The sequence below is a fragment of the Synechococcus sp. L2F genome, from assembly GCF_024345695.1.
Lineage (GTDB): Bacteria > Cyanobacteriota > Cyanobacteriia > PCC-6307 > Cyanobiaceae > MW101C3.
The window spans coordinates 52,532-108,837 of sequence record NZ_JAGQBP010000002.1 but is presented as its reverse complement, the minus strand read 5'-3'; the positions used below and the strand labels follow the sequence as shown (position 1 = coordinate 108,837).

Genomic DNA, 56,306 nt, shown 5'->3' with positions numbered 1-56,306 from the left:
ATGGGGCCAACGTGCGGGATTGGCTGTATGTGGAGGATCACGTGGATGCGCTCCTGCTAGCGGCAAATCTGGGGGAGTTGGGCGGCAGCTACTGCGTGGGCGGCCACGGAGAGCGCACCAACAAGCAGGTGGTGGAGGCGATCTGCAGCCTGTTGGATGAGCTGAAACCAACAGGAGCTCCCCACAGCCGCCTGATTACGCCGGTTGCGGATCGGCCTGGACATGACCGGCGCTATGCGATCGATCCGGCGCGGATCAGCGACGAACTGGGCTGGCAGCCGCGCTACGGTTTTGAAGAGGGGCTGGCGGCCACGGTGTGTTGGTATCTCGACAACCTTGCCTGGTGCAATGCTGTGCGGGAGCAGGGCGGCTACGGCGGAGGCAGACTGGGGTTAGCAAAGCCAAACCGTCGTCTCGTCAGCCATGCAAAATCAATTTGAGAGTCACCCACAATTTAAGCGGCAGCCTCTTTCCTGCCTATGCTAGACCAGAATACAATTCAGTTAGGCAACCATCACAGCCCATGGTTCTTTCCAAGGAACCTCCGCGAAGCTGCAGCCGTTCAGAAACAGCTCTCCAACACGCACTACTTTTCGCATTGATTTTTCAATGGGGTCATCCACTGCTTCTGAAAAGACGGAAGGCTCAAAAGGTCGCGAGAAGGGTAATGAGATTATCCTTCTTGATTGCACCTTGCGCGATGGCGGCTACTACAATGCATGGGACTTTTCGCCCGCACTAATCCAGGACTACCTCCTTGCCATGAAGGCCGCCCAGGTCGATGTGGTCGAGTTGGGCTTCCGCTTCCTTAAGAACCAAGGTTTCAAGGGTCCCTGTGCCTTCACCACTGACGACTTCCTGGATAGTCTCTCGATCCCGCAAGGGCTGACGGTTGCGGTGATGCTGAACGGTGCGGACCTCTGCACAGACATCGGCTGCTTTGGCGCACTCGACCGGCTGTTTCCTCGTCCTGCTGGAGAGACGCCCGTTGAGCTGGTCCGCTTCGCCTGCCACTTCCGCGAACTGCCCGAGGCTCTTCCGGCTGCGGGATGGCTAGCCGAGCGCGGCTATCGAGTCGGTTTCAACGTCATGCAGATCGCCGACCGTAGCCACGCGGAGGTGCGCGATATCACTCGCATGGTTTGCGACTGGCCGGTCGAAGCTCTCTACTTCGCCGATTCGATGGGCTCGATGACACCCCAAGATGCCGCAGAAATGGTCGGCTTGCTCCGCGAAGGCTGGGAGGGGCCTCTCGGCATCCACACCCACGACAATATGGGACTGGCACTTGCAAACACCCTGCGTGCCGCGTCTGAGGGTGTGAGCTGGCTCGATTCAACTGTTACCGGCATGGGACGAGGCCCCGGCAACGCCCGAACTGAAGAACTCGTCATCGAGGTGGAAGCCCTGCGAGGGCGACGCGCCAACCTCGTGCCGCTGATGGCGCTGATTCGGCGCCACTTCGGGCCAATGAAAGCTCACTACGGCTGGGGCACTAATGCGTATTACTATCTTGCCGGAAAATATGGCATCCATCCTACCTATATCCAGGAGGTGCTGGGTGATGCTCGTTATGACGATGAAGACATCATCGCCGTGATCGATTTTCTTCGCGCTGAAGGAGGTAAGAAGTTCAGCTTTGATGCGCTTGATGGAGCGCGGAAATTCTATGCCGGCCCACCACGAGGCAACTGGAAACCCGCTTACGTCATGGCAGGCCGGGAGGTGTTGGTCCTCGGGGCTGGTCCTGGCGTGGCCGCACATCGCCCAGCTCTTGAGGCTTACATCTGCCGTGCTAGGCCGCTGGTCATCGCGCTCAACACGCAGTCGGCGATCGGCTCAGCCTTGATTGACCTGCGCATCGCTTGCCATCCAGTACGGCTACTGGCCGATGCCGAGGCTCACACTGAGCTGCCACAACCGCTGATCACTCCGGCCTCAATGCTGCCCGAGGGGTTGCGCGCCGAGCTTGGTGAGAAAAAGCTACTCGACTTCGGCCTCGGCATCGAAGCGGGCCGCTTCGAGTTCCACGACACCCACGCAATCGCGCCGTCCTCACTGGTGTTGGCCTATGCGCTGGCGGCCGCCACCAGTGGCCAGGCCTCACATATCCTGATGGCCGGCTTCGACGGCTACCCCCCTGGCGATCCGCGCAACGACGAAGTCGAGGCGATGCTGGCGGCCTTCGCTTCCAGCGGGTCCACCGAACAGCTCACCTCTATCACACCCACCAGCTACAAGGGCCTGCCCGCCCGAAGTCTCTACGGCCTGTGAATCCCTTACGGTGCAACCATGCGCGCCTGCGTGATCATTCCTGCCCGCTTCGCCTCAACCCGCTTTCCCGGCAAGCCACTGATTCCACTTCTTGGAAAGCCGATGGTCCTTTGGGTGGCTGAACTATCTGCACTGGCCGTTGGAAAGGATCACGTCTATATCGCTACTGAGAATGAGCAGATTGCAAAGGTTGTTCGAAGTGCAGGATTCAATTCCTTGATGACCAACCCGAGTGCGCTAACTGGAACCGACCGGCTTGCCGAGGCATCACAGATGATCGAGTATGACATCTACGTAAATGTACAGGGTGACGAGCCCCTTGTAGAGCCGACCGACATCAGGCGCTGCATTGCATTGAAGACAAGCCATCCAGAACTGATCATCAATGGATTCTGTTGGATAGGGGAAGATGAAGAACCTGCAAGTATCAACATTCCAAAAGTGATAACAACAGAGAGCGAGAAGCTGGTTTACATGTCACGCAGCCCACTGCCTGGATACAAAGATCAACGCAATGCCCCTGAACGCTATAAAAAACAAGTCTGCATCTATGGATTTACAAGGGAAGAGCTGGCAGCCTATGCCGGCTTCGGGCGAAAAAGTTCATTGGAAGCCTGCGAGGACATTGAAATCTTGCGCTTTCTTGATATCAATCGCGAGGTCTTGATGTACGAGTGCAGCCCAGGCAGCCTCGCCGTGGACGTCGTGGATGACGTTGCAAAGGTAGAGAAAGCGCTCAGTGAGAGGGTGGCAGCATGAACCTACTCCAGTACTCCTCAATCATCTTTGACTGTGATGGGGTGGTGCTTGATTCCAATCGGATCAAGACAGAGGCTTTCCGCATTGCTGCACAGCCGTATGGGTCAGCGGCGGCTGATGCATTAGTGGCTCACCATGTCGCCAATGGCGGAGTTTCTCGGTATAAGAAGTTTGCTACTTTCCTTGAATTAATACTTCCCGAACATGCACCCAATGCCGTGGCTGGCCAAGATGGCCCCGATGTTGAACAGCTGTTGATGACCTATGCGAAAGCAGTCCGAACAGGTCTCATGACCTGTGCCGTGGCCGACGGCCTAGAGGCCTTACGGGCTTCTACACCACATGCACGCTGGCTGATCGTTTCGGGTGGGGATCAGAAAGAACTTCGTCAGATCTTTGCCGAACGGGGCATTGCGCAACTGTTTGATGGAGGCATCTTTGGAAGCCCTGACACCAAGGATCAAATCCTCGCTCGTGAAATCGAAAGCGACACTATCACAAAACCGGCCCTATTTCTTGGCGATAGCCGATACGACTATACAGCTGCAACAGCCGCAGGCCTAGATTTTGCCTTTGTCCACGGATGGACTGAATTACCGGAATGGAATACCTTCGTTACGGATGAGAGTATTCCTTCAGTCGCGGCACTTCTAGATCTGCTAACATGATTACCGCGACATAGATTAGACCATTCTCTCTAAGGGTTTGGTCACGAAATCAGGCCATCTCACCGTCAACTGGCCATCTGCTCAGACTTTGATGAGAATTCATGAGGCGTACATCGGCCGTTGTTCCCATCAGTCTCTATCCAGAAGCGGATTCCTCAAAGTCATCCGCTGCTTCGAGCCAGGAAGCCGCAGTTCAGGCCCTTGATCTGAGGAGGCTTCCGCATTCTTTCATCTCGATACAGTAGAGGGGAGGCCATAAGTGAAGCACAACAGATGGTGCTGGTGAAACTGCGTGCTTTCTAGGAGACCTGTTCGGAACGATTGCTACTGAAACACATAACTGCAAGCTGATGCACGATATTAGTCGTGCCCACAATCTTCAGCTATTGAGGCGGTACTATCTCATATTTTGCTTGAGCACAATTGTGATGACATTCCTGCCCGCTAATGCCACCATCAAGGATGACAATGAACTATGGGCGAATAATTCAAGGGATCAATTGCTTCAATCCTCCTCGCCACAGTGGATTCGCTCAAGATATGCTGATCATCTGAGAGTTGTAATGCGGCAAGGATGCCTTGGGTGCCAATCAGATTGCCTGGGTTGTCATGTACGTATAGTAACATTTTCAAAGATTGCTTCCATAGCTGATCTGCCTAGAAGCCTTTCGAAGTGAATCTCATGAAGAATTGATGGCTCCAGGGTCATTGTACTGTGAAAATACGGCCTAGAAAAGTCTTCATAAAAATCAAATCCATACAGACTAGTATTTATCCGAAGCAAGCAGGCAACGTACAGAATAGATGCAAGCCCTGTTGTAGAAAACTTGTAGCCTATCTCGGCGAGGATCGCCCGAATCGGGGCAGGCATTGAAATTAGGCTGTTTTCGATTGATATACTTGGCGGCATAGGTTCTAAGGTTACATGGGAGCAATCCAATAGCATGCAAGGAGACTGAGTGAAACTGCTGAGATCAGATCCACTTCTTAATACATTGGATTGGCCCGTAAAATGCTGATTACTTGAGATTACCAAGTCAGTCCTTTCGCCTATATCTTTTACAAGGCTTTTGTCATATGCAAAGTTAATGCGGATTACACGATCATGCGAATCAATCTCCTCGCCCTTCTCGCGGCCAATAATCTTTGGGCCACTCCCAACGATGGCCACAGATTTTGCAGATTGAAGCCAGGTATTAATGTCTAAAAACATCTTAAGGTTATCCTGCCTTAAGGCCGCTTCATCGCTTTTGCTCGTTTGCGCCTGCAGAAAGTCAATAACTGATAAGTGTCTATCATTGAAAGCTTGGACGTCATTCTTCAATATTTTACTTGTATAAAGCGATGCAAAAATGGCTGAAGAATGATTTGATTGAGTCATGCTCTCCAGGAGCATGTGTGATCGCGTCCTTCTGTTCACAGCCTCTTCGACATATTCTCCGATGTCGCATAAAAAGTCGCACGCCTTGATGGATAGTTCATATCTTCTTGATCGGCTAAATAGGAGGCTGAGAAATCTCAGGTAGTCGGCATTGCCAGAAAAAGAAGGCGAAAACAATTCATCACCTGCAGAATAGAATAGTTCTCTATGATTGACAAAGATCGAAAAAAACTCCCATAGCGGCTGTTCTAATGAGTCTGCACGGGAGAACGCATCACTGACACAGTCTAATGCAGAAGAATACTGTTCAGGCATGTTGGCTAACAGGTGATGGCTTTTTGTAGCCCAAAACAACTTCGCACAATGATCCTATAATGCCCATTGATTGATCTGTTCTTTTGCTAATGGAAGAAAGTAAGAATGTGTGATCTGCAATAAAACTGCAAATGTCGTACCCCCAGTCTACAGTAACTAGCGATCCTGAAGAGTCTATTGGGTTTCCATGAAATTCTGGCTCTAGGTGGTGTATTAGATTCCCAGATGCATCAAGACTGGATCTACACCGTGTAGTAGAATACCCCATGACAAGAGGAACTGTCATAATTAGAAACCCTGCTGGCTTTAATGTTCTTTCAATTTCGCGAATTGCTTTAATGGGATCAAAAATGTGTTCGAAGACATCTTGCATAATAACTGCGTCGAATGAGCAATCTTGAAATGTTTGTTGCTCTATGTCTTCGCATTGATAGATCTTACAAGGCATAGAGGTCTCAACTCGACTTCCAGGTTTCTGATTCTTGTCATAATGGGATGCAACATAACTACTGCACTCGCTGGCAAGTCTCTTCGAGACAATGTCCCATCCCGGTGAGCACTCATGAATTGATTTGTTTTGCCAGTCGGGCAAAGCTGTGGTTATCTCAAGAAACAGCGCACGATGCCTTGGCGATGAACCACAGGATATGCATTTGGTTGTATTCCTATAGTAAGACTCTGTAATTATAAAGCCAGAGCTATCTCCGCAGATTGGACAAGAACCCCTAAGCTGGTAGGGGTAATCCGCCTCAAGGGGGATGCTATCAAAGGCCTGGATTTGAGTTGAATGCTGAGTCATCTTAATCACCTAATCCTGGTTTGTGATGGAGAAATAACAACTTTAGCTAGATTGAGGAAACATGCGTAAGCGCCATGCTTTGTTTCTTTCGGCTACGGAGCCCGATCTAGGGTCTTCTGAGATCATCGAGTATATCTCTTGATGAATGCGAATAGCCTCTTCTGCAAGTTCAATAGGACGGCTAAGATTGTGATTGACAACACTTGATGGATGCCGTCTGTGATAGTTTAAAGCTTTAGGAGAGAATGCAACTGATCCTTGAATTGCGAGGTTTGCATAGATCCACCAGTCCCCAGACAGCCGAAATGTTAGTGCATTATGCCATGATACTGCCTGGAGGGCCTGCAGTTTTAATATGCATGCGCTGGCATTGGGAATGACGTTGGTTATGCCGAGGCCATTAACAATAAAGTCAAGGCCCCCAAGTAAAAGATCGTTTCTAAATATAGACCCACAGATTTCTTCTGTTTGCAAGTGATATTCAAGATAAGTTCCACCGGGGACGCCTTCTGAGTCGGTCATCCAGCTCTCGCAATAGCAAATTGATGGAGAGAACTCATTGTATTTTGCTGCAATGCTGATCAACTCTTCAATCATCGTTGGCTCAGCATAGTCATCGGCTTCTGCAATCCATGCATAATCAGAACGAGCTAAGTCAATACCCATTTTCCACTGGGCCGAGACATTGCCCGAGTTTTCCTTGTTAGCAATGATTCGAAATGGAATCGGACATTCTCGTGCAAAATTGGTGGCATAGTCAAGACTTCCATCGCTAGAGCAATCGTCAAGAAAGATGATCTCCTTTACCGGATAGGTCTGCCTGGCGATCGATTTAAGCCTGCCTCCTAGATAGCGCTTGTAATTATAGTTCGGCACAATCGCTGTAACGGAAAGGGGCTCGTTGACTTCTGATATCACTGATGTAGAAGAGCTTTGAACTTCGCCCCGCAGAAGGTTGTTGAGGTACCGCACATAATCGAACTCTTGGCGCGCATAGGCATGATTCGCCTCAAAATTAATCCCGCTGCTCAGTTGATCCTTCAGCTCAAGCACCACTGAGAGCATTGCCTGCTCATCAAGATAAGGTACTAGCCTTCCCTTCCGCTCATCATCAAACAATTCGCAGAAGCCGCCCGCCCCTTTAAAGCCCACCACCGGGAGGCCTGCATCAAAGGCCTCCATCACCACGCTGGGCAAAGGGTCCTCGCGGCTGGTGAGCAGAAAGATGTCCGAGGCCAAGTAATACTCAAATGGCTGTTTGATCTCACCCGTGAGGATTATGTTCTTGCTCAGCCCCAGATTCTCGATATCGCCGCGCACATAGCTCTCAATCCCAGGATCAATCCGGCCTGCCCAGATCAGATGGGTGGTTGGATCACGCTCCACCAGCTGCATCGCCAGGCGCACAAAGATATCGATGCCCTTGCGGAAATCACCATGCCCGCATCCCATAAGCACCAGACCCTGCTCCGGGATGCTCAGCTCGGCCCGCAGCTTTTCGCGCACCTGCTGCTTCTTTCCATACTCGGGGTTGAAATTGATGCCCTGGGGTAGTACCCGGCTGTTGTTGAGTGCCAAAGAAAACTCGCTCTTTACTTTCTTGCGTACATACTCGGTGGAGAAAACCACATCATCGGATTTATCTGCCAGCTCATAGAGCGCCTCTTCCAGCTGATACGACTGGATCAGGCTTGGTAGCTCATGAATCAAGTTCGTCACCCGAACACCCTGAGCTTTGAGAAAGCCCGTGTAGCGGCCACATACCGTGGTGTTGAGGATGGCCCGGTCATAGCCGCGGGCTTTGAGGCCCGCAATCAGCTGCTCTAGTTGCTGATGACTGCCCTGAAGGTCTTCGCTGAGGATGGTGGTGGTGGCCACACGACGGTAGCTATCGGCCAAGGGGCCGCCTTCCAGAAGCACCACGTGCACCTTGCTCTTCATCTTCTTGGTGAGGTTCCTCACCATGCTCAGCAGGTTGATCTGCGCACCAAACGGATGGGCATCATGACCAAACACGATCAGGTTGTAATGATCGCTTTCAACCGTTACGCCCACCGGTAAGCCATTTTTGTAGCTGGTGTAGGGCTCCATCCACTCCGCTTGCACAGTTGCTCTTTGTGTGGCGCGCAGCAGTGCATGGCCGAAGTGCTGATCAGGCTCCAACGTGCAGCCTTCCGCCCACTCGTTCCAGGCGTTGATGAACACCAGGCTTTCGCTGTTCGAATCCTTTGGGTCTCGATAGGCTTTATCAATGATGGTGGCCAGCCATTCGGTATAGAGATCTGTCGTAAAGTTTACATACACGTGCCCGTTCTCCATGCGCCGGGCAGTGTTGTCCCAAGCCAGCATGCAACTGCGATACAGTAGATAGGGCTCCTGCGGGCGTTTCATGGCGCATTCGGCAAAGAATCGGTAATCGCGCAGTACTCCCTTGAAATCGGGATCAGCCCCTAAAGCCTCTTTCTCCTCGTCGGTGTGATCACGGCAATAAGTGAGGCCTTCATGCTTGTTCCACACGCAATGCGGAGGGAACTCCACGGCTGCATCAAAGCCCAGGGGGAATGGGTCATCAAAGGCAAAGCTCTGCACCGCACACAGGTGCAGTTCGCCGATGCCACTGGCGCGTGCAAACTCCCGCCAGTCCTGTACGGTCGCAAGCGGATCTTCCAGTTTCTGAGGGCAATACACCAGCACCACGGGCTTGCCATCCACCCGGATGTACTGGTTGTGTTTGAGGATCGGCTCGATGTCACGGATGAAGGCCTTAGTGCCCTGAAGGCTCTGATTGGCCTCGATCAGCACCTCGCCCGACATCCCATCCCAGCTGCGGGTCCAGGTTTCGTTCACCCAGCAGATGCAAAAGGGGAACTGATCAGTCTCCCCGGCCATGAGCATTTCCAGGGGCTTCTCCAGCAGCTTCCTACCGTTGAACCAGTAGTAGTAGAAGCAGAAGCCATCGAGGCCATAGCGCCGCGCCAGCTCAAACTGCTTGTTCATCGTGGCCGGTACCCGCAGGTCGTAGAAGCCCATCGGTCCGGGCCGCCTCGGTTGCCAGTGCCCAGGGAAGAAGGGCTTGGCGCGCGAAACGTTGTTCCACTCGGTGAAGCCCTCCCCCCACCACTCGTCGTTCTCCGGGATCGGATGGAACTGGGGTAGGTAGAATGCCAGCTTCTTCACCGAGATCGGCTTTCGAGCCAGGATCTCCACCGTTGATTCGTTTGCCGTTACCTCCGGCTGTGCGGCTGATTCCGCTGGATGGCTCGGCTCCTCCCTCGGGGGGGCCTCCTGAGTGCGCAGGGCCGTTTCGCTCCGGCTTCGCAACGCCTGGATGAACTCCTTCTCGCCTTCACTGAGCCTTGGAAAGAGGGGCGACTCAACCACCAGATCACATTCCGCCATGGCGGTGCGTGGTGCTTGGCTTTCCACGGCCAACCAGGCTTTGAGGATGTGCGGCCACACTTCCGTCGGATGGCAGATCCGAAAGGCATCCACGATTCGCTGCGCTCTGGCCAGCTCGGTCTGCTCAATCAGCTGTTTCACCTCCCCCACCCAGAGGCTCAGGTCACTGGGTTGATCGAGAAGCTTGGCGCTGGCAGCAGTCATGAGAGGGAGCTCTTGTGGAGCATGAATGAACGAACCGTGGCTGTTGGCTGAGTGGGGCCTCAGCGGTTGGACTTACTCACCCAGTACCCCTGGTCAATCGGATCTCGGCAAAGTTCTCCTCCTGAGGCTAATTACCACAGCCCAGCTGCAAATGAGGTCCATCCGCGAGGCATTCCTGGGCTGAATCGGGAAGCCGTGCAGACCTGCGGCTCTCTCCCACCCTCGCGGGCAATCAGGACCGGGTGTGGCGGGGCCTGCATTAAGGCGAAGGCACTAGGGGTTTAGCCTAGGTGGGCTTGGCTGGCTGGGCACAGCGGCACCACTGACAGATCATTCAGCACCGCCAGCAGCCGGCGCTGATCGTGGGGGTTGCTGGCCCGCACCTGGGGCTCTCCGTGAATGGTGAGCACCAGCCAGGGCGTTGTTTTTGGTTCAGAACGTACATCCACCACAGTCAGGCCGGGCTGGAGCCTCACTTGCCTGGGCTCATCCCAACCTTCCAGATGGAACAGCACGGCAGGCTCGGCTTCCATGACCCCCTCCTCCGGCAGATACAGCTGCAGCCTCACGCCTTCCGTCTTGTGCCCATCCCCCACTAGCTGAATCACCAGCCGGCATGGTGTCTCCAGCCAACCATCGGCATGCAGCCCGCTGGAGCTGGCCAGCACCCGCAAATCTGATCGTTCCCAGCCCGGTAGGGCCGGCATGGTGGGCTCTAGGGGCTGCAGTGGCAGCGCAGCTGCACTGGCCACTGCCTGCCATTCGGGGCGGGCGCGTTGCCACCGTTCCACCAGCTCTGCGGCTGCGCCTTCGGCCTGGCCCACCAGCACCACCTGCGGCCCACCGGCCTCAGGTAGCTGCTCCAGCACCCAGCGCTCAAGATCCCTCCACCCCAGCGGCAGGCCCAGCACATCCGCCTGGGGGCTTTCCCCCAGGGCCAACGGGCTGTAGCCCAGCCGTCGGCACTCCGCGCTTGCCTCACGGCTGGGCTGCAGTAAGACCGCCAGTGGCCGGCCCAGCAGTGCCCGATCCGCCGCAAGCAGCCAAGGGTGTCCTGCAGGCGGCTGTTGCGTGTCGAGCAGGTGCTGCCAGCGTTCGCGCAGCTGCTCCAGGTTGCGCCGCTGGTGTGCTTTCAGACCTTGGGCCATATCCCGCGAGTGACTCAGACCCTCCAAATGCAGGATCCGAGCCTGTGGCTGCACCCATACCGATTGCCCCGCCTGTCGTGCCCGCAGGCACAGGTCGCTGTCTTCCGCGTAGGCAGGGCAGTAGCGCCGATCAAAGCCAGCCAGCTCCTGCCAGAGCTGGCGTCGAATGGCGAGGGCGCAGCCGCTCACATAGTCACAGCTGCGCGCATAGGCCAGAGCAAAGCAGTGCTCAAGGGGAAAACCTCGGCCGTGGTTCCATACCTGCCCATCAGCCCACACGATGCCACCTACCTCCTGAGGTAGCCCATCGGCGCCCCAGGCGGCAGCCCCCACCACTCCCGCCTCGGAATGGCACGCAAACGTGTCCCACAGACGATCCAGGCAGTGATCGCCCACCAGCACATCGTTGTTGAGCAGCAGCAAAACCTCTCCTCGCGCCAGCGCGGCCGCGCCGTTGCACGTGTCTAGGAAGCCCTGGTTGTGCTCGCTGCGCCAGATCCGCAGCCACGGCAGCTGCCGGCCCAGCTGGGTGGTGGCATCACTGGAGGCATCATCGGCAACAATCACTTCAAAACTGGTGCCATTGGCCATGGCCACCAGGCTGCGCAGCGCGTTCAGGGTGATTGGCCAGTGGTTGTGCACGGGGATCAGCACCGTGACCTGTGGCACCGCGCTGCTCTCGGGGGCCACCAGCAGCGCCGGCGCCGGCAGCGCCTCCAGCCCCCGTAGCGCCAGCCCGTAATAGAGCAGGCGAAAGGCACCCTCCGGGTCGTGCCGCAGGCAACGCTGCACATCCGCCCAGCCCGGCCCGCCCGGCAGCAGCGCCGCCATGTCGAGATCCGCAAGGGCGGCCAGATCACCCATGCCGGCGATCGCCTCAGAGCCTTCCCCCAGGCAGTGGGTCCAGTGGCGCAACAGTGGCAGCCAGGCCAGCGGGTCGCGGGGCATGGGCGGCGCCTCAGCGCTCGGCTTCGATCACCAGCACTCCGGGCAGATCGGAACCCAGCACGCCATGCTTCCAGCTGGTGATGTGGTGCATGCGCGCTTCGGAGAAGCCCGCTTCCTGCAGTTGATCCAGCACGTCCCAGGCGGGGATGCGATACACCAGCGAGCCCGTGTGCGGCCGCACCGGATCACCATGAAACTCCTGCTCCGTGAGGTGTTCCGGCTCTCCGGTGCTCGGGTTGTGCCGCGCCTTCACGATCGCCTCCCGCTGTCCGAACGCCAGCGGGCAGGTGGCCACCAGCCGCCCCCCCGGTCGCAGCACTCGGGCGATCTCGCGATAGGCCGACTCCAGATCCGCCACATGCTCAAACAACTCGTTGCACAGCACCAGATCGAAGCTGGCATCCGCGAAGGTGAGCGCACACAGGTCCTGATGGGGAATGTCAGTGAAGGCCTGCTCCGAATGCTCGAGATACTCGCTGCAGACCAGCCGCCCTTCTCCCAGATGGCGCCGCAGCCACAACGCAAAGCCCGAGAGCGCTTCCGCCAGGTACACGTCTTGCTGGGCCAGGCTGCCCAGTGTTCCGTAGGCCTGCTCCAGCAGCCGCAGCACGGCCCGATTCCGGCTCAGCAGCCCATTGGCGATCAGTGACTCGCGATAGTTGCTGCCCTGGATCTGGATCGCCTCCGGTGGGATGTGCTCGCCCGTGAGCGGCTCCAAGAGGCCAAGAGCCTGCGTGACCGCGATGCAATCCTTCAGCAGGCTTCCCTGTTGCAGCAGGGCCGGCAGCTCTGGCCGGAAGTCGTCGAAGCTGCTGTAGCTGCGGAGCACATCGTGCAACGCCAGAACCCCCTCACTGGGCATGAGCTGCGGGCGGGTTTCGGCTTGCACCAAGGCGTCTCCCCATTGTTCGGGTCAGCCTAGGCAGGTGCCTCCATCCCCGCCAGCCTGGCTGCTGGCCCCTAGGGTTTTCAGCATGCTTGAGCTCGAGCACTTGCTCCACCGCCTCGACCAGGCGGTTGCCGCCGCCCAGGCTGGCCAGGGCAACGCACAGCCAAGCGATCTGCCAGCTGATCAGCCCCCCGATCCGCTCAGTGAGGTCTGTGAACAGTTGGCGGATGTTCTGCTTGGGCAGGGCCTCACCGCCGCCGCCGCCCGCTGGCGCACCTGGGCCCTGCTGCCACCGCCTGCACCCCAGCTTGCTGCGGCCATCGCTGAGGTCCGCCAGGAGCTGTTGCGCTCTGCGCCTGAAACGGATGGGCAGCTGCCGGTCGATCCCGTGGCGGCGGCCCGCCAGGCGCTGGCGCTGCAGCTTGATTTACCCGCGGCCGCCCAGGTGGCGGCCTGGGCTCGTGCACTGCTGGCGGCGGGCGATGGTGCCGCCGCCGTGGAGTTGTTGCAGCGGCAGGCCGTGGCCAGCGGCCTCAACCCGGATCACTGCAACGCCATGGCCTCCGCCTTGCTGCAGTTGGAGCAGTGGTGGGAAGCCGAGCGCTGGCTCTGCACCAGCCTCAGCAAGCAGCGCAACCAGCCGCGGCCCTGGTTCCTGCTGGCCCGTCTGTTGCTGCAGCAAGGCGTGCTCGATGAGGCCTTTGAGGCCGTGCAGCAGGGCCTTGCCCGTGATCCCACCAGCGATTGGGGCCGTAACCTGCGCGCCCGCATCCTGCTGGCCGGAGGCAGCTGGCGCAGCTACGACCTGCTCACAGCCGACCCCCAGGGGCTGCCGAGCGATCCAGCGCTTCGGCAGGATCTGCAAGACAACGCCCAGCGCCACCGCTTGAGCCACCGCACGGCGGCGGACGCACCGACGACTGACCTGCCCCTGGGTGAGCGGCTGCGGTTGCGGCACCTGTTCTCGCGCGATGGCTTGGTGGTGGTGTTGCACGGCCATCCCACCGGCGCCCTGCACTGGTGCCTGGCCCAGGAACTGCTGCCCGAGGGCCTTGAGGTGCAGCCGGTGGCAAGCCGTGAACCCTTGCTGATGGCGGAGTCACTGGCAACGGCGGGGCTGCGTTGCCGCAGCGAACAATCCTCCCCCCTGCTGCGCCAGCTGGCTGCCGACGCAAACCAAGCCGTGGCGCTGCTGGTGATCCAGCGGCCCAGCGGCAGCAGGTTCCCCACAGCTCTCGGCCTCCTGTGGCCCAAAGTGGCCCATCTGCTTGCGCCCGTGGGGTTGGTGGAGCCGCCGGGCTTCAGCGCTGTGGCCTCCCTGGGCGGCTGGCAGCTGCTCGCTTCAAGCCAGTTATGACTGAATCTATACGAGCGTGAAGCCTGCCCAGCACATGCTTTTGATTCTCAAGTGCAATCCTTAATACCATTTCCGGATCAAGAAAGTTGTAAGCGATACAGCTATCGGCATGGGCGCATGGCGTAAGGTGTACCATCGAGTTGGTCCGTTACTAGCCATGTCCTTCATTGCGCCCCCTGCCTCAGATATCTTTGGCACAAGGCCAGTTGATGAGGAAGATGGGGCACCACTCCCTCTGGAACCAGTGGATCCAGGCACGATTGATGATTTTGTCGGGGAGCGCACCCAGGTTGATGGAACCAGCGGTCCTGTCGAAGTTGGTGGTGTAGGCGCCTTTTGGGCAACCACGCCGGCTCCCGCCGGTGAAACGAACGAAATTCTTCTGACGGGCGCGAGCAATACCCTCATCCTGGGTGCTGGCTCCACCAATGTTCAGGTTCTTGGCAGCGGCAACATTGTTGAAGCTCGGCAGGAAGTTGGTGTGATTGACAGCCCCAAGGTGATCAGCCTTGGTGATTTTGGTGGCGGCAACGACTCCAACGATCCCAGTGTCACGGTCGACCTGACCAGCACCACTGCCGGCAACGAAATCGGTTCGACAACCTCCGTCCTTGACGCGGCTGGTGGTGGCCAGCTGGGAACCGACTTCCAGAACTACGCCCACGGCGGCACCGGCAACGACACCATCTACGGCGGCAGCGGCTCCGACTTCATCCGCGGCGGCTCCGGTGATGACCAGCTCTACGGCTTCGGCGGCAACGATCTCATCCGCGGTGGTTCCGGGTCTGACTTCGTCAGCTTTGGTGTCGATGGCAACGACACCCTCTACTACACCTCCGATCAGCTCGGCGGCGGTGACGTCGACACCATCAGCGACTTTACCTTTAGCGACGACAGGCTGGCCTTCGACGCCGCTGCTGTTGGTGGCCCCAACAACTTCAGCGCCTTCTCTGGCTTCGGCACCTCCACCCTTGCGGTCAGCGTCGACGGCAACACCACTCAGGTGGTGGCTGCCAACGGCTATGAATGGGCTCAAGACGACATTCTCTTCGTGGTTTGATAGCCGAATCAGCCGGTTTGCGGCCCTTTGGTTAGCCCTCCCTCAGCCCGCTGGTTTTCGCTTGAGATCCGCGCAGCTGCACCCACGTTTGGTTTGCCGCTGCAGCTCAGCTTCAACCTGAACGACGGCAGCAAGGCGCAGCATCACGTGCGTCTTGCTGAGTCTTCTTGTTCGGGGATGGTGGTGCTTCCGTTGGCGGATCAGCCGCTCGCGGTTCAGGCCGTCTTGCCGGATCGGCCCGGCTCACCGCTTCAGGTGTCCTGGCGCCCCATCACTCCGCGGCTGGCGGGCCTCGCCATGGCCCGCCAGCTCTGTGCCGAGGATCCGGCCACCCTCTTTCACGACGGCCTCGAACTCCATCGCCAGCTGGAGCCCCTGCCTCCCAGCCAGGCGCTCACCCGCCTCTGGCAGCGCTACGCCTGCTGGCTCGCCGAGCGGCCCCGTCCCTTGCTGGCGCCGCATCCCCTGGAAGGCCGGCCCTTCGCCGATGGTCGCTTCCAGCCGCCTGCCGCTGAAGCCACCGTGGCCCGCCTTCGCACCCTCTGGCCGCTGCTGTTGCAACGGCTCAAGCCCGCTCCCACCGTGAGTGTGGTGCTGCCGCTCTTCGGCCAGGAGGCCGTCACCCTGCGCTGTCTCGAAAGCCTGGTGCAGGAGCAGCTGCGCCGGCCCGATCCACCGGCCAACCTCGAGATCCTCCTCCTCGACGACGCCTCCCCCGCCGGCTCCATCGATCAGCTGGTCGCCCTGGTGGCCGAACTCGACAGCAAGCACCTGCGCCTGCTGCGCCAGCCCGACAACCTCGGCTATCTGCGCACCTGCAACAGCGGCGCCGCCAACGCCACCGGCGAACTGCTCTGCTTTCTCAACAACGACACCGTTGTGACCACCGACTGGCTCACCGAACTGATCGGCAGCCTGGAGGGATTTCCCGATGCTGGCCTGGTGGGCCCCATGCTGCTCTACCCCGATGGCCGCCTGCAGGAAGCCGGTGGCATCGTCTGGCGCGATGGCAGCGCCTGGAACTACGGCCGCGATGGCGATCCCACCGACCCCTCCTATGGCTTCTGCCGCGACGTCGACTACGTGTCCGGTGCCTGCCTGCTGATGCGCACCGAGCTGTTTCGCCGCATCGGCGGCTTCGACAGCCGCTATGCCCCCGCCTACTACGAGGACACCGACCTGGCCATGGCGGTGCGGGATCTCGGCTACCGCGTGCTCATGCAGCCCCTTGCCCGCGTGATCCACTACGAAGGCCTTTCCAGCGGCCGCGACCACGACAGTGGCCCCAAGCGCTTTCAGGAACGCAACGCCCGCCTGTTCCGCAGCAAGTGGGAGCGGCGCCTGCAGAGCCATGCCGAAAACGGCACGGCCGTCTGGCACGAACGCAACCGCGGCCGTGTGGGCCGCATCCTGGTGATGGAGGCCAGCCTGCCCACGCCCGACCGCGACGCCGGCTCCCTCTACATCCTTCACCTGGTCACCGATCTGCTCGCCCTCGGCTGGGATGTGAGCTTTCTCCCCACCGACAACCTGCTCTGGCAGCCCGACTACGGCACCCCACTCCAGCGGCTTGGTGTGGAAGTGCTGGTGCACCCCTGGGTGCCCTCCGTGAATCAGCTGCTCGAAGAGCGCGGCGATCACTATGAGGCGATCTTGATCGCCCGGCCCGAAGTGGCCGACCGCTGGCTCGAAGCCATCAAGACCCACGCCCCGCTCGCGCGCCTCCTCTACTACACCCACGATCTGCACCACCTGCGCATGGAGCGGCAGCTCGCCGTTCAGCCCGAGGCGATCAGTCGCGAGGCGATCGAGCGCATGCGCGCCTGCGAGAAGCGCATCCTCGACATCGTCGATGCCGTGCTCTACCTCAGCGAAGAGGAGCGCCGTCAGGCCGTGGAGCGGCTCAGCCCCCGTGCCGCCGGTTTCGTGCTGCCGCCCCGCGTGCGTCGTGAAGCCCTGCCCAGTTCCTTTCATGAGCGGCAGGGGGTGCTGTTTCTCGGTGGCTTTGGCCACCCCCCCAACGCCGATGCCGTGCTCTGGTACGTGCAGGAGGTGCTGCCCGCGTTGCGTCACCTGGCTGGTGATGCCGCCGTGCCCCATTTCCATGTGGTGGGTGCCAATCCCCCCGCCGCCATTCAGGCCCTCGCCGGTGAGGGTGTCACGGTGCATGGCTATGTGGCCGATCTGGGGCCCCTGCTCAGCCGCCTGAGGGTGTGCGTGGCGCCCCTGCGTTTTGGTGCCGGCGTGAAGGGCAAGATGCTCACCGCCATGGCGGCCGGCTTGCCGCTGGTGGCCACTGGCGTGGCGGCCGAGGGGCTGGGGTTGCGCCATGGCCTCACGGCCCTGCTGGCCGAGGATGCCGAAGCCTTCGCGCGTGATGTGCTGGCTCTGCATTCCTCCGCCGAGCTGTGGGAGCGCCAGGTGGAGGCAGCCACCGCCCACCTCGAAGCCGGCTGGGGCGCCGACGTGGTGCGCGAACACCTGGCGGACGCCTTGCGCGCTTTGGGCCTGCCTGTGGCTCCGGTGCCCAGGCCCCTGCCGGAGCAACACTGGCCGCTCCCCCTGGGCGCCGGTCCTGAAGGCCTGCTCAGCTTCTACAACCTCCGATGAACCCTGGCGCACAGGCGGGCGTATGGATCCCGCTCGATCAATTGCTCGCGCTGCCACTGCTGGCCGAGCCCCTCGCCTGCCTCTGGCGCGAGCTGCTGCGTGCCCTGCCCCCCGCTGCTGTTCGCGAACGCCAGGCCCTCGAGCAGGCCCTGCAGGCCCATGAGCTGCGCCGTGTGGAAGCTCTGTGCGAGGCCGGGGAGATCGATACGGGGCTCAGCCGGCTCGAAGCCCTCGCCGCTGGTCTCGATCCCACCGCCCTGGCGGCCCTGCTCCATCGCCTGATGCCCGGCCTGCATCGCCGGCTGGTGGAGCAGGCCGGGCCCTCCCCTGCCCCGGAGCTGGTGGCTGACCCACTGCGCGCCGAGCAGCTCTGGCAGGCCGACCGCTGGATGCGCCGCCTGGAAGCCCTGCCCTGCGAAAAGGTCCATCGACAGGAGGTGATGGCCGAGCAGATCTGCCGCTATGCGGCACTCGCCTGGATGGTCCAGCCAGGTGCTGTTGCCAGCGCCCGGGCGATCACCCTGCTTCAGCGTCTGCTGCAGCTTTTGCCCCAGGCGCGTCAGTGGGTGGTGCCGGCCATCCGCGAGCGTTTGCTTCAGGGCGTGCAGGCGCTGAACCATCCAGAGTCGCTCGCCGATCCGCAGCATCTCGGTGTGTTGCTGGAAGCCTGCGCGGCCATGGGAGCCGATCCAGAGCTGCCGGAGCCATCCAGGCAGGCCTTGGAGCTGGCCGTGTTCCGGGGCCGTGCCGCCCTCGATGTGTGGCAGAACCTGGAACGCCTCAGCGCCCCAGTGCCTTGACGGCCTGCTGCAGCTGCAGCAGCACACACCCCTGCAGCACGATCTCCAGCTGCTCGCTCGCTGCACCATCGCGCTCCGCCTGCATCAGCGCCAGCGCCGCCTGCTGGCGCAGCACCTGGCCCTGAAGGTCGGGGGTGAGGCTGCCCAGGTGCTCACGGGCCTGCTCGATCCATTGCTCTGCCGGCATCAGCTCCCCTCGCGGATCGTCCCCAGCATGCCCTCAGCTCCGAGGATGGTCCACTGGTCGCCGGGCTTGAGCTCCACCGCTGGTTGGTTCTCACGCAGGGCGGCGCAGCGCTCCGCAAAGGCCGCCAAACGGCCGGTGAGATCCGGGATAACCGCCAGCCGGGCATCCAGCCGGGCAGTGGCTCTGCGGTAGAGGTTCGCGTCCAGTTCCGTGATCTCCAGCAGCCGCTCCGCAGGCGCTGAGGTGGTGGGATCGACGTCGACGTCGATGCCATCGGTGGTGTTCATCCGCTGCGGATAGGCCAGATCCAGTGGGCAGCCGAGCCGCTCCAGCGCGTGCTCCAGCGCCACGATGGATTCGTCGTAGCGCTCCACCAGCCCCACGAACAGATCCTGCCGCTCCAGATCGATCAGCTCCGGCCGTGCCGCCCAGCCCTGCTGCAGCCGCCAGTTGTCTGGGTCTTGCGGGGAGAGATGGCGCGTCTGGAAGTTGGCCAGCAGCCCACGGCAGTAGTGCTCGATGTACTGCCGGAAGGACATGGCGGCGATGGTGCCCTGCAGATGAAGCTCAAAGCGGTAGGCCGAGGCGAGCCGGGCCAGTGGATCCCGCAGAAAGGCCACCTTGAGGCGCGCCAATGCTCCTGGCGGCGGCAGCGTGATCAGGTGGGAGGTGATCAGCTGGGGGTGCGCAGGGGCCGTGGCGAAGTGATCGCGCACCCGTTCCCAGGCCAGCCGCTGGTTCGAAGCCTCCGATTCCACATAGGCCACGCTGCCCCGGCTGGCATGCTCCAGCGACCAGATGAAGGTGGACCCGGCACACTTGAAGCCGTGCAGGTGAAGCACATCGGCCAGTGATCCGCTGGCTGTTCGATCAACGTGCTCGCCGATGCGGATCAGATCGGCACGCATCGCCGCCAACCAGGCAATCGGCTCAAGATGGAGTTCCTCCAGCCGGGCCAACAGCTTCAGCCCATCACGGGCCATCGCGGTGGCCTGTGGATCGCCCAGCGCCAGGCGGTGGATCCAGATGGCGCCACTGCGACAGCACTGCTCCTCATGAACAGAAACCCAATCAGGCTGCACGGGGTTCTGTTGCCTCAGCGCCTGGAAGATTCGCGCCCCCTCCAGCGCATGGGTGATGGCGGCGGCGCTATCGCTTTCACCGATCTCCAGCATGCGACTGTGCGCGGCCAGCCCCAACTCCAGGGACACATCGGCTGCTGGGGGTGATGGCATGGGAACTGGGTGACCCGCCTCAGATTCAGGCTGGCCTCTCAGCAAGGAACGACACCAGATCGAGAGGCTTCAAGCGCTTCCCAAATCACAATGATCGAATCAAGGGTTTGGAGATGTCGTTGAGAGGATGGGCATGTGAAAACCTCCACCTTGAAGCATGCGAACTCGCGTAGCCTAATCTAGGGAAGGCAAACTTGATTGCACTCGAGTGGCGCAGATCGATGTGCTGATGGTGGCGGATGGCGAGCGGCTCTCGCTCGGCTGCATGGTCGCCGCGATTATCGCCAGGAAATCCTTTCCAGAGGCGCACTTCTCTTTCGCTGTGCCTTCGGATGTTCCGTTCAATCTCGGCTTGCCGGAAGGCACTCTGGAGGCTCTGGATGTGGATCTGGTGCCCTTCACCTTCGGGGATCTGCAGGTGGAGGGCAAGGGCTACCGAATCCTCAACAAAGTGAGGGCGCTGGCGGCCTTCGGGTCTCGCCCGGTGCTGCTGTGTGATTCAGACCTGTTCTTCCTGCGCTCGATTCCAGCCGCTTATCTGATCGGCCGCACGGTGCCTTCAGCAACGCCTGAGCACGGTCGGCACGACTTCCCCTGGGAGCGCCTCTACGCCCACTTCAACCTCCTGCCTCCCTCGTTCCAGGTGCTCTGTGGCAGTGGCGAAGCCAGCCCGCCCTGGTTCAACGCCGGGCTGGTGCATGCCCCCAATGCCGCTGCCCTCGGGGCGGAGTGGGAGAGGATCTGCCTGGCGATCAATGCAATGCCCTGGGTGCCCGAACGCTGGCCCTATCTGGATCAGATCGCCTTGCCGCTGGCCATGGCCAGCCTCTCTCCAGCCTCTCGGCTCACCGAGGCAACGGTGCTTGACAGCCGCCTGAATCAAAACCTCTTCCATTGGATGGAGAATCAGAGCTACGTGACCAATGGATTTGGTGTGCATCACCATGGCCGCGTTTCATTGATTAAAAAGTATTTCCCATCACTTCTGATGTGGCTGCACGCAGACTACCCACTGCTGGAGCAATTGCTGGAGCGTTACACCGTTTATGATGATCGTGGCGAATGAGGTGATCAGCGATCTGGCTGGAAGCTCTGCAGTGAAGATCGTTCTGGCAGCTTCTCCAGAGAGGGTCTCTCTTGGTGCAGAGATGGAGATTGGCGCTGGCAGTCCAGGCTGGTAACGCTCAGTTTCAGGTCACAGTTGTCTCTGCTGCAGCTCCTCGTTCCAGCGCGAGGGAAACCCAGCCATTGCTGCTGCGTGCCCTGCGTCCCACTCACAACGCTGTCCACAGCTCAAGCGCTTCTGCCAGCACTCCTTCCCGGCAGCGGCGCGCCAGCGCCGGATCGATCGGCTGGCTGGGTGCCACACCCACGTTGTGCGCCGGATAGCTGCGGCCTGCCGGCAGGCCCTCGCGCTCCAGATCGAGGAAGGCCAGGCAGCGGTGCAGCACCCGCTCGGGGTGGAGGGCCAGGTCTTCGAAACGCAGCACCAGCAGTTGAGACGCCGGCCATACCGCTTGCCAACGGCGTAGCTGTTCGGCGTAGAGGCTGCCGCTCAGCGCATTGGGCCGAAACCAGCCCATCGCTGCCCGTTCCGCCCTTCCCATCGCCTCCAGCCGGTCGGCTTCATCCGCCAGCAGGGCTCCGGCATCACCCGAGAGGCCGATCAGGCTGTGCATATGGCGCAGCCAGCTGAGTGCCCGATCCAGTGGTTCGCGCAGCAGCACGATCAGCCGCGCTTCCGGCATCAGGGCGCGCATCCGTTGCGGCGTTTCCGGGTTCTGTAGATAGTCAGGTGTGGCCTCCAGCCGCAGCAGCCCCGGGCTGCGCAGCGCCGGAAACTGGGCCCGGTACCAGGCCTCGCCCCGTTGCCAGTGGTTGTCGAAGAAGTGCAGTTCCTTGAGCGGATGCAGCCACACCCGCGGATGACCGGCCAGGTAGGCCGCCAGGGAGGTGGTGCCGCTCTTGGGAGCGCCGAGGATCAGCACCTCCGGCAGCCCACCGTCTGTTCCCGCTGCCAGGCGCCAGGCCGGCAGGCCCAGGCGGGCGGCCCGGCGGTTCAGGGCCATCGCCGCTTCCGGGTCGTCGTCCCGCAGCCAATGGGCCAACAGCGACAAGCCAAGGGAGTGGGGGGGTGCCGCCTCGATCAGCTGGCGCAGCTGGGGCAACAGCTCCTGACGGGCGGAGGCGTCGATCTGCAGGTAATACAGGCCCCGTAGGCTGCTGGCGTCCGCCGGATCCAGCGCCAGCACCTGCAGGTAGGCGGCAGCCGCGGCCTCGGGTCGGCCCTCCATCCGTGCCGCCGCCGCCTGTTGGAGTCCTTTCGTTTTGGCCAGCAGCATGGTGGCGAGATTAGGCAGGCTGCCCCAGATCATCTGCCGCTGCGTCCTGCTGGATCCGTCGCAGGGCAGCCGCCACACGCACGGGATCGAGCAGGATCGGCTCTGTGATCGGCGCCTCGAACAGCAGCTGGCTGTACAGCCTGGGTGGGGTAGCGGGCTGCAGGCAGTGCACCAGCTTCAGGGCGCCCGCTGCCGCCAGGGCATGGCCGTAGGGAGGGGCGTAGCGCGGCTGATGCAGCTCCAGCACCTGGGTGCCCGGTCGTGCAAAGGCCAAGCCCGCCAACGCTGCTCCATGGGCGAGCACCAGCAGTTCGGCGTCGGCGATCAGGGCCGCCTGATCTGCCAGCGGCAGCCCTTCCAGCACCGTGGGCTCCAGCGCCAACCCCTCCTGCTCCAGGTGCGCCAGCAGCTCCGCCTCCCCGAACACCGGTCGCCGGCCCGACGGGCCGCGCACCAGCCACAGCCGCCGGCCTGCCCCACGCCGGGGTCCCCGCTGCTCAGGTCGTAGGTAGCGGTGGCGCAGCCAGGCGCGGGCCCGCCGTGACGGCCAACCCAATGGATGCAGCGCAGCGGGCACCAACAGCCGCTCTGCCTGCAGGTGGGGGTGTTCACGCGCATCGATCAGCCGCTCGGGCGGAATGCCGAGGTCGTCCACCAGGCAGCGGCGCACCCGCTCGCTGCTGCCGCCGTTGTGCCAGAGGTGCCAGGCGGCCGGCCACCCCTCCGCGCCAGTGAGCGCCAGGCCCAGGCGCGGCAGGCTGTCAAGCAGCCAGTGGTAGTGGATCTCGGCGGAGAGGTCCGCCACGGCCAGCACCGTGCCGGCCACCACCAGCGGCGCTCCGGCCGGCGGCGGCTCGGTGCTGGTGGGAGGGTTGGGGCAGGTGGGCCAGGGCTGGGGATAGCGGCGACACAGCTGCGGCAGCAGCTCGCCCGCGCCATCGGCCACACCGAGTCCGTGGGTGGTGCCCCAGGGGTTGCTGCTGGGTGGGCGCAACCAGGCGCGGCCGTGGTGGAGCTCATGCAGTTGGAAGCGTTCCTCCCGCCACCCCTGCTCCTGCAGGGTCTGGGCACAGGGGAGGCAGTCGGTGCCGCGGCAGGCCCCGCCCGGTGCTGGCGCCGCCAGGCCCCCGAAGCGGGCGGCATCCGCGCCATCGCTGGGCTGGGGGGGCAGGTGGGCCGCCAGCTGCTCCAGCGCCGCCGCACCCCACGGGTAGCGGGGGGCTGCCAGCCGCGCGATGGCCCGGGCCAGTTCGCCGCCGGGTTGCAGCTCAAACACCTCCTGCAACCGCTGACGCGCCGTTTCGGCATTTTCCGGCCAGCTGATCAGGGCCCAGCAGCGCAGCAGCTCCGCCAGCTCCTCCGCCAGCTCGGCCGCGCTGGACTGCGGCTGCAGCAACGCCTCGCACCAGGCCAGCACCCGGAGCCGCAGGCTGGCCAACGGGTCAGAGCCGGCGGGCAGGGTCTGCCACCAGCGGGTCAGTGCTTCCGGCCGCCAAAGCGGGTCGCTGTCCTGCAATTCAGCCCTCAGCTGGCTGGCCAGGGCCTGCAGCCGGCGGCCTGTACGGCCGCGGCCGGAGTGGGCGAGATCCTCCAGCACCAGCGCTTCCAGGGCGCGCCAGGTGGGATCACTCAGCCACTGCTCAGCACTGATCTGGCGGCCGATGCGCGCGCAGCTGCGTCCCGCGTTTTCGGCCAGGTGCAGCCAGGTGTGGGCGGCTCCGTGCGGGCGGCTGCCCCAGGCGGTGCGCCACAGCTCCAGGGCCAGCTCAGGGTGTTGTTCCTGCCAGGCGTGCCAGCCCGCCCAGGCGCGGGTTCCAAACAGCAGCGCCGTGCGCCGGGCCCGCAGCGGATGGGCCGCAGGCAGGGCCTCCAGGCGCCGGTTCATCACCCACAGGAGCGCACGGGCCTGATCGGCCGCCTGCCGGCTGGCCGCGCCGCCATGCACCCGATAGCCGCAGAGCACTTCCTCCAGCCAGGCGCCGCGCTGGCCATCGGCGGCCAGCCGCAACAGCAGGTCCACATCCTCCGCGTGCCGCAGCCCGGGATCAAAGCCGCCGCTGCTGGCCAGCAGCGAGCGCCGCAGCATCCAGGCGCTCGGCAGAACGGCTTTGTGCTCAAAGGCCGCCTCCAGCTCGCAGCCAGCTCCCTCCTGCCAGGGGCACACGTCATGAAGGGGCTGGCCGGCAGCATCCAGGCGCCGCCAACCGCACAGCAGGTGCTGCAAACCGGGGTCGGCCTCGAAACGAGCCGCCTGGTGGCTGAGCCGGGCAGGCAGGGCGATGTCGTCGGCATCGAGGAAGGCCACCAGGGGCGCCTGTGCATTGGCCCAGCCGATGTTGCGGGCCGAGGCCACGCCTCGCCCGGTCGCTAGGCGGATCAGCCGCACCGGCTGCACACCTCCGTGCGACCACGCGGCGATCAAGGCGGCCGAGTGATCCGTGCTGCCGTCATCCACCGCCACCAGTTCCCAGTCGGCCAGCTCCTGGCCCCGCAGCGACGCCAGGCAGGCCGGGAGCCACCGTTCCGCATCGCGGAACGGAAGGATCACGGAAACGCGTGGCAACATATGGCGAAGCAAATGCAGGCTGAGGCTGGCTGATGGGTTTGCGTACGGCCTTGATCCGCATGCTCGGCGGGGAGAAAAGCTCTGCCGGCCCCAGCGGTTCATTCTCCCTGGATCAGCCTCCTGCCCCACCCCCCCATGCGCCGGCCAGCGCTGGTCCCGCCTCCCCGGAGCTGCAGTTTCGCTACGCCGAAGAGCTCAACGACCAAGGGCGGCCTGATCTCGCCGTTTCCCACTACCGGCAGGCCTATGTGATGTTGCGGGTGTTGGCCGGGCCTGCGGCAGCCCAGCTTGCCGGTTACACCCAGCTCGCCCTGCCGGATCGCACCTCCGGCCAGCCCATGCCGGGCCTGCCGCAACGTCCAGGCCAGCCTCCTGCTCCCGCCACGCCCAACCCCCTCGCGGCCCTGCGCCAGAAGCTCAGCAGCGCCAACGCCGCCGAGGTGGAGCAGGAAGTGCGCCAGCTGATTGTGGCGGGAGGCCGTGGTGCTGATTCCTTCAGCCTGCTGGGCATGTGCCACCTGCTGAAAAATCAGCCGGCGGAGGCGGAGCGCGCCTTCCGTGAAGCGCTCAAATACGACGGCAACCATTTCCGCAGCCTGGTGAATCTGGGCGGCGTGCTGCTGAAAACCGGCCGGATCGAGGAGGCGGTGCCGCTGCTGGAAAGCTCCCTTCAGCACACGCGCCCCGGATCGCCCGAGTCGTTGGCGGCCCTCACCAACCTGGCCGTGGCCCAAACCCAGCTCGGCCGCCCGATCGATGCCGCCCAGTTGGTCCTGCGCATCTTTCGCATCAAGCCCGATCACCTCCAGCCCGACAAACTCGTGGTGGCGGCCAAGCATCTCGAGGAGATGGGCGACGACACGGCGGCTATCGACCTGCTTCAGCACCTCCGCACCCGCCTGCGCGAGCCCGACCTCAACCGCCGCCTGGCCGAGTTGCTCGAACGGCGTGGTGATTATCAGCAGGCGGCCCTGGTGTATCGGGAGCTCGCCGCCGGCACCGGTAGCCCATGAACACCCTGCTGCCGCCCCAGCTGCAGGATCTCGGCAACACACTCCCTCTGCCGGATCAGGCCACCGTGCGGTTCCTGGCCCGGCATGAACTGCTCAGCGCCTGGTGCCAGCGGCGTCTGCTTGAGGAGTTGGCCGCTGCCCCCCTGCCGCTGCAGGCGGATCCCGAGGCCGAGGACGACGACGAAGCCTTGCTGCTCGGCTACGCCCGCCGTTGTGGCCTCGACAACCTCGACGCCCTGCAGACCTGGCGCGAGGCCCGCGGGCTTTCGCTGGAAGAGCTGGAAGCCCTGGCCAGCTTCGACACCCGGGTGGCCCGTGCCAGCCAGTGGATCTGGAGCCAGGAGGTGCCTGGCCTCTTCCTGAAGCGCCGCGGTCAGCTTGATGAAGTGGTGCTCACCCTGGTGCGCGTGCGCGACCCCGACCTGGCCACTGAGCTCTTCTTTCAGCTGCAAGACGGGGAATGCTCCTTTCATGAGGTGGTGGAGCGCCACGCCGACGAAGCCGATCGGCTGCGGCGTGGGGTGGTGGGTCCGTTGCCGGTGAACCGGCTCAATCCGCTGTTGATGCGGGTGGTACGCCGCTACAAACCCGGCGAACTGATTCCGCCGCTCGATATCGGCGGAGTGGTGCATCTGATCCGGGTGGAATCGCTCAAACCCGCTCAGCTCGACGACCGCCTCCGGGCCCAGCTCCTGGAGGAATGCCGCAGCCGCTGGCAGCGCGATCAACTCAAGAAGCTGCGTGAGCGGCTGATGCAGTTTTCCCCTTCCCTGGAGGACCAGCCCTGATGCGTTTTGACCAGCTTCTGCGCAACTCGGCACTCCTCGCCGACCTGCCTGACGACCTGATCAACCGGATGGCGGCCGAAGCCTCCATGCTTCAGCTGGGGGTGGGCCAGCCCTTCCAGCGGGCCGGTCAGTTGCCCCCCGGCGCCGCGCTGCTCGTGGAGGGGCGGCTGCGGCGGCTGCAGGTGCGGCTGGGGGAGCCACCCACCAGCCTCGGTCTGGTGGGCCCTGGCAGTTGGCTCGGCTGGACCTCCCTGTGGCGCGGTGAGCCGGAACTGGGCTTGGTGGCCTCTCAGCCCTGTGCCCTGCTGGTGCTGCCGGCGGCCCTGGCTGTCCGGCTGCTGCAGCAGGAGCCGCTCCTGCGCCAGGCCGTTGCCGGCCGGCCGTCGCTCGAAGAGCTCGCCAGCCTGATGGAGGTGTGGTGGCAGGCCCGGGGCCTGCGGCCCGAGCGGCCGCAGACGCGGCTGGAGCAGTTGCTGGGTGAGGCCCTGCTGCTCGGCCCCAACGACCAGCTCCCCCCTGGTCACCTGGTGCTGTACAGCGGGCCGCGCCAGCCGGCCGGGCTGCTGCCAGGGGATCGGCTCCAATCGGATTCGGAAGGCTGGCGCGGCGCGGTGAACCAGCTGCCGCCCCGGGTGGTGGCCATCCCGGAAGCGGCCCTCAACGCCCAGTTGCCCCAGGAGGGCAGTTCCGCCCTGGTCCCCCTGACCAACCGGGCGCCAATGCTGCCCGTCGATCCCCTTGAGCTGGGCTTCGTGGACACCCGTCCGCTGGGCGGCGACGCCCGCGGTGCCACCAATCCCTCTGCTGATCGGGTGGAGCAAGCCTTCCTCTGCATCCAGCAGCTCTGCCAGGCGCGGCAGGTGGTGCTGTCCAACGAGCAGCTGATGCGCAATCTGCGCGATGTGGAAGCACGGCTCGGTGCCCTGCGCTTGCCGCAGGTGGGGCTGCAGCTGGAAGCCCTCGGCTTCGATACCCGGCCGCTGCGGGCGCGCGCCTGGGAGCTGGCCCGGCTGGAGCCCCCGGCGGTGATGGATTTCGACGGCCAGTTCGTGTTGCTGCTGCTGGCCGGCCGCGGCAGCGGCGTGCTGATCGGTGATCCCCGCCGCGGGCCGGTGCGGCTCAGCCTGGCCGAGCTGGAGAAGCGCTGCCCCGAAGGCCTTGATGTGCTTGTGGTGCGCGAGGGCAGGGCCGGCCGTGATGTGGTGGAAAAGGCTGGCCTGGGCTGGTTCCTCAGTGCCTTTTCCCGCTATCCCGGCATGCTCACCATGGTGGTGTTCTCGGGCCTGGTTTACCAGGTGCTCGACATGGTGCTGCCGCTCAGCGTGTTGCTGCTGATCGATGTGGTGATCGGCCGCAACAATCCCACATTGCTGGGGCCCATCCTCTTTGTCCTCGTCACCGCCACGCTGGTGAACGCCGTGATCGGCGGCGTGCGGGCCCTGGTCACCGCCGATCTCTCCGATCGGGTCGATGTTCGCCTGGGATCGTCGGTGGTGGAGCATCTGCTGCGCCTGCCATTGCCTTATTTCGAGAGCCGCCAGGTGGGCGCCATCCTCTACAACGTGAACCAGCTGTATTCGATCCGCCGTTTCGTGGTGGATCAGGTGCTCGGCGTTGGCCTCGACCTGGTGCTCGGCCTGATCGTGTTGGTGATTCTCTTTTTCATCAGCCCCACCATCACCTACATCACCCTGGCGGTGGTGCCCGTGATGATCGGCCTCAATCTGATCGGCAGCCCGCTGATCAGCCGCAACCTCAAGATCAGCAACCGCTACATGGCGTCGGCCAACTCCTATCTGGTGGAGCTGCTCTCGGGCATGCGCACCGTGAAGAGCCAGAACTTCGAGGTGGAGGCCCGCTGGCGCTGGCTTGATCGCTACCGCCGCTACACCAATGCCCGCTACCGGCTCACGCGCCTCTCCACCCTGCTCAATCAGGCAGGCAAAACCGTCGGCAACGTCGCCGATGTTGTGCTGATGGGTGTGGCGGTCGTGATGATCCTGGCCAATAACCTCAGCCTTGGTGCCCTCTTCGCGATCCGCATCCTCTCCAGTCGGTTGGTGAGCTCGTTGGTGCGGCTTGGTGGGCTCTGGCAGGGCATTCAGGAGTTGCAGATCTCCCTGGCCGCGATCAGCGAAGTGATGGAGAGCATGCCGGAGGCCGGCCCTGAAGACCAGCAGCAGCAACCGCTGCCTCCCCTGCGTGGCGACCTCCGCTTTGAGCAGGTGTCGTTCCGCTACGGCACCCGCACCCCCTACCTGCTCGATGGCCTTGATCTGAGCGTGAAGGCGGGCCAGTTCGTGGGCATCGTGGGCCTCAGCGGCAGCGGCAAGAGCACCCTGGTGCAGCTGATTGATCGCCTCTACCTGCCCCAGCAGGGCAAGGTGTTTCTCGATGGCATGGATGTGGGCAAGGTTCAGCTCGCCAGCCTGCGCACCCAGGTGGGCTACGTGCCCCAGGACGGCCTGCTGTTCGAGGGCACCGTGCTCGAAAACCTCTGCCTCAACAGCCCGGATGCCGACATGGAGGCTGTGGTTGCCGCCGCGAACGTTGCCGCCGCCCATGAGTTCATTTGCGCCCTGCCGAATGGCTATGCCACCCGGCTGGGCGAGCGTGGCGCCGGCGTGAGCGGTGGCCAGCGCCAGCGGCTCTGCCTGGCCCGCATGGTGCTGCAGAACCCCACGCTGCTGATCCTCGATGAGGCCACCTCCGCCCTTGACGCCGAGACCGAGCGGCAGGTGTTCGCCAGGCTGCGGCAACGGTTCCAAGGCACCACCGTGCTGTTCATCACTCACAGGCTCACTACCCTGGGCGAGGCCGACCGCATCCTTTTCATGGACAGGGGCCAGATCATTGAGGATGGCCGCCACGACGACCTGATGCGCCTCGCTGGCTCCTACGCCACCCTCTATTACCAGCAGGTGGGGATTCCCTTCGATTCCAACCAGGGCAGCCAGGCCTGAACCCAACCCGCGCCCCCCGCCATGCAGCCCAACAAGCCCCCCGCCGCGCCATCCCGCTCCTTGCTTGGCAGGCTGCGGCCCACCGCCCCCGTCCGGTCTCACAACCGGATGCTGGGCTCCATCGAAGACACCGGCTTTTCCAGCGAAGACATCCGCCTCGAAAGCCGGCCGGCCTCCTGGATGCCCGTGGCGATCGGCTCGGCCCTCTCCGTGCTGGTGCTGGCTCTGGTGGCCAGTGCGGTGTTCATCAAGGTTGACCGGGTTGTCACCGTGCCAGGCCGCCTCAAAACGCTGCGCTCCACCCAGGATGTGGCCTCCACGGAGCAGGGGGTGGTGAGCAAGGTGCTGGTGAAGGAAAACCAGCTGGTGCGGGCGGGCCAGCCCCTGGTGGTGCTCGATCCTGAAACCCTCACGGCTGAATCGGCCTCGTTGGTTGACCGGCAGGGATCCCTTCAGGCCAACGCCATCGCCGAGCTGCAGCGGCTGGAGGCCGCGATCGGCGAGGCCAATGCCCGCTTGGCCGGCGCCCAGGAGCAGCTCACCATTACCAACGAACAGCTCGCCCGCCTGCGGCCCCTGGCTCAAGAGGGCGGATACGGCCAGCTCAACGTGCTCGACACTGAAAAGAGCCGGGTGGAACTGGAATCCAGCATTCGCTCCACCCGCGCCGAGATCACCAGGCTCCAGGCCGAATCGGCACAGAAGGAAGCCCTGCTGGCCGGTGAGCTCGCTTCAACGCGCTCCAGTCTGGTGGCCACCCGCAACCGTCTCCGCCAGACGGTGCTCAAGGCGCCGCTCGACGGCACGGTGCTCGATCTCCAGGCCAAGCCCGGGTTGGTGGCCCGTGGCACCGAACCCCTGCTCAAGCTGGTGCCCAGCGACAACCTCCGGGCCGAGGTCGACCTGCCCGATGCCGACCTTGCCTTCGTGCGCCCCGGCCAGAGAGCCGAAGTTGAGTTTTCCGCCTACCCGCGTGACCGCTACGGCTGGTTGCCCGCCGAGGTCGTCTCCATCGGTACCGATGCGCTGCCGCCCGCCGAAAACAGCCCCGTGCAAACCCCACGCTTTCCAGCAAAGCTGCAGCTCAGCCGCCAATACCTCGAAGCCGATGGCCAGCGCTATTCGCTTCAGGCCGGCATGGCCCTCACCGCCCACCTCAAACTCGACAAAGTCAGCATTCTCGAACTCTTGTTTTCCAGCTTTGCCGGCGGTGCACGCGCCCTGCGCACCATCCGCTGACGTTGGCGCTGCGGGTGCTGCTGCTGCACCAGAATTTTCCTGGTCAGTTCCAGCATCTGGCGCCCGCCCTGGTGAACCGCGGCGACGACGTGGTGGCGGTGGGACGCCGAACGGGCAGCTATCCGGCCCTGGCTGGCCGTCTGCGCTGGCTCGCCACGGGCGGCAACGTGCACAACGATCTGCGCCATGGCGATCCCGAGCGGCGCCTGCTGGCTCCCTGGCACCAGGCACGCCGGGTGGTGGACTGCCTCACGCCCTTGGCCGCATCGGGATGGCGGCCCGATGTGGTGCTCGCGCATTGTTTCTGGGGCGATGCGCTCCTGCTCGACGACCTCTTCCCCGCTGCTCCCCTGGTGGCCCTGCTCGAACTCGACCTCAGTTCCCCCCAGGTGTGGGGCGGGGCGGCCTCGCCCGGCCGGCGGCAGCTGCAGCAGTGGGCTGATGCCCTGGCCATCCGCCGCATGGCGGTGGGGCTCACGGCCAGCCGCTTCCAGCGCGACAGCTATCCCTCCTGGCTGCACCCCCGCCTCCGGGTGATCCACGAAGGCGTGGACCTGCAGGCCTGTGCACCCGATCCGCTCGCCCGCCTCCAGCTCCCCGGCGGCGTCAACCTCGGCCCCGAAGCGATGGTGCTCAGCTTTGCGGCCCGCAGCCTCGAACCCCTGCGGGGCCTCGATCGTTTGCTGGCCGTGCTGCCGGCCCTGCAACGTCGCCTGCCCCGCCTGCAGGTGGTGCTGGCCGGTGCCTGCGACCGCGGTTGCTATGGAGCCGCCCCCCCCGGCAGCGAGAGCTGGTTGGCCCATCTGCTGGCTCGCCTCGGCGACAGCATCGACCGCAGCCGCCTGCACACCCCCGGCCTGCTGCCCCGTTCCCAGCTCAGGCGCCTGTTCCAGATCAGCCGCTTGCACGTCTACCTCAGCCGCCCCTACGTGCCCAGTTGGAGCCTGCTGGAGGCGATGGCCTGCGGCGCTCCCGTTCTGGCCAGCCATGATGCCGGCGTGGAGGGGCTGGTGCTGGAGGGGGTGAACGGCCGGCTGCTGCCCGCCGACGATCCGCACGCCCTGCTCGACCTGCTCGTGCCCCTGCTGGAGCAGCCCGCTGCTGCCGCTGCGCTGCGGCTCGGTGCCCGCCGTCATGTGGCCGCCCACTTCGATCACCGCCGTTGCGTCAGCGCCCAGATCGAGCTGCTCGATGCGGTGGCCCGTGGCCAGGAGCTCCCCTCACCATGAGCACCCCGTCGGCGTCATGGACGGAGCTGCTGCGGCGCGCCCTGGCCGAGGCCGACTGGCCCGTGGCCGAAGGGGCCCTGCAGCGGCTGCTGTTGCTCACCCCCGAGGCGCCTGATCTGCTCGACCTGCTCGGCTACGTGCTGCTGATGCAAGGGCGCTTCGATGCCTGCGAAGCTGCCCTGGAGCGGGCCCTGGCCGCCGGCAGCCGCAGCTTCTGGACGCCCCACAAGCTCGGCGACGCCCATCGCGGCCGGCAGCGCCTGACGGCCGCGGCCGAGGCCTACGAGCAGGCTCTCACCTGGGGCAGCGACAGCCCCCTCACCGTGCGCAACCTGCTGGAGGTGCTGGTGCCCCTCGATCCGGCGCGGGCGCTGCAGCGTCTGCAGCAATTGGCGAGCCAGCAGCAACCCGGCTGGCAGGAGGGCGCCTGCGCCGCCGCCAGCTCCGGCTTGGCCCCCGAACTGGCGGAGTGGCTCTGCGCCAATGGCGCCGCCGATCAGACGGTGCGGGCCCTGGTCTGCATGCGGCGCCTCAGCTGCCTGGACCTCGACAGCGCCATGCAGCTTCTGCAGGCCATCGATACCCCCTGGTCAGCTCCCCTGCGGCAGCGGCTCGAACGGTTGCAGTCGCCCCTGCCGCAGCCCGAGGGTCACTGAAGCCGGCGCAGCGGGTGATCGGGGGGCAGGGCCTTCACCAGTTCGGCCCGGCCCCCCCAGCGCAGCAGGCAGCCGATCCGTTCGGCCACCACGGCGGCGAGGGCCGCTGGATCGAGGGCCTGCCGCACCGCCCGCCGCCCCGCCGTGCCCAGCTGGGCCGCTTGGTCCGGATGCTCGGCCAGCCGCCGCAGGGCCGTCGCCGCCACCTCCAGATCCGGTTCGCCCCAGCACCAACCGGCCCGGTAGTCGCCCTCACTGCGTTGGATCGCCACCCGGCGGCAGGGCACCAGCACCGCACTTCCCGGGGGCATGAAGCAGAGATTGCCGCCATAGCCACTGGCCACCGTCGGGATGCCAGCGGCCATGGCTTCGGCCAACAGCAGTCCGAACCCTTCGGCCCGATGCAGGCTGAGCACCACGTCGGCTTGCGCGTAGAGCGCATCAAAGGCGCCCGCAGACAGGTGGTTGGTGATCAGCTGCAGGCGGGAATCGCCGGCGCAGCGCTCGACCAGTTGGGCGGTGGCCTCCGGAAACTGGCTGGCACTGGCGAGTTTGAGCACCAGCCGCGCCTCCAGCGCACCGCCTGCCGGGAAGGCTGCGAGGAAGGCCTCGATCACGCCGTCGGGATTCTTGCGGCCGCGGGTGCTCCAGAAATCGAAGGCATAGAGCACGGTGAAGGGCTCCCCACCGCCACTGCGACCGGCGCGCAACTGCGCCAGCCGGTCGGCGCGTTGCCAATCGATCAGATGCGGCAACGCCGTGACCGGCACCGGGCTGCGCTGACCAAGGGCGGTAGCGCAGAAGGGCGAAGGGCACCACAGCTGATCGAGGCCTGAGAAGCCCACCTCCCAGCCGTCGGGGAAGGCCTCCAGCTCCCAGGCCCAGAAGCCGATCCGCAGCGGTGCCTCCAGCTGCAACCGCTCCGCCAGGCCATCGGTCTGCCGCAGCACATTGGGGTTGGTGTGCACCAGATCGATCGCAGCGGCGGCGGCTGGCCCCGCGGCGGCACCCTCAGCTCCATCGGCATGGGTCGCCAGGGGCAGGTGGCGCAGCTGCACCGTGAGCCCGGCGGCACGCAGGGCTCGCGCCGTGCACAGCGCACCCTCGCCCAGGCCGAACCCACCGCCGAGATGGCCCCACAGATTCACAACCAGGGGCGACACTGAGCTGTGGCAACCCATCCAGTGTGGCCTCCCCTTGGCTTCCACACCGCAGCACTGGTATTCCCTCGGCGAGCAGGCTCTCGAGCGGGAGCACTGGGCTGAGGCGGAAGCTGCACTGTGGGAATGCCTGGCGCTGCAACCGCGCCATGCCGCAGCCCTGCATCTGCTGGGCCGCCTGCGAGCGCGCCAGGGGCGGCGCCCGGAGGCCATCCGCCTGCAGCGAGAGAGCACCCGCTGCGATCCAGGCCTCGGCTGGAATGCCTTCGCTCTGGCGGAACTGCTGGAGGAGCAGAACGACTGGCCGGCTGCCGCCGGGGCCATGGCCGCGGCCGCGACAGTCCTGCCGCACCAGCCCTGGATCGCTCGCCGCCGGCAACGGCTGGAGGGCCTCGCCGCTCTCGACGGCGAGACCCTCGCCGATGGGCTGGGCCCCGCCGCTTATCGCTACTGGCGCCGGCACCTGGAGCCGCCCTTGCCCCCCCTCGAGCCGGCTGATCCGCTGCCCGGTTGGCAGGTCTGCGTCGGTGCTGGTGCCCAGCTGCGGGCGGGGGCTCTGGGCTGGGTGGCGGCCGAACTGAAGCGCCGGCAGGACGCTGGTGAACGGCTCCCCGATGGCCTCTACGCCGACGAAGACCTGATCAGCCCAACCGGCGAGCGTTTTGGGCCCTGGTTCAAGCCGGGTTGGCAGCCGGAGAGCTTCTGGAGCACCCCCTGGCTGGATGGGCTGAGCGTGTGGCGGCTCGACTGGCTGCAGCAGGCCGGCCTGTCACCACCGCCTGCCGCACCCGACGCCCTGTTCGCCTGGCAGTTGCAGGCCCTCGCCTGCCAGCCGCGCCTGGTTGCCCTGCCGCGGATCCTGGTGCACTGCCGTGCTGCCGCAGGCGGCCAGCCCTCCGCCAGGCCGGCGATCGCTCGCTCCAACCTGCTGCACCGCCACCTGCGCGAGCTGGGTGAGGCGGTCACGGCCGTCACGCCCCACACGGTGGAGCCGCCGGGATCAGCACAGCCTGGCGGGGCGGCCGGTTTCCGTTTCACCTGGGCCCTGCCTAGCTCGCCACCGCTGGTGAGCGTGATCGTGCCGAGCCGCGATCGCCCCGATCTGCTGGCGGCTTGCCTCGATGGGGTTGACCGGGCGCAGACGCTCCGGCTGCGCCTTGAGGTGTGGGTGGTCGACAACGGTTCACGCCAGCAGGCCAGCGCCGAGCTGCAGCGCCGATGGCAGGAGCGGCCAGGTCTGCGCGCCGGTTGGCTGGATGGCGATGGCCCGTTCAACTGGAGCCTGCTCAACAACGGGGCAGCCCGCGCCGCCCGTGGAGATCTGCTGCTGTTTCTCAACAACGACGTGCACCCTCTGCAGCGCCGTGGGCACCACTCCGGCTGGCTCGAAAGCCTGGCGGCCCAGGCGCTGCGCCCCGTGGTGGGCTGCGCAGGCGCCCTGCTGCTCACGCCTGCAGGGCGCCTGCAGCACGCCGGGGTGCTGCCGGGGCTGGGCAGGGATGGCTGTGCCCACCCCTACCGCGATCTTCCGCCAGACCATCACGTGCACCGCTCCCGCAGTTCCTTTCTCACCACCTGGCCCGCCCTCACCGGCGCTTGCCTGATGGTGAGGCGGCCGCTGTTTCTTGAGGCGGGTGGATTCGATCCAGCCTTGCCGGTGGAAGGCAACGATGTGGACTTCTGCTTGCGGCTTGGAGCCTTCGGCCTGCGGCATGTGCTCACCCCGGAGGCGGTGCTTGTTCATGCCGAGGGGAGCAGCCGCCACAGCCGCGGCGACGACCGTGTGGCCCGCCATGCCGGCCTCACCGGTCTGCGGCAACGCTGGCCCGCAGCCATGGCCGGCCCAGGCCTGTGCTGGCCGGCCGCGAGCAGTGCACTGCACCACGATGGCCGCCCCCGCGAACTGCAGATCCCCGGCTGGGACTGACGTGCTGCCGGTTCAGCGGCTTCGCTGGGCTTCGTGGCGATGGAGAAACAGGCGGAACTGCTCCAGTTGCAGCTCGATTTCGTCCAGTGATGGGAGCCGTTGTCCCTGTGGCACCAGCGCACGATCCGGCCAGAGCGACAAGGCCGCTTCCTGGCGTTCCCGCTGGGCGAACTCGGCTTCCACCTCGCCCAGCGCCCGTTCAATGAGGCGGTGGTGGTGCTGATTCTCAGCAGGCTGCAGAGCCAGGGCGCGGCGAAGGCTGCCCATGGCGTGCTCAAGATCGCCTTGGTGCCGCAGCTGGCAACCGAGCTCAAACCAACCCCAGCAAAACGTGGGAGCCAGCTCCACACAGCGCTGCTGCGCGGCAATCGCTTCGGCGCAGCGCTGCAGCCGGGCGAGCGCCCGACCCTTGATGTGGTGGCTGAAGGCGAAATCCGGGCGTCCGAGCAGGGAGCGACCAATCAGCGCCAGGGCGCGCCGCTCATCGCCAAGTTCCAGGGAGGCCTTCGCCAGCAGGTAAGTGATCTGCGCTTCCAGCGGTGTGCCGGCCTTCACGTGCTGGAGCTGGGGCTGAAGCGCCTCAACCATCAATGGCCAATCGCCGCTGGCCTCAAGCTCTTGCCCCAGCCGCTGAATCATCCCGGCATCACCGGGGAACCGGCGCAGACTCTCCAGCAGTGTTTCCCTCCGCAAGGCGAGCCCCTGGTGGTGTGCTCCCATTGTCTGGCCTTGGCCAGCAGCCAACCACCAAAGAGCTGGCCGGGCAGCCGTGAGGCAAGGGCGGCAGGATGGAGCCACGGGATCGGCGATGGCCACCAATCCATGGGTTTATCGCCCCAGACCAGCTCCTACGACGGCCATGGCGCCCTCTGGCTGTATGGCCTGCCCGGCAGCGGACTGATGTACAGCCAGGCGGCTGGGGCTCCTTCGCTGCAGGAGCTTGCCTGTCAGGAACCTGCGGCAGTGGGGGAGTCCACACGCATCTGGATCTGCTACGGGGAACTGGCGGACGGACTGGCGGACGTGGTGATGCGCTCTGACGCTCCCCAGGAGCTGGAGGCCGCACTTGATCAATGGCAGACAGATCTCTCCAGATCGGCGGCACTGAAGCGGCGCTGGCGGGAACGGATCCAGTTGATCAACATCTGTGGCGATGGGGCAGCGCTGTTGGCCGCAGAACTGCCAGAGCTGGCCACTGGGCAACGCCGCGGGATCCTGGCGAGCGGGGTGTCGAGCGGCGCCATGGAACTGGCCACGCGTGCACTGCTGGAGGCCCGCCCGAGCCTTCTGAAGGCTTGGCTTGACGCCCAGCAATGGGCCGATGCCAGCGGCCACGCCGAGGGTGTCGACTGGCGCCGACCAATGCCATTGGCCCGGATCCTGTCAGCGCTGGAAGGCCAGGGGTTGAAGGCGAGCGCAGGACAGCGCCAGCTGGAGGAGCGTTGTGAACAGCTTGAACGCTCCCTTGACCTGGAAAAGGAGCATGTGGGATTGCTGCAGGGCTATCTGCTGCAGATGGAGCGTGAACTCGACCACTTCCTGGCCAACCATGAGCGGACAGCAACGCTGGCGGAACAACTTCCGCAGCTGCTGGAGCGGGCTCGGCGCCTGATCGGAGTCAGCAGTTCCGCAGCACCCGGTGGTCATGGGCTCCATGGCTGAGGCCTAAGGCTCGCTGTTCAGCAGGCCGCCCGTCTTCAGCGCAACACCAGAATCTGCGTGGCGTCGCTCAGGGGCGCCCCCAGGGTCACCGTGCGGCCCGGGCGCTGCACGGGGGTGCCGGGCATGGCATCAAGGAAGGGCTTCACGCTGCCCTGGTCGCAACTGGCGGGGGTGGTGCCGCTCACGTATTGCACCGGGATCACGCGGCGTGGTTGCAGTTCGCGCACCACTTCAGCGGCTTCGGCGCCTGTGTACACCTTGGCGCCGCCGCCCACACCGATGATCAGCACATCGGGCTTGCCGAGCAGCACGCGGTCTTCCGGTTTCAGCGGTGCGGCCGTGCCGCCGAGGTGGGCGATCTCCAGTCCTCCCTGCTTCCAGCGCCACAGCGTGGCCATGCCGAAGCGGCGGCCGCCGAGGCGGTCGTGGGGGGCGGCGAAGCCTTCGATGCGCAGCCCCGCCACCCGGTAGGAGCCTGGGCTGACCAGGAAGCGACCGGTGGCCACCGGCGCCCCTTCATCCAGCAGGCGGCTGCTGGCCAGGATCACGTCGGCGCTCACCCTCGGTTCCGGCAGCCCGGCGGCGCAGCCCACCGCCTTGAACGGATTCAGCAGCACCGTGGCGCCACCGCCGCGGATCAGCAGGGCGCTGTGCCCGTAGCTGGTGATGCTCACCCCACCGGCGGCATGGCCGGCCAGCGGCATCGCCAGGGCCAAGGGCATCGCCAGGGCCAAGCCCCCCACCAGCAGCTGGGCAAGCAGGCGGCGCCGGGACGGGGCCGGTGCCGGGGAGTCGGACGCCATGGGCTGCTTCGCGCCCCGATGGCGCCGGATCTTGGCGGAACCTAGCAGCGCTGCCGGGGCGAGCCCTACCGGCTGGTTCCGCTCGTCGTGCTGGCGGCCTGCCGCAGGAAGTTGGCCAGCAGCTGATGGCCGCTCTGGGTGAGCACGCTCTCCGGGTGAAACTGCACCCCCTGCACGTGGCGGTACTGCCGGTGCCGCAGGCCCATGATCGTGCCGTCTTCCAGCCACGCGGTGATCTCCAGGCAGTCGGGCAGGCTCTCACGCTCAGCGATCAGGCTGTGATAGCGGGTGGCCGTGAGCGGGTTGGGCAACCCCTCGAACACCCCCACCTCTGTATGCAGCACCGGTGAGGTTTTGCCGTGCATCAGCTCATGGGCGCGCACCACCTTGCCGCCGTACACCTGGGCCAGGCACTGGTGCCCGAGGCACACCCCCAGGATCGGCACTGTCGGCCCCAGCGCCGCCAGCACCTCCAGGCACACGCCCGCCTGATCCGGATCACCGGGGCCCGGCGAGATCAGGATCGCGGCAGGCTCCAGCTGGCGGATCTGCTCCAGCGTGAGCGCGTCGTTGCGCTCCACCCGCAGCTCGGCCGCCAGCGGGTGCTGCGCCGCCAGCTCGCCCAGGTACTGCACCAGGTTGAAGGTGAAGCTGTCGTAGTTGTCGAGAACGAGAAGCATCCCGGCTGCCGGACCTGCCGCCATTCAACCCACCCGCGCCAGGGAGCGGCGGTTTGGGCGGCTCAAAGCCCCAGCCGCAGGAGCAGGGCCGGCACCAGCAGCAGCGCCGCGATCAGCACGGCAGCCAGGGCGGCCACCAGCACGGCGGCGGCGGCGCAATCCTTGGCGATCTTGGCCAGCGGGTGGAAGCGGCGCCCGATCGCCAGATCCACCACCGATTCGATCGCCGTATTCAGCAGTTCCAGCACCAGCACCGCCGCCACCGTGAGCACCAGCACTGCCAGGCGATCCAGGCTCAGCTGCAGCCATAGCCCCAGGCCGAACACCACCGCGCCGGTGATCACATGGATGCGGAAGTTGCGCTGGCTGACGAAGCCGTAGCCCAGCCCCTGCATCGCGTAGCGCAGGCTCAGCGGCAGATCGCCGGCCACCCTCCAGGCTCCGCCCCGGCGGCCGCGCCCCCGGCGAGGAGCTTCACTCGCCATCGGTTCGGTGGAGCGTGGCAGCAGCGTGGTCATGGGCGCCGCAACTCGGGCCTGCGTCGAACCTTACCGCTGGTTTGACTGGCACGCTCCCCCTGCCGGTCACGGCTCGCACACCGGGCCGGCGTCGCCGCTTTCTGCTGGCGCCGCCGCAGCGATGCCCTCCAGCAGCTGGTCCTGACGGGCGAGCATGGCCTCCAGGCGGGCGTCGTCGGGGTGGTCCCAGCCCAGCAGGTGCAGCAGGCCGTGGCTGGCCAGCCAGGTGAGCTCCCGCGCCAGGCTCTGGCCCGCCGCCTCGGCCTGCCGCGCGGCCGTCTCCACGGAGATCACGATGTCGCCGAGCTCGAGCGGCTCGCTGTCCTCGTCGTCGTCGCCGGTCGGCAGCGGTGGCGCCTCCTCCTGGGCCGCGAAGGCCAGCACATCGGTGGGGCCCTCCTTCTGGCGCCAGTCGGCGTTCAGCTCCGCCATCGCCGCATCGTTCACCAGGGTGAGCCCGAGGCTGTAGGAGGACGCGGCCAGCTCGGGCGGCAGTTCGCCCTGCAGCTGCGCCAGCCACACGCTCAGAGCCCCGTGCCAGAGATCGGCCCCCGCCAGCGGATCGGCCAGATCCCCGGCGGCGGCCAGCAGCTCGTCCGGCAGGTCGTCGTCGCTGGAGAAGGCCAGGTCGAGGTCGGGCAGGAGCGGCAGGTTGCCGTGGGCGGCTGGCAGCGTCATTGCGGCAGGGTGGGGCGGCCGAACCAGGCCAGCAGCAGCAGCAGGGAGCTGAGCCCCACGGCGGTGAGCCCGAAGTGCAGCAGGCTCTGACGCCCCTTGCGCACCATGTTGCGCATCGCCAGCTTCACGAAGCTCGGCGGCGGTACCGCCGGGGCGGCGGCGGTTGTGGTGGCAGTGGCAGGGGTTGTGCCCGGGGCGTCCGGGGGGCTGCTCTCAGGCATCTGGGGATCGGCCATCAGGGGATCAACGGGGCTCAGGCGGCCTCATCGGCGGCGATCTCCACACCCTGGCGCAGCAACGCCTGGATGAAGGGATCGAGATCGCCATCCATCACCCCCTGCACGTCGGTGGTTTCCACGGCAGTGCGCAGATCCTTCACCATCTGGTATGGGTGAAACACGTAGTTGCGGATCTGGTTGCCCCAGGCCGCCTCCACGATGTCGCCGCGGATGTCGGCGATCTCCGACGCCCGCTGCTCCTGGGCGATCACCAGCAGCTTGGCCATCAGCAGCGCCATCGCCTTCTCCTTGTTCTGGAGCTGGGAGCGCTCCTGGGTGCAGCGCACCGCCAGGCCGGTGGGGATGTGCAGGATGCGCACCGCCGTTTCCACCTTGTTCACGTTCTGGCCGCCGGCGCCGCCCGAGCGGGAGGTGGTCACCTCCAGATCCTTGTCGGGGATGTCGAGCTTCACGTCTTCGTCGAGCTTCGGCATCACCTCCACCCCCGCGAAGCTGGTCTGGCGCTTGTCGTTGGCGTTGAACGGCGAGATCCGCACCAGCCGGTGGGTGCCTTTCTCGTTGCGCAGGTAGCCGTAGGCGTAGCGGCCGTCGATCTCGATCGTGCAGCTCTTGATCCCCGCCTCCTCCCCTTCCGAGAGTTCGTCCACCGACACCTTCATGCCGTGGTCTTCGGCCCAGCGGGTGTACATGCGCATCAGCATCAGCGCCCAGTCCTGGGCATCGGTGCCGCCGGCGCCGGCGTTGATCGAGATCACGGCGCCTTCCTTGTCGTAGGGGCCGCTCAGCAGCCGCTCCAGTTCCCAGCGGTCGAGGGCGCCCTTGAGCTGCTGCAGGCCGCCGTTGGCCTCGCCCAGCAGTTCCTCGTCGGGTTCCAGGTCGTAGAGCTCCAGCGTGGCGCGGGCATCGTCGATCGCCGCCTGCCAGTGCTGCAGTTGCTCCAGCTGCGCCTTCACCTCATCGAGCTGGCGCATCTGTTTCTGGGCCTGCTGCTGGTCGTCCCAGAAGCCGGGCTGAGAAGCCAGCTGCTCGAGGTCCTGCTGGCGGGCGTTCAGGGCCGGTACGTCAAAGACAGTCCTGGGCATGGCCCAGGCGGTCAGTGAGCTCGGAGAGATCGCGCTTGAAATCGGTGAGATCGAGCACCGGCGGGTCTGGGGCGTGGTGGATTCGACCGTATCAGCCGCGCCTGCTTGCCACGCCCGCGTCGGCGCTCCCCGACCGGGGCCGCTCCTAGGATCCAGCCAAAGCACCGGTCCAGCCTGATGGCGGCATCCCCCGCTCCCTCCTCCGCCAGCCCCAGCGTGGAGATCTACACCTGGCGGTTCTGCCCGTTCTGCATGCGCGCCAAGGCGCTGCTGGATCGCAAAGGGGTCGCCTACACCGAATACGGCATCGATGGCGATGACGCGGCCCGCGCCGCCATGGCTGACCGCGCCGATGGCCGCACCAGCCTGCCCCAGATCTTCATCGCCGATCGGGGCATCGGCGGCTGCGACGAGCTCCATGCCCTCGAACGCACCGGTCGCCTCGATCCCCTGCTGCAGGGAGCCTGAGGGGTGGGGGCCACAGCACGCACCCCGGCGCCCGCTTCCCAGCTCTTCGTCGTCGACCCCATCGAGCGGCTGCGGCCGGCTAAGGATTCCAGCGTCGCCCTGATGCAGGCCGCCCAGCGGGCCGGCCAGGAAGTGTGGGTCTGCACCATCGCCGAGCTGGCCGTGGAAGGCGAGCGGGCCGGCGCCGCTGGCCCCGGTTGCACGCCGCTGGTGCGCGCCCGCCCCGTCACCTTCGCCCCCATGCACCCTGACGGTGACGGCTGGCAGGTGCCCGATCCCTGGTTCAGCGCCGGGGAACCGCTCTGGTTGCCGCTCTGCGACTTCCCGGTGGTGTGGATGCGCAAGGATCCCCCCGTCGATGAAGCCTTCCTCTACGCCACCCTGCTGCTGGAGCGGGCCGAGCACCAGGGCGTGCGCGTGCTCAACCGGCCCGCAGCCCTGCTGGCCTGGAACGAGAAGCTCGGCGCGCTGCGCTTCAGCCACCTGATGGCGCCCTCGCTGGTGAGTGCCGATGCCCAGCAGCTGGCCGCCTTCGCCGCCCTGCACCACGAGGTGGTGCTCAAGCCGCTGGGGGGACGCGCCGGCCAGGGCGTGGTGCGCACCGCCGCCGCCGCACCGGGCCTGCGTGCCCTGCTGGAGCTGGTCACCCACCAGCAGACACTGCCGGTGATGGTGCAGGCCTTCCTGCCGGCCGTCACCGCCGGCGACAAACGCATCCTGCTGGTGAACGGCGAGCCGCTGGGGGCGATCAACCGCCGGCCCCTGCCCGGCGAGTTCCGCAGCAATCTGGCGGTGGGCGGCGCCCCTGAACCCACGGCCCTCACCGCCGCCGAAACCGCCATCTGCTCCGAACTGGCGCCGGTGCTACAGGCGGAAGGCCTGTTCTTCGTGGGCATCGATGTGATCGACGGCCGCCTGAGCGAGATCAACGTGACCAGCCCCACGGGCATCCGCGAGATCGAACGGCTGGGCGGTGTGCCCGTGGCCGATCTCACCATGGAGCGGCTCCTGAAGGTCTGAGGCCTGGCCATCCGCCAGGGCCCGTCCACCAGAGGAGCCGTTGCTGCTGATTCGTGGATCGGGTTTAGTCTCTGGGTCCATCTTCGCGACCGGAACCATGACGTCCGACGCCAGCCTGGTCCCGGGTAGCGATTCCAATCAGGACACCGGATTCAGTAAGGAGCAGCGTCGCGCTGACCGCCTGATGACCGAAGGCATCGAGGACCTGGTTCAGCCCTTGTTCAAGGTGAATCAAGGCCTCGGCTGGCTGCGTCTGTTCGCCCTGCTGGTGCCTTCGCTCGCCTGTCTGTGGATGTACTGGCAGGAACCCCGGTTGCTTCTGGCCCTGCCCTGGCTCGTGGCGAGCACGCTGCTCTACGCCTTTGTGATGATCAGCACCCACGACATCAGCCACTCCACCCTGCTTGACCTCGGTGACATTGAACAGGCCGTGGGCTGCGCGCTGAGCTGGCCGATCGGCTGGCCCTATCGCACTTACCGCAATCTGCATCAGCTCCATCACCGCATGAATGGGATGGACCTGCGCGACCCGGAGCGGCGGGAACCGTCCGAGGAGGAGGAGGCCAGGGCCGGTGCGCTGCGGCGTCTCCACTTTCAGCACCCGTTCTGGATCAGCGTGCTCGTGTTCGGCGGCCTGCAATTGATTGTGTCGATGTTCTGGTTCGGCTGGAAACTGCGTGACAGCCATTCACGCCTTGTCGCCGGCATGGTCAACGACCTGATCGGCATCCTGGTGGTGCAGACCTGCATGTTCGCCTGGGCAATCAGCCAGGGCGAGGTGATCAAGCTGATCCTGATGCTGGTGGTGGTGGAGCGCCTCGTGGGCGGACTGATGCAGGTGCGCGGCATGATCGAGCACCACAGGCTCTGGCATGCCAATACCACCTATGAGCTCACTCAGCTGTACACCTCGCGCAACATTGCCGCCGGTCCGCTGGTGAATGTGCTGATGGGAGGCCTGCCGCATCACTCGCTGCATCACGCCTACCCGTCGATCCCCTACGACCGGCTACCCGAGGCCACGGCCATCGCAGAGAAGACACTGCTCAGCCATGGCAAGCCACCGCTGCCCAAGGTGGACAACTACATCGAGGGACTGGCCTTGCTGATGTGATGCCGTGCTTCACAACCCTGGCAGCAAGCGGGGCAGGAAGACCAGCACCAGTGGAATCCCGATCGGCTGGATGCCGATCCAATGGCCAAGCTGACTTGGTGGGTGGCTGATGGCTAAGCGCGCAGCGCTCGACCCACTCGCTCAGAAGCTGCTCGGCTTGCTCGGCGTCTGGGGGGTGTTTCCCGAAGCGAGTGAACTGGGGAGTTGGCTGCGTGCATGGTTGTAGCCAGCTTCAAAGATCTGGCTGTAACTCTTCCATTCCATGAAGGGGTAGTGCCCGATCTCAGGCCTCAGCACCACATCGGCAAGGTGCTCCTGTGACTGGGAAGCAGCGTGGGAGGCACACATCATGGCGTTGATGATGGTTTTGCCGAGGGATGGTCTGCGCCGCTGCCGGTTCACACCACATTGATTGGCGGAATCTGGCTCTACATCCAGTGAGATGGCGATGATCCTGCCATCGGTCAGGTGCCGGGCCGGAGCGATGGGAAGATTATTCAGGATTCCGCCATCCACATGCAGTTCGCCAGTGGTGTCTTCAACGGGTGGAAAGATTCCCGGCACTGACATGCTGGCGATCACAGCCGTGGGAATGTCGCCAGCTGTCCAGGCTTGAAGCTGATTGGTGGAGAGATTGGTGGAGAAACACTGCAGCACCAACCAGCTGTCTTGAATCATCGAGCAACCGAAGAAGGCGGCGAGCTCACGCTGGGAATTGGACAACGAAAACAGGGAGTCGCGGGGAATGGTGATGGTGTAGGGCTTGGCGTCGATGATCACTCGCTCAAGGTGTCCGAGGATTTGCTGCGCGGTCAGCTCAAAGGCTGCCAAGGAGGAAACGAGTGCTCCAATGCTCACGCCCATGACCATGTCGATGTCGTCCACCGGAAGTTCCTGTAGGGCCGCGATCGCTCCAACATGAGCAAATCCCCTGGCACCACCACCGCCCAGCACCAGAATGTTCTGGAGGCGCAGCACCGTGCGGGCCAGCCGTTCCATATGGCTTTGCTTGGCCGCTTTGATGTTGAGCACGAAGGCAAAACTCTTGTCGCTGAACCAGCCCTGCGTGCTGGGGCAATCCTGCTCCATGGGCCAGAGCCGCACCAGAATCGCCTCCGAATCCATACGGCTGGGCAGATCGGCATGGTCAACGGTGCCATCACTGAGAATCACCAGCCGGTCGATCAACTTCTGATTCCTCCAGCTCACTGCCAGCGGATCGTCCGTGATCAACACCTGAAGATCGCGCGCTTTGGTGGCTTCCGTCAGCTGGTGGTGAAGTTCAGCCTCGCTGCTGCAATGACGTGTGATGACAGGGTTTTCTAAGGCGATGGTTTTGCCCGCCTGGCTACGTAGATGGCTGGCCAGCTCCACAAGGACCTGGCGTGTGAGCAAGGACTCCGGGTGGACATTGTGAATCAGAATGGTATTGAGAGGAGATTGCCTTGGATCCCTGCCGATGGAGGCGGCTTCGGCCAGCGATGCCAACAGCTGAGTCTGAAAATCAGCCGATTGATGCAGCATCTGCTGGAGATCTTCCTTGCCGAACTGGAAGTACTTCAGATCGGTCAGCGCGATTGCAGAAGCGGATCGTGGCTGATCACAGAACAACCCGTATTCACCCACCAGATCCCCCTGCACCACTTTGCGGAAGCAGCAGGTGGTGTGCTCCAGTCCGCCGCTGAACAGGCCGAGAATTCCTGCTTCAATCACATAGGCGAAGTCGGCTGACTCCCCTTCTTGGAAGAGAAGATCGCCTTCCTTGATCGTGCCTGTCTGCGGGTTCAGAGCCTCGATGCAGCTGGACGGAATGCTTCTGAACATCCGGGAGTGTTTGAAGACCTTCTGCAGCCGCTCCCTCGTCGTCATCCCGTCTGTGCGGCACTGTTGAACTGCGTGTGATTATCCCTCTACCCCTGCAGGCTGCTACTGGCGGGCCTGCGTATGTGCGGGATCGCTGGATCCAGCGGCAGATTGAGTTGTTGTTGCAGGACACCCAGTTTCAGGGCCACTTCCTGCAGCTCCCGCTCCGGTTCCGAACCCCGCACCAGGCCCGCACCCGCCGTGAGTTCCAGCTGGTCACCGTGCAGGCGCCCGCTGCGGATGGCCACCCGCAGCTCGGCGTCGCCAGCGCTGTCGATCCAGCCGATCGGGGCGGCGTAGTGGCCTCGTTCGAACGGTTCCAGGCTGCGCAGCCAGGCCATCGCTTCCCGCCGGGGGAGCCCCGCCACCGCCGGTGTGGGGTGCAGCGCCGCCGCTAGGGCCAGCAGCTGCTGGTCCCCGAGGGCTGCGGTGATGGGGGTGTGCAGATGCACCAGCTGGCCGTGCCGAGCCAGCCGCGGATGGCGCGGCCGCCGCGGCGACAGTCCGGCGCCGGCCAGCACCTCAGTGATCGCCTCCACCACCAGCTCGTGCTCGTGCCGGTCTTTGACAGACCGGCTGAGCTGGTCGGCCAGCGGCCCGCAGGGGGCGGTGCCGGCCAGGGCGTCGCTGCGCAGCTGGCCCTGGCGCACGGTCAGCAGCCGCTCCGGCGAGGCGCCGATCAGGGCCGCACCTTCCCGTTGCTGCCACAGGAAGCGACAGCTGCCGGGCTGATGGCGTCGCAGATGGGCCAGCAACTGGAGTGGATCCAGCGGGCGGTCGAGCTGCAACTGCTGCCGCACCGCCACCACCAGCTTGCGCAGCGCACCGCTCTCCACCAGTTCCAGGGCACGCGTCACCGCTTCGCGGTAGCCCGCTTCCCAGGGAGAACGGCTGGCGATGCCCGGGCCCCTGCCCAGGGGGAGCTCCGCCTCGTGATCCGTCGGCAGCTGTTCCAGACGGCGGGCCTGCTCCCAGAGCTCTTCGGCCATCGCTCGGGTGGTGACATCCCCGCCCAGATTGCGCTGCAACCTCAGCCAGCAATGGCGGCCCTGGCGGCTGAGTTGCCAGCGGGGCAGGACCGCCTCCACACCGGCTACACCATTGCCTTCCTGCAGCGGGCTGTCGAAGAAGGAGAAGGCCAGCAGCACCCGTGGCCGCGCCGCGGCGGGGCAGAACTGGGGCACCGTCACCAGCCGGCTCAGGCTCACGGCGCTGAACCGCTGGGCCATCTCGAAGCGGCGTGGACCGCTCAGAACAAGGCTGTTCGTGTGGCCCGTTGCCGCCAGGCAGAGCCCGGGGGCGCCATCCCAGAGGAAGCGGAAACGATGGCCATCTCCCAGGTGGGGGAGGAGCGCCAGCGGGTCCCGAGCGGGAATCGGCAGGGCCAGGCTGAGCACGCCCTCCTCCTCGAGCTGCCGTGCCCCAAGGGCGGCGGCTGCCAGCAGATCGGTGAAGGAAGGGGCGACCTGCACCAGGGGGAGGGCCGGGAGCGGCGGGCGGAAGCTGCTCAAATGTATGGGTCCTCTTCGGTCCGACGTCTCCGCTGCCCATGTCCGACCCCAAGGTCGTCGCAAGCCGTTACGCCTGCGCGGATCCCGCCCGTCGCCGGTTGTGGAAGGCAGCCATCAAGTGGCCGATGTATTCGGTGGCGGTGATGCCCGTGCTGCTGGCCGCTGGCTGGCTGGCCGGCCAGGGACAGGTTCCGCGCTGGGACCAGCTGCTGGGGTTCCTTGTGGCGGCTGTGCTCCTGCTCGGCTGGGAGAACCTGGCCAACGATGTCTTTGATGCCGATACCGGCGTGGACCGGCTCGGCAAGCCCCATTCAGTGGTGAACCTCACCGGCCGCCGCGACCAGGTGGCTGTGCTGGCCAATGGCTGCCTGGGGCTGGGTCTGGTCCTGATCGCCGTGGTGGCGGCCCGCAGCACTCCGGCGGTGCTGGCGCTGGTGCTGGCCTGCTGCGGGCTCGGCTACGCCTACCAGGGGCCGCCGCTGCGGCTGGGTTACAGGGGGCTGGGGGAACCGCTGTGCTGGCTGGCCTTCGGGCCGCTGGCCACAGCCGCTGCCCTGCTGGCACTCGCCCCCGCCGCGACGGCCACAGCGATCCCTTGGCGCACCGCCTTGCTGCTTGGCGGCGGGCCTGCCATTGCCACCACCCTGGTGCTGTTCTGCTCCCATTTCCACCAGGTGGCGGAAGACGCCGCCAATGGCAAGCACTCGCCGGTGGTGCGGCTCGGCACGGCACCGGCGGCGGCGCTGGTGCCCTGGTTCGTGGCCCTCACCCTGGCGCTGCAGTGGGCGCCGGTGCTGCTGGGTCGCTGGCCGCTCACGGCCCTGCTCGGGGTGGTGGGCCTGCCACCGGCCCGTGCCTTGATCCAGCTGCTGCGGGAGCACCACGCCGCCCCTGAGCGGATCACCAGCAGCAAGTTCCTGGCGCTTCAGTTTCAAGCCCTCAACGGACTCGGCCTGGCCTGTGGACTGGCGGTGGGGCCATGGCTGAGCCGCTGGTGACGCTGACCTGGCGGCCCTTCCGGCTGCCGTTGGCACGTCCGCTCGTCACGGCCCAGGGTGCCATGGCCGAAAAGCACGGCTGGTTGCTGCGGCTCCAGGCCGAAGGCCCGGGCAACTCCCGCATCGACGCCCCCAGCCATGGCAGCACCAGCTCCTGCCTGGCCGCCCCAGCCGGCCTTGGCTGGGGAGAAGCGGCGCCGCTGTGTTTCACCCCAGCCACCGCCCAGGAGCGCCAGCGCTCGCTGGCCGCGGCGATCAAGGCCCTTGGCAGCGCTCTGCCCCGGCAGGAGCTGGAGGCGTCCCTGCCTTCCCTGCCGCCCGAGCTGGCTTTTGCGCTCGGCCTGGCCCTGGCGGAAGCCGATGGGCTGCTGGGCGCGGCCGCCGGCGGCTGGCTGGCGGCGCCCCCTTCCGCCGTGCTCCTGCCGGCAGGGGAAGCGGCGGTGGCGGCGCTGGACGCGGCGCTCGATCGGCGGCCTGTGCCGCTAGAACTGCCAGCTGAGCCGCCGTTCACCTGCAAGTGGAAGGTGGCCGCCGCAGGCGATGAGGTCGAGCGTGAGCTGCTGGAGCAGCTGCTGGCGCGCCTGCCTGCCGGCAGCCGCCTGCGCCTGGATGCCAACGGTGGCTGGGACCGCGCTACGGCCTGGCAGTGGGCCGAGCGGCTGGCAGAGGATCCGCGCCTGGAATGGCTGGAGCAGCCCCTGGCTCCCGCTGACCTTCCCGGCCTACAGGAGCTGGCCCGACAGGTGCCGGTGGCGCTGGATGAGTCGCTGCAGCTCGATCCCGCCCTGCGCCGCCACTGGCCGGGCTGGCAGGTGCGGCGGCCTGTCGTGGAAGGGGATCCCCGGCAGCTGCTGGCGGCGTTGCAGCAGGGCGACGGCGGCGCCAGTGCAGTGGTGCTGAGCACGGCCTTCGAAACGGGCATCGCGCAGCGGTTGGTGGGGCATCTGGCGGCGCTGCAGAGCCGGAGCGCCACCCCCGCCGCTCCCGGCCTGGCGCCCGGCTGGGCGCAGGCCTCAGCGTTGTGCGCCGCCGATCCGGAAACCGTGTGGCAGGCGGCTGGCGCCGGCCAGCAGGCCGAGGAAGGCCATAGCTTGTGACGCCTGATCGGGCAGACGATGGCCCTCAGCATCGAAGTGCACGCCGAGGTGGCGCCTGAGCCGCAGGTGGCCCGGTTGCTGGCCGCCTGGCAGCGGGGGCAACTGGTGGGGTTGTGTGCGGCAGGGGAAGGGGAGGAGCTGGTGGCGGCCATGGCCGGCTGCCCGCCGCTGGCGGCGCCGGGAGTGGTGATTGGCAGCGGCGGCAGCCGTGGCGGGCGCCGCTGGTGCCTGCAGCCGCTGGCCCATCTGCAGGCCTCGGCCCGCGCCACGGCCGCCTGGCTGCAGGCCTTGGGCCTCGATCCCGCCGCCTGCCTGCAGCTCAATCCGCTGCCGCTGCAGCACACGAGCGGCCTGATGCCGGTGCTGCGTGCTCGCCAGTGGGGCGGTCAGTGGCGTTGGTTGCCGCCGCAGCTGCTGCGCGCGCCGGCTGAGCTGCCGGAGGCGGTGCCGCTGCCGACGGATCGTCCGGTGCTGCTGTCGCTGGTGCCCACCCAGCTGCAGCGCCTGTTGGCGGATCCGGCAGGGCGGCGTTGGTTGCGGGGCCTGGCAGTGATCTGGACGGGTGGGGCTCCCCTGGCTCCGGATCTGGCCGCCTGGGCCCGGCGCGAGGAGATCCGCCTCGCCCCTTGCTATGGGGCCACCGAAACCGCCGCCATGGTCACGGCGCTGCCGCCGCAGCGCTTTCTGGCCGGCGATGGGGGCTGCGGCCACCCCCTCGACGATGTGACCCTGCGCCTGAACCCCGCTGATGGCGCGATCGAACTGCGTTGCGGGCGGCTCAGCCCGGGCTGGCTGGCCCCCGACGGCAGCGGCCTGCGCCCGTTCGTTGAACCCGGCGGCGAGGGCTGGTGGGCCAGCGGCGATGCCGGGCAGCTCACACCGGCCGGTCTGCAGGTGCTGGGCCGGCTCGACGGCGCCATCCACAGCGGCGGCGAAACTGTGTTTCCCGAGCAGGTGGAGCAGCGGCTGAAGCGGCTGGCCGCCGCCGCCGGCCTGCCACTGGCGGATCTGCTGTTGCTGCCGGTGCAGGATCCTCTATGGGGGGAGCGGTTGGTGGCCCTGGTCCGCCCGCTGCCAGTCGGAGCTGCTGCGCCGTTGCGCGAAGGCCTGATGGAGCTCGCCCGCCGCCTGCCGCCGGCCGAGCGGCCGATGCACTGGTGGACCTGCACATCCCTGGCGCGCACCGACACGGGCAAGTGGCAGCGGCCGCGCTGGCATGAATGGTTGCGGCAACAGCATGAAATCAACCCCGAACCCCGCTAAAGAGGGTGCGCGTTGACTGCCACCGATGGCTGACCTGACTGATTCCGAGATCGCCAACAAGAAACTGGTGGCAGGGCTGCTGGGGCTCTTTCTTGGTGCACTGGGCATTCACAAGTTCATGCTCGGTTACACCAAGGCCGGCATCATCATGCTGCTCGTCACTGTGCTCACCTGCGGGTTCGGCGGCTTCGTGATGGGTGTGATCGGCCTGATCGAAGGCATCATTTATCTCGCCGCCACCCCTCAGGATTTCAAGGCCACCTATATCGATGCCCAGAAGGAGTGGTTCTGATGGCGAAGCAACGCGTCGGCACAGCACGTCGAGCCCTGCTGCTCGTGGTGCTTGGTGTGGGAGGCGTGGCCAGCGTCAGCCTGGCTCCCGGGCTCGCGCTGGAACCGCTCCATCCCCTCACCCTGATCGCTTCCCTGCTGCCGCTCCAGCTGGCGGGGCTGCTGTGGGTCTTCGGCCGCTAGCCCGGAACGGACTCCGCTGGTGGTGTTGCCGGCTCCACTGGCGCTGCAGAAGCTGATGACGCAGCCGGTGCTGAGGCCGCAAGCCACCGTTCGACCGCATCCGGCAGCGCCTGCCGTTGCCGGACCGTTGGATCGATCGCCACATGGCGCAGTCGGGCCCGCGCCACTTCACGCCCTTCAGAAGTGAAGCGATAGGCCACCTCGAAGCTCGATGCCTCCAGGCGCTGAGGCTCCAGCCTGATCCGCAGGGGCGCGCCGCAGACGAGGGGCCGCCGGTAGTCGGCGTCGCAGTGCACCACCGGCAGCGCGCGGGCGGGCGTGGCGGCGGGGGTCGGAAAGATCTCTGCGGCCGCAATGCCGAAGCGCTCCAGGCTTTCCTCCCAGGCTTCGTGGCACCAGCGCAGCAACTGGTGGAACTGCATCACGCCGGCGGCATCGGTGTCGCCGAAGCGCACCATTCGCCGCAGCTCCAGCCAGTCGGCGGGATCCTGGCGGGTGCCGGGTTCCCCCACCTCCGGGTTGATCGCACCCTCCCCTGGCTGCATCACCTTCCTCCATCCTTCCCGCCGTCTGACCATCCTGGTGGGCCGCCCCACAAAGCCGGCGTGGTGGTCAAGCCACCCACGCCGCCGGAGTGGCGGACGAGGCCTGCAGCGCCGTGTCGTGCTTGCGTGTCGGCGGGAGATTTCCGCCGTTCATGACAGGTCTGTTGTCGGCTGTGGTCACCACGACTACGTTCCCCTCAGTGCGTTGTTTTTTCTTTTGGCCGCCGAGATCGCTTACGAGCCGCCCAGCATCAACAAGGCCTGGGCGGCGTTTGTGGCCCACATCCCCACCATCCTGCTGATCTGGGTGGCCACCATCGTCATCGCTGTGATCGGCTTTGTCGTATCGGTGATCTTTTCGTTGATCGGGATCGGTCTGGCCGGCGGCAATACCGATGCTGAAGCCGTGGGGTCGTTGGCCGTTTGGCTGGGCAATCTCTCCCAGGTGCCGTTCGCGATCCTCTCCAATCTGGTGGGGGTGCTGTTCGTGGCCGTGCCCGCCATGCATTACGACAGCGGCGAGAACATTTCCTCTCAGGTGGCCTTCCGCGCCCTGCTGCAGCGGCCCTTGCGATACCTCCTCGCCGGTGCGTTGTTTTCGGTGGTGACCACCGTGGGCTTCCTGCTCTGCATCCTGCCCGGTATTGCCGTGGCCTTGGTGACGCCGGTGTTCGTGAACAGGATCTTCCTCAGTGATCAGCCGATCGTGGAGGCCTTCGTGTCTTCGTTCCAGGCGGTGTATCGCTCACCGCGCGGTCGCACGTTTGCCGGCATCCAGCTGCTCACCTGGCTGGTCGTACTGATCGTTTCCGTCTGCACCTGTGGCCTCGGAGCTCTCGTGGCCGTGCCGGTGGGAACCTTCTACATCCAGAACTCGGCGTATCACCAGGGAGCCATCAGCTAGCTCCCCGGAAGCATCACGCCCATATCCGCTGAGGTGGAGTGGGCTACCCGCTTGGAAACGCAGGCAGACCGAGCCCGTAACTGAACAGCATCCGTGCGGCCCAGTAGAGCAGCAATGCCGCGGCGGCCAGCACCAGATGACGTCCGTTCAGAGCCCGGGGCACCAGTCGACCACTGCGCAACGCTGCCACCGACCACACCACCAGGGCGGCTGCGGCGAGCGGCCCGAAGCCGTGCAGCTGCACTGAGGTGGCCAGCTGGCCGTTGAGAGCGGCTGCCGTGGCACGGGTGAGGAAGCAGGTGGGGCAGGGAATTCCCGTGAGCGCCCGCAGCGGACAGGACAGTCCCGGCAGGCCAGCGTGCCAGCCCTTCAGCCAGAGATAGCCGGTGAGCAAGGCCGGAAGGGCAACGCCGCAGCGCCGCAGCTGATCGAGCCAGCGCTGACGCCGGCTCCGCTGCGGATCACGGCGGCGTGAGGCGCTCAGCGATCCACCGAGCCCATGATCACGTCGATGGAGCCGAGGATCGCCATGATGTCGGCCACCTTGGCCCCGGTGAGAATGTGGGGCAGGATCTGCAGGTTGTTGAAATCGGCGGCGCGGATCTTCCAGCGCCAGGGGGTGACGTCGTCGTTGCCCATGATGAACACGCCCAGCTCCCCTTTGCCGGATTCCAGCCGCGCGTAGAGCTCACCACCGGGGATCTTGAAGGTGGGGGCCACTTTCTTGGCGATGTACTGATAGTCGAAGCCGAAGGATTCACCCCCCTTGCCCTCGCTCATGCGCCTGGCTTCCAGGTTTTCGGTGGGGCCGCCGGGAATTCCCTTGCAGGCCTGCCGCAGGATCTTCAGGGATTGACGCATCTCCTCGATGCGCACCTGATAACGCGCATAGCAATCGCCTTCCGTGCGCCAGGCCACGTCCCAGTCGAAGTCGTCGTAGCACTCGTAGTGATCCACCTTGCGCAGATCCCAGGGCACGCCGGAGGCGCGCAGCATCGGGCCCGACAGGCTCCAGTTGATCGCCATCTCACGGCTGATCACGCCGAGGCCCTGGATCCGGCGCTTGAAGATCGGGTTGTTGGTGATCAGCTTTTCGTATTCATCGATCTTTGGGCCGAAATAATCGAGGAAATCGAGGCACTTCTCCAGCCAGCCGTAGGGAAGATCGGCAGCCACGCCTCCGATGCGGAAGTAGTTGTTGTTGATCAGCCGCTGGCCGGTGGCCGCTTCCCAGAGGTCGTAGATCATCTCCCGTTCGCGGAAGATGTAGAAGAAAGGGGTCTGGGCGCCCACATCCGCCAGGAACGGGCCCAGCCACAGCAGGTGGTTGGCGATGCGGTTGAGCTCCAGCATCAGCACCCGGATGTAGCTGGCCCGCTTCGGCACCGGGATGTCGGCCAGCCGTTCCGGCGCGTTTACCGTGATCGCCTCGTTGAACATGCCGGCGGCATAGTCCCAGCGGCTCACGTAGGGCACGAACATCACGTTCGTGCGGTTCTCGGCGATCTTCTCCATGCCGCGATGGAGGTAGCCGATCACCGGCTCGCAGTCCACCACGTCCTCGCCGTCGAGGGTCACCACCAGCCGCAACACCCCGTGCATCGAGGGGTGGTGAGGCCCGAAGTTCACCACCATCGGCTCGGTGCGTGTTTCGAGCTGCGTCATGGCGCCGGGGCGGGCGAGCGATCCGCCGGATCTTAGGAAGGGATCGCCGCAACCAGGGCCTTTGCCGCCAGACGCCCCCTCCGGGTTCCACCATCTGCCGGTGCTCGCCGATGCCGTGCTGGCGGCCTTCAGCGACCTGCCTCCTGGCGCCACCGTGATCGATGCCACCGTGGGCGGTGGCGGCCACAGCGCCCTGCTGCTGGAGGCGCACCCCGACCTGCAGCTGATCGGTCTGGATCAGGACGCCACCGCCCTGGCCGCCGCCGCCACGCGGCTGGCCCCGTTCGGCGAGCGGGTGCGCCTGATCGCCACCAATTTCGCCGCCTACGCCCCCGCCACCCCTGTGCACGGGGTGCTGGCCGATCTGGGCGTGAGCAGTCCCCAGCTGGATGTGGCGGAGCGCGGCTTCAGCTTCCGCGCCGATGGTCCCCTCGACATGCGCATGAACACCAGCGCCGGCGAGAGTGCCGCCGAGCTGCTCGACCGCCTCGACGAGAAGGACCTTGCGGATCTGATCTATTCCTACGGCGAGGAACGGCTCTCGCGGCGGATCGCCCGCCGCATCGTCGAGCAGCGCCCCTGGAGCCCGGCGGACCGAACGGGCGGCGGCACCAGCGCCCTTGCCTACCTGGTGGCCGGCTGCTACCCGCCAGCGGCCCGGCGCGGCCGCATTCACCCCGCCACCCGCACCTTCCAGGCCCTGCGCATCGCCGTCAACGATGAACTCGGCGCCCTCGACCGCTTCCTGCAGCAGGCTCCGCAGTGGTTGCTGCCGGGCGGCCTCCTGGCGGTGATCAGCTTCCATTCGCTCGAAGATCGCCGCGTCAAGACGGCGTTTCTGAGCGATGAACGCCTGGAGCGGCGCACGCGCAAGCCGCTGATCGCCACGGCGGCAGAGCAGGAGGCCAATCCCCGCAGCCGCTCCGCCAAGCTGCGGCTGGCGGCAAGGCGCTGATGGCTTCGCTCGATGCGTTGTGGTGGGTAGCGCTCACGCTGCAGCTGGTGGCCATTCCCGGCACCCTGTTGCCCGTGCTGCCGGGGCTGATCTTCCTGCCGCTCGGGGCCGGCCTGTGGGTGTGGGCGGCGGGCTGGAGCACCGCCTGGCCCACCCTGCTGCTGGCCTGCCTGATCCTGCTGCTGGGCTGGGGGGCCGACGCGCTCGGGGTGGTGCTGGGGGCGGCCCGTCTGCAGGCCACCCGCTGGGCCTACATCGGCGCCGGCCTCGGGCTGGTGGTGGGCTTGCTGGGGCTGCTGCCCGCCCTGCCGGTGGGCGGACCGCTGCTCGGTGCCCTGGTGGGGCCGCTGCTGGGGGCCACCCTCGGGGAGCTGGTGTCGGCGTCGTCGGCGCTGGGGCCGCTGGGGCTGGAGCGGCTGCGCCGTGCGTTGCTCGTGGGGCTGGCGGTGGTGGCCGGCATGTTGGTGAGCCGGGTGGCTCAGTTCCTGCTGGCGCTGCTGGGGGTGGCGGGCTTTGTGCTGCTCAGCACGGTGCTGGCGCCCTGAGCGCCTCCGTGTCCAGCGCGGTCACCGCGGCGGGCGCCTGGCGTAGCTCCGTCACGGCGGCGGCCACAGCGGCGATTGCCTGATCGATGTCGCCCGTGGTGGTGCCGCGGCCCAGCCCGAAGCGCACCGAGGCCGCCGCCGCGGCGCGGTCGAGCCCCAGGGCGGCGAGCACATGGGAGGGGCTGCCGGCACTGCAGGCCGAGCCGCCGCTCACCGTGAGCTGGCGCCGCAACAGGCTGTGCAGCCGGTTGCCATCGACACCGACGATGCGCACGTTGAGGTTGTGAGCCAGGCGCTGCTCAAGGC

51 protein-coding genes (2 of these 51 running past the window's edge) are annotated in these 56,306 nt (G+C 65.5%); 28 read left to right on the top strand and 23 right to left on the bottom strand.

From position 1 onward, the window contains the following. From rfbB to KBZ19_RS05480, 4 genes are all read left to right on the top strand, one after another. Positions 1-440 carry the end of a dTDP-glucose 4,6-dehydratase gene (gene rfbB / locus KBZ19_RS05495; protein WP_255100132.1) on the top strand. It extends 700 nt beyond the left edge of the window, so only the last 440 of its 1,140 coding nucleotides appear in the window; its start codon lies off the left edge, out of view; it ends in the stop codon at positions 438-440. A gap of 169 nt (positions 441-609) precedes the next feature. After that, complete coding sequence (locus KBZ19_RS05490) at positions 610-2,274, top strand: aldolase catalytic domain-containing protein (RefSeq protein ID WP_255100131.1); 1,665 nt, start codon at positions 610-612, stop codon at positions 2,272-2,274. A gap of 18 nt (positions 2,275-2,292) precedes the next feature. Next, on the top strand, positions 2,293-3,033 hold the full coding sequence (gene kdsB, locus KBZ19_RS05485) for a 3-deoxy-manno-octulosonate cytidylyltransferase (RefSeq protein WP_255100130.1): 741 nt from the start codon (positions 2,293-2,295) through the stop codon (positions 3,031-3,033). Continuing rightward, positions 3,030-3,701 carry an HAD family hydrolase gene (locus KBZ19_RS05480; RefSeq protein ID WP_255100129.1) on the top strand — a complete coding sequence of 224 codons (672 nt, stop codon included), beginning with the start codon at positions 3,030-3,032 and terminating at the stop codon, positions 3,699-3,701. The genes kdsB and KBZ19_RS05480 overlap by 4 nt, the downstream gene beginning before the upstream one ends. A gap of 607 nt (positions 3,702-4,308) precedes the next feature. Here the strand turns inward: KBZ19_RS05480 and KBZ19_RS05475 are convergent. From KBZ19_RS05475 to KBZ19_RS05460, 5 genes are all read right to left on the bottom strand, one after another. Further along, positions 4,309-5,397, bottom strand: coding sequence for a glycosyltransferase family 29 protein (locus KBZ19_RS05475; RefSeq protein ID WP_255100128.1), 1,089 nt, complete (start codon positions 5,395-5,397; stop codon positions 4,309-4,311). Then, positions 5,390-6,196, bottom strand: a complete 807-nt coding sequence (locus KBZ19_RS15190) for a class I SAM-dependent methyltransferase (RefSeq protein WP_399220103.1) — start codon at positions 6,194-6,196, stop codon at positions 5,390-5,392. Before KBZ19_RS15190 ends, KBZ19_RS05475 begins: the two co-directional genes overlap by 8 nt. A gap of 42 nt (positions 6,197-6,238) precedes the next feature. Further along, on the bottom strand, positions 6,239-9,799 hold the full coding sequence (locus tag KBZ19_RS05470) for a glycoside hydrolase family 99-like domain-containing protein (protein ID WP_255100126.1): 3,561 nt from the start codon (positions 9,797-9,799) through the stop codon (positions 6,239-6,241). A gap of 281 nt (positions 9,800-10,080) precedes the next feature. Next, positions 10,081-11,895: a glycosyltransferase family 2 protein gene (locus KBZ19_RS05465; RefSeq protein WP_255100125.1), complete on the bottom strand. Its 1,815-nt coding sequence runs from the start codon at positions 11,893-11,895 to the stop codon at positions 10,081-10,083. A 10-nt stretch (positions 11,896-11,905) separates the two neighbouring features. Then, a complete protein-coding gene (locus KBZ19_RS05460) occupies positions 11,906-12,784 on the bottom strand; it encodes a class I SAM-dependent methyltransferase (RefSeq protein ID WP_255100685.1) in 879 nt (292 codons plus the stop codon). Between the two features lie 85 nt (positions 12,785-12,869). Here KBZ19_RS05460 and KBZ19_RS05455 point away from each other — a divergent pair, with 85 nt between their 5' ends. From KBZ19_RS05455 to KBZ19_RS05440, 4 genes are all read left to right on the top strand, one after another. Further along, on the top strand, positions 12,870-14,141 hold the full coding sequence (locus tag KBZ19_RS05455; protein ID WP_255100124.1) for a hypothetical protein: 1,272 nt from the start codon (positions 12,870-12,872) through the stop codon (positions 14,139-14,141). A 157-nt stretch (positions 14,142-14,298) separates the two neighbouring features. After that, complete coding sequence (locus KBZ19_RS05450; protein WP_255100123.1) at positions 14,299-15,201, top strand: calcium-binding protein; 903 nt, start codon at positions 14,299-14,301, stop codon at positions 15,199-15,201. 93 nt (positions 15,202-15,294) lie between these two features. Then, positions 15,295-17,811, top strand: coding sequence for a glycosyltransferase (locus tag KBZ19_RS05445; RefSeq protein WP_255100122.1), 2,517 nt, complete (start codon positions 15,295-15,297; stop codon positions 17,809-17,811). Next, on the top strand, positions 17,808-18,611 hold the full coding sequence (locus KBZ19_RS05440) for a hypothetical protein (protein ID WP_255100121.1): 804 nt from the start codon (positions 17,808-17,810) through the stop codon (positions 18,609-18,611). The genes KBZ19_RS05445 and KBZ19_RS05440 overlap by 4 nt, the downstream gene beginning before the upstream one ends. On the opposite strand, the gene KBZ19_RS05435 is transcribed toward KBZ19_RS05440, so the two are convergent. Together KBZ19_RS05435 and KBZ19_RS05430 are read right to left on the bottom strand one after the other, a co-directional pair. Beyond that, positions 18,592-18,798, bottom strand: a complete 207-nt coding sequence (locus tag KBZ19_RS05435) for a hypothetical protein (protein WP_255100120.1) — start codon at positions 18,796-18,798, stop codon at positions 18,592-18,594. The two genes, KBZ19_RS05440 and KBZ19_RS05435, sit on opposite strands and share 20 nt — an antisense overlap. After that, positions 18,798-20,033, bottom strand: coding sequence for a sulfotransferase family protein (locus tag KBZ19_RS05430; protein ID WP_255100119.1), 1,236 nt, complete (start codon positions 20,031-20,033; stop codon positions 18,798-18,800). The genes KBZ19_RS05435 and KBZ19_RS05430 overlap by 1 nt, the downstream gene beginning before the upstream one ends. A gap of 208 nt (positions 20,034-20,241) precedes the next feature. Between KBZ19_RS05430 and KBZ19_RS05425 the strand changes: the two genes are divergently transcribed. Beyond that, complete coding sequence (locus tag KBZ19_RS05425; protein ID WP_255100118.1) at positions 20,242-21,099, top strand: hypothetical protein; 858 nt, start codon at positions 20,242-20,244, stop codon at positions 21,097-21,099. A gap of 208 nt (positions 21,100-21,307) precedes the next feature. On the opposite strand, the gene KBZ19_RS05420 is transcribed toward KBZ19_RS05425, so the two are convergent. Together KBZ19_RS05420 and KBZ19_RS05415 are read right to left on the bottom strand one after the other, a co-directional pair. Then, a complete protein-coding gene (locus KBZ19_RS05420; protein WP_255100116.1) occupies positions 21,308-22,408 on the bottom strand; it encodes a sulfotransferase in 1,101 nt (366 codons plus the stop codon). Next, a complete protein-coding gene (locus KBZ19_RS05415) occupies positions 22,386-24,923 on the bottom strand; it encodes a glycosyltransferase (protein ID WP_255100115.1) in 2,538 nt (845 codons plus the stop codon). Before KBZ19_RS05415 ends, KBZ19_RS05420 begins: the two co-directional genes overlap by 23 nt. A 50-nt stretch (positions 24,924-24,973) precedes the next feature. Between KBZ19_RS05415 and KBZ19_RS05410 the strand changes: the two genes are divergently transcribed. From KBZ19_RS05410 to KBZ19_RS05385, 6 genes are all read left to right on the top strand, one after another. Next, positions 24,974-25,954 carry a tetratricopeptide repeat protein gene (locus tag KBZ19_RS05410; protein WP_255100114.1) on the top strand — a complete coding sequence of 327 codons (981 nt, stop codon included), beginning with the start codon at positions 24,974-24,976 and terminating at the stop codon, positions 25,952-25,954. After that, a complete protein-coding gene (locus tag KBZ19_RS05405; protein ID WP_094511830.1) occupies positions 25,951-26,742 on the top strand; it encodes a peptidylprolyl isomerase in 792 nt (263 codons plus the stop codon). The genes KBZ19_RS05410 and KBZ19_RS05405 overlap by 4 nt, the downstream gene beginning before the upstream one ends. Further along, complete coding sequence (locus KBZ19_RS05400; protein WP_255100113.1) at positions 26,742-29,705, top strand: ATP-binding cassette domain-containing protein; 2,964 nt, start codon at positions 26,742-26,744, stop codon at positions 29,703-29,705. Before KBZ19_RS05405 ends, KBZ19_RS05400 begins: the two co-directional genes overlap by 1 nt. A 108-nt stretch (positions 29,706-29,813) precedes the next feature. Then, positions 29,814-30,944, top strand: coding sequence for an HlyD family secretion protein (locus KBZ19_RS05395; protein WP_255100111.1), 1,131 nt, complete (start codon positions 29,814-29,816; stop codon positions 30,942-30,944). 2 nt (positions 30,945-30,946) lie between these two features. Then, a complete protein-coding gene (locus KBZ19_RS05390; RefSeq protein WP_255100110.1) occupies positions 30,947-32,173 on the top strand; it encodes a glycosyltransferase in 1,227 nt (408 codons plus the stop codon). Then, complete coding sequence (locus KBZ19_RS05385; RefSeq protein ID WP_255100109.1) at positions 32,170-32,829, top strand: tetratricopeptide repeat protein; 660 nt, start codon at positions 32,170-32,172, stop codon at positions 32,827-32,829. Before KBZ19_RS05390 ends, KBZ19_RS05385 begins: the two co-directional genes overlap by 4 nt. Here the strand turns inward: KBZ19_RS05385 and KBZ19_RS05380 are convergent. Further along, positions 32,823-33,992, bottom strand: a complete 1,170-nt coding sequence (locus tag KBZ19_RS05380) for a glycosyltransferase family 4 protein (protein WP_255100108.1) — start codon at positions 33,990-33,992, stop codon at positions 32,823-32,825. The two genes, KBZ19_RS05385 and KBZ19_RS05380, sit on opposite strands and share 7 nt — an antisense overlap. A 34-nt stretch (positions 33,993-34,026) precedes the next feature. Here KBZ19_RS05380 and KBZ19_RS05375 point away from each other — a divergent pair, with 34 nt between their 5' ends. Then, positions 34,027-35,916: a glycosyltransferase gene (locus KBZ19_RS05375; protein WP_255100107.1), complete on the top strand. Its 1,890-nt coding sequence runs from the start codon at positions 34,027-34,029 to the stop codon at positions 35,914-35,916. Between the two features lie 12 nt (positions 35,917-35,928). Here KBZ19_RS05375 and KBZ19_RS05370 read toward each other — a convergent pair whose 3' ends face one another. Beyond that, on the bottom strand, positions 35,929-36,636 hold the full coding sequence (locus KBZ19_RS05370; RefSeq protein ID WP_255100106.1) for a hypothetical protein: 708 nt from the start codon (positions 36,634-36,636) through the stop codon (positions 35,929-35,931). Between the two features lie 102 nt (positions 36,637-36,738). Between KBZ19_RS05370 and KBZ19_RS05365 the strand changes: the two genes are divergently transcribed. Next, on the top strand, positions 36,739-37,578 hold the full coding sequence (locus KBZ19_RS05365) for a hypothetical protein (protein WP_255100105.1): 840 nt from the start codon (positions 36,739-36,741) through the stop codon (positions 37,576-37,578). Between the two features lie 35 nt (positions 37,579-37,613). Here the strand turns inward: KBZ19_RS05365 and KBZ19_RS05360 are convergent, their stop codons facing one another. The 6 genes from KBZ19_RS05360 to prfB all read right to left on the bottom strand — a co-directional run bounded on the left by KBZ19_RS05360 (position 37,614) and on the right by prfB (position 41,636). Continuing rightward, positions 37,614-38,381: an MBL fold metallo-hydrolase gene (locus KBZ19_RS05360; protein ID WP_399220102.1), complete on the bottom strand. Its 768-nt coding sequence runs from the start codon at positions 38,379-38,381 to the stop codon at positions 37,614-37,616. A gap of 65 nt (positions 38,382-38,446) precedes the next feature. Continuing rightward, on the bottom strand, positions 38,447-39,061 hold the full coding sequence (locus KBZ19_RS05355) for an aminodeoxychorismate/anthranilate synthase component II (protein ID WP_094511813.1): 615 nt from the start codon (positions 39,059-39,061) through the stop codon (positions 38,447-38,449). 62 nt (positions 39,062-39,123) lie between these two features. Beyond that, the gene (locus tag KBZ19_RS05350; protein WP_233132917.1) at positions 39,124-39,546 is read right to left on the bottom strand and encodes a diacylglycerol kinase family protein; all 423 of its coding nucleotides are present in this window, start codon (positions 39,544-39,546) and stop codon (positions 39,124-39,126) included. A 99-nt stretch (positions 39,547-39,645) separates the two neighbouring features. Beyond that, entirely contained in the window at positions 39,646-40,257 is a 612-nt protein-coding gene (gene ybeY / locus KBZ19_RS05345) for an rRNA maturation RNase YbeY (protein WP_255100104.1), read from the bottom strand. Next, on the bottom strand, positions 40,254-40,493 hold the full coding sequence (locus KBZ19_RS05340; RefSeq protein WP_255100103.1) for a DUF3285 domain-containing protein: 240 nt from the start codon (positions 40,491-40,493) through the stop codon (positions 40,254-40,256). Before KBZ19_RS05340 ends, ybeY begins: the two co-directional genes overlap by 4 nt. Positions 40,494-40,510: 17 nt before the next feature. Continuing rightward, positions 40,511-41,636 (bottom strand): peptide chain release factor 2 gene (gene prfB, locus KBZ19_RS05335; protein ID WP_255100102.1). Its coding sequence is split into 2 segments (ribosomal slippage): positions 40,511-41,560 and positions 41,562-41,636, totalling 1,125 coding nucleotides; the frame shifts between segments, so codons are not numbered across the junction. A 119-nt stretch (positions 41,637-41,755) separates the two neighbouring features. On the opposite strand from prfB, the gene grxC reads away from it, so the two are divergent. The 3 genes from grxC (at position 41,756) to KBZ19_RS05320 (ending at position 44,180) form a co-directional block, all read left to right on the top strand. Next, positions 41,756-42,046: a glutaredoxin 3 gene (grxC, locus tag KBZ19_RS05330; protein ID WP_094511805.1), complete on the top strand. Its 291-nt coding sequence runs from the start codon at positions 41,756-41,758 to the stop codon at positions 42,044-42,046. A 3-nt stretch (positions 42,047-42,049) separates the two neighbouring features. Continuing rightward, positions 42,050-43,066, top strand: coding sequence for a glutathione synthase (gshB, locus tag KBZ19_RS05325; protein WP_255100101.1), 1,017 nt, complete (start codon positions 42,050-42,052; stop codon positions 43,064-43,066). A gap of 97 nt (positions 43,067-43,163) precedes the next feature. Next, on the top strand, positions 43,164-44,180 hold the full coding sequence (locus KBZ19_RS05320; protein WP_255100100.1) for a fatty acid desaturase: 1,017 nt from the start codon (positions 43,164-43,166) through the stop codon (positions 44,178-44,180). Positions 44,181-44,321: 141 nt separating this feature from the next. On the opposite strand, the gene KBZ19_RS05315 is transcribed toward KBZ19_RS05320, so the two are convergent. Together KBZ19_RS05315 and KBZ19_RS05310 are read right to left on the bottom strand one after the other, a co-directional pair. After that, on the bottom strand, positions 44,322-46,049 hold the full coding sequence (locus KBZ19_RS05315) for a cyclic nucleotide-binding and patatin-like phospholipase domain-containing protein (protein ID WP_255100099.1): 1,728 nt from the start codon (positions 46,047-46,049) through the stop codon (positions 44,322-44,324). A gap of 41 nt (positions 46,050-46,090) precedes the next feature. Beyond that, positions 46,091-47,515 (bottom strand): isochorismate synthase MenF, encoded by a 1,425-nt coding sequence (locus KBZ19_RS05310; RefSeq protein WP_094511797.1) that lies wholly within the window; start codon positions 47,513-47,515, stop codon positions 46,091-46,093. Between the two features lie 77 nt (positions 47,516-47,592). On the opposite strand from KBZ19_RS05310, the gene menA reads away from it, so the two are divergent. Genes menA through KBZ19_RS05285 form a run of 5 tightly spaced genes read left to right on the top strand, consistent with a single transcriptional unit; the run spans position 47,593 to position 51,386 of the window. Next, the gene (menA, locus tag KBZ19_RS05305; RefSeq protein ID WP_094511795.1) at positions 47,593-48,552 is read left to right on the top strand and encodes a 2-carboxy-1,4-naphthoquinone phytyltransferase; all 960 of its coding nucleotides are present in this window, start codon (positions 47,593-47,595) and stop codon (positions 48,550-48,552) included. Then, the gene (locus tag KBZ19_RS05300; RefSeq protein ID WP_255100098.1) at positions 48,534-49,649 is read left to right on the top strand and encodes an o-succinylbenzoate synthase; all 1,116 of its coding nucleotides are present in this window, start codon (positions 48,534-48,536) and stop codon (positions 49,647-49,649) included. Before menA ends, KBZ19_RS05300 begins: the two co-directional genes overlap by 19 nt. Before the next feature lie 18 nt (positions 49,650-49,667). Then, the gene (locus KBZ19_RS05295) at positions 49,668-50,912 is read left to right on the top strand and encodes an AMP-binding protein (RefSeq protein ID WP_255100097.1); all 1,245 of its coding nucleotides are present in this window, start codon (positions 49,668-49,670) and stop codon (positions 50,910-50,912) included. Between the two features lie 25 nt (positions 50,913-50,937). Beyond that, entirely contained in the window at positions 50,938-51,204 is a 267-nt protein-coding gene (locus tag KBZ19_RS05290) for a TM2 domain-containing protein (RefSeq protein ID WP_094511789.1), read from the top strand. After that, on the top strand, positions 51,204-51,386 hold the full coding sequence (locus tag KBZ19_RS05285; protein WP_255100096.1) for a hypothetical protein: 183 nt from the start codon (positions 51,204-51,206) through the stop codon (positions 51,384-51,386). The genes KBZ19_RS05290 and KBZ19_RS05285 overlap by 1 nt, the downstream gene beginning before the upstream one ends. On the opposite strand, the gene KBZ19_RS05280 is transcribed toward KBZ19_RS05285, so the two are convergent. Then, positions 51,383-51,931 carry a thioesterase family protein gene (locus KBZ19_RS05280; RefSeq protein ID WP_255100095.1) on the bottom strand — a complete coding sequence of 183 codons (549 nt, stop codon included), beginning with the start codon at positions 51,929-51,931 and terminating at the stop codon, positions 51,383-51,385. The genes KBZ19_RS05285 and KBZ19_RS05280 overlap by 4 nt on opposite strands. A gap of 205 nt (positions 51,932-52,136) precedes the next feature. Between KBZ19_RS05280 and KBZ19_RS05275 the strand changes: the two genes are divergently transcribed. Further along, positions 52,137-52,835 (top strand): hypothetical protein, encoded by a 699-nt coding sequence (locus tag KBZ19_RS05275; protein WP_255100094.1) that lies wholly within the window; start codon positions 52,137-52,139, stop codon positions 52,833-52,835. A 43-nt stretch (positions 52,836-52,878) separates the two neighbouring features. Here the strand turns inward: KBZ19_RS05275 and KBZ19_RS05270 are convergent, their stop codons facing one another. Both KBZ19_RS05270 and KBZ19_RS05265 read right to left on the bottom strand, forming a co-directional pair. Then, positions 52,879-53,229, bottom strand: a complete 351-nt coding sequence (locus KBZ19_RS05270; protein WP_255100093.1) for a DUF2752 domain-containing protein — start codon at positions 53,227-53,229, stop codon at positions 52,879-52,881. 86 nt (positions 53,230-53,315) lie between these two features. Further along, entirely contained in the window at positions 53,316-54,500 is a 1,185-nt protein-coding gene (locus KBZ19_RS05265; protein ID WP_094511771.1) for an NAD(P)H-quinone oxidoreductase subunit H, read from the bottom strand. 61 nt (positions 54,501-54,561) lie between these two features. Between KBZ19_RS05265 and rsmH the strand changes: the two genes are divergently transcribed. Then, positions 54,562-55,455, top strand: a complete 894-nt coding sequence (gene rsmH / locus KBZ19_RS05260; RefSeq protein WP_255100092.1) for a 16S rRNA (cytosine(1402)-N(4))-methyltransferase RsmH — start codon at positions 54,562-54,564, stop codon at positions 55,453-55,455. Beyond that, on the top strand, positions 55,455-56,000 hold the full coding sequence (locus KBZ19_RS05255) for a DUF456 domain-containing protein (protein WP_094511761.1): 546 nt from the start codon (positions 55,455-55,457) through the stop codon (positions 55,998-56,000). The genes rsmH and KBZ19_RS05255 overlap by 1 nt, the downstream gene beginning before the upstream one ends. Here the strand turns inward: KBZ19_RS05255 and KBZ19_RS05250 are convergent. After that, positions 55,978-56,306 carry the end of a cysteine desulfurase family protein gene (locus tag KBZ19_RS05250; protein ID WP_255100091.1) on the bottom strand. It continues 859 nt past the right edge of the window, so the window shows 329 of its 1,188 coding nt (coding positions 860-1,188); its start codon lies off the right edge, out of view; its stop codon occupies positions 55,978-55,980. The genes KBZ19_RS05255 and KBZ19_RS05250 overlap by 23 nt on opposite strands.

What these genes read in the sequence shown, in the direction of transcription:
- KBZ19_RS05490 (WP_255100131.1), top strand. Translation starts at nt 610, where the DNA reads ATGGGGTCATCCACTGCTTCTGAAAAGACGGAAGGCTCAAAAGGTCGC.
- kdsB (WP_255100130.1), top strand. Translation starts at nt 2,293, where the DNA reads ATGCGCGCCTGCGTGATCATTCCTGCCCGCTTCGCCTCAACCCGCTTT.
- KBZ19_RS05480 (WP_255100129.1), top strand. Translation starts at nt 3,030, where the DNA reads ATGAACCTACTCCAGTACTCCTCAATCATCTTTGACTGTGATGGGGTG.
- KBZ19_RS05475 (WP_255100128.1), bottom strand. Translation starts at nt 5,397, where the DNA reads ATGCCTGAACAGTATTCTTCTGCATTAGACTGTGTCAGTGATGCGTTC.
- KBZ19_RS15190 (WP_399220103.1), bottom strand. Translation starts at nt 6,196, where the DNA reads ATGACTCAGCATTCAACTCAAATCCAGGCCTTTGATAGCATCCCCCTT.
- KBZ19_RS05470 (WP_255100126.1), bottom strand. Translation starts at nt 9,799, where the DNA reads ATGACTGCTGCCAGCGCCAAGCTTCTCGATCAACCCAGTGACCTGAGC.
- KBZ19_RS05465 (WP_255100125.1), bottom strand. Translation starts at nt 11,895, where the DNA reads ATGCCCCGCGACCCGCTGGCCTGGCTGCCACTGTTGCGCCACTGGACC.
- KBZ19_RS05455 (WP_255100124.1), top strand. Translation starts at nt 12,870, where the DNA reads ATGCTTGAGCTCGAGCACTTGCTCCACCGCCTCGACCAGGCGGTTGCC.
- KBZ19_RS05450 (WP_255100123.1), top strand. Translation starts at nt 14,299, where the DNA reads ATGTCCTTCATTGCGCCCCCTGCCTCAGATATCTTTGGCACAAGGCCA.
- KBZ19_RS05440 (WP_255100121.1), top strand. Translation starts at nt 17,808, where the DNA reads ATGAACCCTGGCGCACAGGCGGGCGTATGGATCCCGCTCGATCAATTG.
- KBZ19_RS05435 (WP_255100120.1), bottom strand. Translation starts at nt 18,798, where the DNA reads ATGCCGGCAGAGCAATGGATCGAGCAGGCCCGTGAGCACCTGGGCAGC.
- KBZ19_RS05430 (WP_255100119.1), bottom strand. Translation starts at nt 20,033, where the DNA reads ATGCCATCACCCCCAGCAGCCGATGTGTCCCTGGAGTTGGGGCTGGCC.
- KBZ19_RS05420 (WP_255100116.1), bottom strand. Translation starts at nt 22,408, where the DNA reads ATGATCTGGGGCAGCCTGCCTAATCTCGCCACCATGCTGCTGGCCAAA.
- KBZ19_RS05410 (WP_255100114.1), top strand. Translation starts at nt 24,974, where the DNA reads ATGGGTTTGCGTACGGCCTTGATCCGCATGCTCGGCGGGGAGAAAAGC.
- KBZ19_RS05405 (WP_094511830.1), top strand. Translation starts at nt 25,951, where the DNA reads ATGAACACCCTGCTGCCGCCCCAGCTGCAGGATCTCGGCAACACACTC.
- KBZ19_RS05400 (WP_255100113.1), top strand. Translation starts at nt 26,742, where the DNA reads ATGCGTTTTGACCAGCTTCTGCGCAACTCGGCACTCCTCGCCGACCTG.
- KBZ19_RS05395 (WP_255100111.1), top strand. Translation starts at nt 29,814, where the DNA reads ATGCTGGGCTCCATCGAAGACACCGGCTTTTCCAGCGAAGACATCCGC.
- KBZ19_RS05385 (WP_255100109.1), top strand. Translation starts at nt 32,170, where the DNA reads ATGAGCACCCCGTCGGCGTCATGGACGGAGCTGCTGCGGCGCGCCCTG.
- KBZ19_RS05370 (WP_255100106.1), bottom strand. Translation starts at nt 36,636, where the DNA reads ATGGGAGCACACCACCAGGGGCTCGCCTTGCGGAGGGAAACACTGCTG.
- KBZ19_RS05365 (WP_255100105.1), top strand. Translation starts at nt 36,739, where the DNA reads ATGGGTTTATCGCCCCAGACCAGCTCCTACGACGGCCATGGCGCCCTC.
- KBZ19_RS05360 (WP_399220102.1), bottom strand. Translation starts at nt 38,381, where the DNA reads ATGGCGTCCGACTCCCCGGCACCGGCCCCGTCCCGGCGCCGCCTGCTT.
- KBZ19_RS05355 (WP_094511813.1), bottom strand. Translation starts at nt 39,061, where the DNA reads ATGCTTCTCGTTCTCGACAACTACGACAGCTTCACCTTCAACCTGGTG.
- KBZ19_RS05350 (WP_233132917.1), bottom strand. Translation starts at nt 39,546, where the DNA reads ATGGCGAGTGAAGCTCCTCGCCGGGGGCGCGGCCGCCGGGGCGGAGCC.
- ybeY (WP_255100104.1), bottom strand. Translation starts at nt 40,257, where the DNA reads ATGACGCTGCCAGCCGCCCACGGCAACCTGCCGCTCCTGCCCGACCTC.
- KBZ19_RS05340 (WP_255100103.1), bottom strand. Translation starts at nt 40,493, where the DNA reads ATGGCCGATCCCCAGATGCCTGAGAGCAGCCCCCCGGACGCCCCGGGC.
- grxC (WP_094511805.1), top strand. Translation starts at nt 41,756, where the DNA reads ATGGCGGCATCCCCCGCTCCCTCCTCCGCCAGCCCCAGCGTGGAGATC.
- KBZ19_RS05320 (WP_255100100.1), top strand. Translation starts at nt 43,164, where the DNA reads ATGACGTCCGACGCCAGCCTGGTCCCGGGTAGCGATTCCAATCAGGAC.
- KBZ19_RS05315 (WP_255100099.1), bottom strand. Translation starts at nt 46,049, where the DNA reads ATGACGACGAGGGAGCGGCTGCAGAAGGTCTTCAAACACTCCCGGATG.
- menA (WP_094511795.1), top strand. Translation starts at nt 47,593, where the DNA reads ATGTCCGACCCCAAGGTCGTCGCAAGCCGTTACGCCTGCGCGGATCCC.
- KBZ19_RS05300 (WP_255100098.1), top strand. Translation starts at nt 48,534, where the DNA reads ATGGCTGAGCCGCTGGTGACGCTGACCTGGCGGCCCTTCCGGCTGCCG.
- KBZ19_RS05295 (WP_255100097.1), top strand. Translation starts at nt 49,668, where the DNA reads ATGGCCCTCAGCATCGAAGTGCACGCCGAGGTGGCGCCTGAGCCGCAG.
- KBZ19_RS05290 (WP_094511789.1), top strand. Translation starts at nt 50,938, where the DNA reads ATGGCTGACCTGACTGATTCCGAGATCGCCAACAAGAAACTGGTGGCA.
- KBZ19_RS05285 (WP_255100096.1), top strand. Translation starts at nt 51,204, where the DNA reads ATGGCGAAGCAACGCGTCGGCACAGCACGTCGAGCCCTGCTGCTCGTG.
- KBZ19_RS05280 (WP_255100095.1), bottom strand. Translation starts at nt 51,931, where the DNA reads ATGCAGCCAGGGGAGGGTGCGATCAACCCGGAGGTGGGGGAACCCGGC.
- KBZ19_RS05265 (WP_094511771.1), bottom strand. Translation starts at nt 54,500, where the DNA reads ATGACGCAGCTCGAAACACGCACCGAGCCGATGGTGGTGAACTTCGGG.
- KBZ19_RS05255 (WP_094511761.1), top strand. Translation starts at nt 55,455, where the DNA reads ATGGCTTCGCTCGATGCGTTGTGGTGGGTAGCGCTCACGCTGCAGCTG.